Raw genomic sequence first — 55,055 nt, 5'->3', positions numbered from 1 at the left:
TACTAGAGAACGATATGTTTTTTAATACCTAAAATGAAAATGGGACTGAAGAATCAATTCTGATTCATCAGTCCCATAAATTATAGAGCCATTATCTGAAGCAAGCCAGGAGAAATCCTGGTTTTTTTGCGTTCAAGAGGGGAGCAAATGGTAAATCTTTGTCACAAGCCACTTTCGTTTTCATCTAAGAAGTGCAGTGCTATGCTTTAGATAAGAAGCAGCCTACTGCAGCGAGGCCGACACCGAAGGAGGAACCATGATGGAAAAACAGCAAGAACAAAAAGCCCGAAGAATCGTCTTGTTGACCCATGTCTTAGGGTTGCTCATGAAAGCCATTGGGTACTTCCTTAGCGGCAGTGCAGTTTTAATGAACGAAAGTATTCATAGTATGATCGATTGCATCAATCAAGGGCTTCTAGCCATCGGTGAAAACCGAGCACAGCGAGGACGCAGTGAACTATATCAGTTCGGTGAAGGACGAGCGACCTATTTTTTTAGTACTGTGGTCGCAATGACGGTCTTTTTAGGAGGCGGCATTTTAGCTGTTGTCGAAGCCAGCCGCGATTTGTTGGACCCCACCCACGAAGTGGAGCAGATCCAGCTGGTGGCAGCAATCTTATTTGTCAGTTTGTTTATTGAAGTGACGGCTGTACAAGAGGGATGGCAAGAAGTCAAAGAACAAAACAAGCAAAACCAGCCCCTCGTCCGTTTCTTAAAAGAAAGCCGCGATTCCGATCTGCTTTTAGGCTTCACGGAAAATTTGTTTGCCTTAGGTAGTGTGACGATCGCCATCGTAGGAATCTCATTGACTGCTTTGACAGGCAATCCGGTATTTGATTCCCTCGGGGGCATTTTAGGTGGATTGTTGTTGATTGCTGCTGCTGTCTTTTTAGCCAAAGAATTTTATAGCCTTTTGATTGGCGAAGGGGCATCCGCATCGGATTTACTGGCGATCAAACAAATTTTAGCCGACCCTGCAATCATTCAAATCAAAGATTTACGAACCCTTCATCTCAGTCCAGAGGAACTTCTGATCGTTGCCGACCTTACCTTGAAGCTAGCGCCGGATGAAGAACCAAGCACGTTTATTGATACCATTGAGCAGCAAATAAAGCAGGCCTTGCCTGAACTGCGGGTCTATTGCTATATCGAGAGTGAGGAAATTACCTCTTAAAGTCGAATATACGAAGCGTTCATCGGCTGGTGATTCATCATTCAACCGAAGAATGTTTTTTTGGGGTAGTGGTGAGTTCGTGTTGATTGAACACAAAGGATCAATGGCTTGTTCTAAATTATAAGCTTTTCTGACGACCAAGAATTAGATTGTAAGCGGAAAAATCCAGCGATTTATCTATTTTTTTAGCAGTAAACAGTTTTTTTGTTCAAAATTTTGTGTTTTTTTGTTAAAATAAAGTGAGGACAGCAAGCGTTCTCTTTTTAAAGTTATTTTTTTGCCCGAGTTGTAACATTGTAAATCACAACAAATTTATGGTGCAGGTTATCGATAAAAGACAGAGACTCATGCCTGTTTGCCATAGTCCCATTGTCTTTGAATCTCTGGCAATTTTTAGGTGATTCATTCTGTTACGACTGTTTTTTTACTTTGCTTGTGAAGCAAAATCCTTTGCGAACATCTTCATCCATGATAGGTTAGAAGTAGGCCGAATGGTTTTTTCACAAAGTACGTACATAGAAAGATCATTTGCGACTACTAAAAAAGCTACTTCACTGCTCGCAAAATGATCGGCGCTCAACACGCATACCTTTTCCCTCAGCCAGTCAACCTGCGCTTGCTTTTCTTATTGGCTATATTCCCTTCATTCAGCGATCGCCTGAACCAATTCAAATCAAAAATGACTGTGCAAGGTATCTGTAACGATGTATCCCTTCAGAAACGTGGAAACCCTCGGCAAGAAGTTTACAATTAAAAGGAGGAATTTGATGGAAAAATTTTACCAGCAAAAGACTGAAGAGACCTTGAAACATTTTGAAAGTGACCGCAAGCAAGGCCTAAGCGGGAAAGAAGCCGACAAACGCTTAGAAAAATACGGAGAAAACACGATCCAGCAACAAGAATCCCTTTCTGTATGGGAATTGCTGTGGCATAACTTGAACAACTTGATTGTTTATCTCTTGCTAGCAGCTGCGTTACTCTCTTTTGCGATGGGGGAAACGGTTGAAGGAATTGCAGTTTTGATTGCCGTGGTGATCGCTGTGATGACAGGATTCATTACAGAGCTACGAGCGCAAAAATCAATTGATTCACTTCAAAGCATGATTTACACTACCGCAAAAGTGATTCGTGATGGAGAAGTAATGGAAATTGAGTCGGCAAAGATCGTTCCAGGCGATATTCTCGTTTTGGAAGAAGGGGATGCTATTGCGGCAGATGCTCGCTTACTTGAAACGAGCAACTTTGCCTGCATCGAATCAGCGCTGACCGGTGAGTCAGAAGCTGTTGAAAAAGATGCACGAGAAACTTATGAAGAAGATGTTCCATTAGGCGATCGTCGCAATGTCGTTTTCGCAGGAACTGCGGCAACTCGGGGAAATGCCTATGCAGTAGTGACAGAAACCGGCATGAAGACCGAGGTTGGAAAAATCAGTGACATGCTGACGGGTGACAAAAAGCGTCAAACGCCGTTAGATATCGAATTGGACAAGCTTGGAAAAGCAATCATTATTGCAGCGCTCTTTGCTGCTGTGGCAGTTTTGGTCGCAGGTATTTTGACGAATCAGCCATTTGTCGAAATGATCCATATTTCGATTATTTTAGCGGTCGCAGCCATTCCTGAAGCCATGCCAGCCGTTTCGACGATCACATTGTCTCGTGGGATGCGAACGATGGCCGAGCACAAAGCCCTTGTCAAATCGTTATCAGCCGTCGAGACTCTTGGCGCCACCAGTATCATTGCCAGTGACAAAACGGGGACGCTGACAGAAAACCAAATGACGGTCGCCGAGATCATTTTAGGTTCAGGAGAAATGTTCAAAGTGACAGGAAATGGGTATGAACCCAACGGAAAATTCTACAAGGCAGACTCGGAGGATGAAACCGAAATCGATGCAACCAATCATGATGCGCTGCAAGGGATGATCGAAAACGGTGCTTTATGTACCACCGCCACTTTACGTGAAAACGAAGGGCAATACGAGATCCTCGGTGATCCAACAGATGGGGCGTTTGTCGTTTTAGGTCAAAAGATCGGCATCGATCGGCAAAAAGAGCAGGACAGCGGGCTGAAGAAAATCGCAGAAATGCCCTTTGATTCCGACAACAAATACATGGTGACCGTGTATGAAGGAGAGCAACGGACATTGATCATCAAAGGGGCACCAGATGTCTTAATTGATTTAGCTGATGCTACAGAAAAAGAACAACTTCATGAATACAATGACACGTTAGCCAGTCATGGGCAGCGGGTGATCGCTGTCGGTTGCATCAAGGATTATCAAGGTGGAACGGACGAAGCAGAGCTGAAAGCAGCACTGCAGGAAATCAAGATCCAAGGCTTTGCGGGCATCGTCGATCCGCCGCGAACAGATGTCAAAGAAGCAGTGAAGGTTGCACAAGAAGCGGGGATCCGAGTGAAAATGATCACTGGGGACCATCCGAAGACGGCCTCCATGATCGCCAAAGAAATTGGCTTAAAAGACCATGAAAATACCATGACGGGTCGTGAGATCGATGAATTGGTAGGGCAAGAAGGCTTTAACGAAAAAATCGAAGAAGTCGCTGTCTTTGCTCGAGTTTCACCAAAAAATAAATTACAGCTTGTGGAAGCGTTGCGTGAAGAAGGTGATATCGTTTCAATGACTGGCGATGGGGTCAACGATGCGCCAGCACTCAACGGCGCCGATATCGGGATCGCCATGGGGATTCGTGGGACAGAAGTAGCCAAAGAATCTTCCGATATGATTTTGACGGATGACCGTTTTGGAACGATCGTCGATGCTATCAAAGAAGGACGCATCATTTTTGACAACATAAAAAAATACGTTTCCTTCCTGTTCTCTTGTAATATGGTTGAGATCGTGACGATCTTTTTAAGTGTCATCTTCTTGATGCCAATGCCGATCCAACCGCTGCATATCCTTTTCTTAAATCTAGTCATCGATATTGCGCCAGCAATGGCGTTAGCCTTTGAAGCAGCAGAAGACGATATCATGAAACGTCAGCCACGGTCGAAAGCTGATGGCCTCGTCAACAAACGCTTCTTAGGACGCATCATTTTAAGTGGTGTTGTGATTGGTTTGGTGGCGTTTGGCTTCTTCAATTTCTTGATGTTGACGGATCACGAGTTGCTTTATGCACAAACAGCGACCTTTACCTTTATGGCAGTAGCACAATTGATGCATATTTTCAACGTTCGTAAGAGCAGCGGTTTTGGATTAGACAAAACTATCTTGAAAAACAAACCGTTGATGGGGGCATTGCTCCTTTCCGTAGGTTTGCAGCTTTCAGCAGTCTATGTACCGTTTATGAATGAGCTATTAGACACGATGCCAATTCAAGCTGGCACGTGGGGGATCATCTTCGCTGCTGCAGCGATCTCTACACTGATTGTGATGGGCTTGAAGAAACTCTTCCAATTAAAATAAAATAAATTCTCCAGTATTTTCTCAATACCGGAGTAACGAAGACCCGCATCCTAATGGCGCAACTTCGCCAAAGGATTCTTGATTCGATCCTTGATGAAGTTCGCCTAGCTGCGGGTCTTTTTTGCTTACTCTTTACAAGCAAAAGAAAATGATTTATACTTGACTAGTCAATAGTTGACAAGTCAATGATGAAAGGAGCGGTTTATGCAATGAATTTACGTGAGCTAAGCGGATTGCTGTATCGGATGAAAATCGTGAATCAAGAATTAACGGCGATCTTTGAAAAAGAGACTGGCTTTAGTCTGACCCGTTATCAGTTGCTGCAGTTTTTGAATGAGCAAGGACGCTGTACCCAAAATCAAGTACAGAATGAATTGAAGATCGATAGTGCAGCGGTCACTCGGCATTTGAAGATTCTCGAAGAAAAACAATTTGTGACACGGGAACGAAACAAAGACAATAACCGCGAGATTTTTGTTTCTTTGACACCGAAAGCACAAGCCGATTTGGCTAGTTGTGCTTCAAAGCATGCCAGCTCTGAGGAGTCGTTAGGCATCAATTTGACCGAAGAAGAAGAAGCACAGCTTCTAACATTACTTATGAAATTAGTTCCATGAAAGAAGGCAAACCCATGACAGAATACAGCAATAACAATTTTTCAGAGATTACCTTTGGCCGAAAATCGGTCCGTGTCTATGATGAAACCTACAAAATCCCCCATGAAGAAATGTTGACCATGATCCAAGAGTCAACGACAGCACCTTCCTCAGTCAATATGCAGCCTTGGCGCTTTGTCGTTGTGGAAAGCGATGAGCAAAAAGCAAAATTGAAACCGTTGATTCGTTTCAACGTCCGACAAAATGATACATCTTCTGCAATGGTCTTGATTTTTGGCGATATGCTTTGTCATGAACTAGGAGAAGAAATTTATAACAAAGCAGTAGCAGAAGGCAAAATGCCAGCGGAAGTACGTGACCAACAATTAGCAGCGATCATTCCTCATTACGAAAATCTTACAAAAGAACAAATGAATGATGTGGTGAAGATCGACGCTAGTTTAGCTGCCATGCAATTTATGTTAGTTGCGCGGGCGCATGGCTATGAAACCAACCCAATCGGCGGCTTTGAAGCAGATCAATTAGCCGAAGCTTTTGGCTTAGACAAAGAGCGTTATGTTCCTGTCATGATCCTTTCAGTCGGAAAAGCCAAAGAATTAGGCTATGAATCCGTTCGGTTAGACGCAGAACAAATTACGACATTTCTATAAGAGGAGGGAAAACGATGGAAATCATCAATGCAACGTTTTACATCAAAGAAGAAAAGCGGGCAGATTTTTTAGCCGCTGTTACGCCATTAATAGCATCGGCAAGAACTGAGGATGGCTGCCACGGCTATCATCTCTATGAATCATTGAAAGAGGACAATCGGTTTGTCATGGTCGAAAAATGGGCGAATCAAGAAGCGATCACCGTCCACAATCAAAACCCGCTGCTGCAACAATTATTCCAACAAATGCCTGACTTTGCAGCCAAACCGAGCGAGATCGTTGTCGCTCATCAAGGAGAATAAAGATGACGATTTTATCGACGATTTTGATTGTACTGGTTGCCTTAGAATTTTTCTATATTCTCTATTTAGAAACATTTGCCACTACGTCCAAAGCAACAGCGCGGGTCTTCAACGTGACGAAAGCAGAACTTGAACGACCGATCGTTGTGACCTTGTTCAAAAACCAAGGAGTTTACAATGGGCTGATTGGTTTGGGGTTACTGTATAGTATTACCTTTGCTTCAGCACCATTGGAAATCAGTCGCTTGCTGTTGATCTACATTATCTTAGTGGCTGCATATGGCAGTGTGACTAGCGACAAGAAAATTATTTTGACCCAAGGCGGTCTAGCGATCCTTGCCTTGCTATCCACCTTTTTTTAACCAATAAAGGAAGAAGTCCCCCGATCGAAGAAAGCATTTCTATACAATAGAAGCTTTCTTCGATCGGGGGATTTTAATGTTTGGGCAAAGAGTACTCAGAACGTGAAAAAAATGATAGGATAAGAGAAGGGACTAACGATTTTCTGGACGTAAGCTGGTTGCTGCAAATAAGGCTTTTACTAGAATGGGTGTTAAGATCGCAGCTGTGATCACCTCAGAGACTCCATTCGTTACAGCGATTCCACCGAGGGTCACGAATAAAGCCGAAGCATCGACACCATAGGTAGTGGCAACTAAGCCAGTATATAAGGTTCCCATTAACGTTAAAACCAAAACTGTATTGGTGATGGTCCCAAAGATTGCGGCAACAATCGAAGCAGCGACGACTTTTTTGGTCTTTTTGTAAATGATCGTAAACAAGAGACCAGCCACTAAGCCAACCAACACACGGGGAACCACCGAGATGATTGGGTTGGTGAAAACAGCAATGTCTAAGGGCGTTGTCGGAGAGGTAAACGCACGGATCATGGTAAAAATCCCCCAGACTAAGCCGATGAACATCCCGTCTTTTGTCCCTAAAACGATGGCAGCGACGATCACCGTGATATGGATGATCGTTAAACTAGTGATACCGATCGGAATAAATCCAAGGAAAGGCACCATCGTCTGTAAAATAATAATAGCAGTCAAAATGGCACGAATGACAAGGCGATAGGTTTTGCTTTTTGTATTCATTGTAAACACTCCTTTTTTATAATGACACTCGTGTCATTTTTTTAAGTTAGGTTGATTATACAACAAAATGACACGAGTGTCATTAATAATGTGATGAAAGGAGCCAAAAAAATGGCGAAGAAGCAGCAGAGCGAATTGACTACAGCGGAAAAGAAAAAACAACAAAAGCGTGATTTGATTCTTGAAAGTGCCAAAGTCGTCTTTAGTAAGAAAGGTTTGATTGATGCGACAATGAAGGACATTATCGAAGAGTGCGGCATTAGTCGCGGCGGCATTTATTTGTACTTTCGTTCGGTGGATGAGATTTTTTTGGCAGTGTTAGAGCAGCGTTCCAAACGAAAATTTGATGATGTACGAGAGATGATCATGGAGCAAGTACCCTTTGAAACGATTTTAAACAAATATTTTTCCGACCATCGCAAGCGTCTACTCCACAGCATTTCTGACGGTATGCTGCGAGCCGTCTACGAGTATTACTATACGCATAAAACCGAAGCCTCCAGTTCACTGCAGCAAGCTCAACTCGCTGAGACGAAACGGACGATCCATGAGATTTTTCAAGTGGGCGTTCAGCAAGGTGTATTAAAAGATGAAAACTTGGCAGTGATCGCAGAAAACTATATGTTCGTGATTGAAGGATTAGGGATTTTGGCTCTGACCGGTCACATCACAGAACAGACCATTGATGACCAAATCGCCGTAATGAGACAACTACTCCCTTATCGTGAATAACACAGACAAAAAAACTCGCTCTTTTCTAGAAAACACTAGGAAGGAGCTTTTTTCGTCTGTTTATAACTTTGTGAATCAAGCATATTTTGCAGAAAATTAATGTAATAAAAGTGAAATCTACAACATTATTTATTTTTTCTTAAGAAAAAGGACTTTTTCTATGAAGTTTTCTTGAACAGTTGATACATAGGGATTCACTCGGCGTGTCGGTGGGATAGGAGTGGGGAACATGTAATAAAAAAACAGAGCTTATTTATGTAACTAAAATGTAAATCGCTTACGGATTGGGTTTGTTGCTGAACTATGGTAAAATGAAAATGGTCAAATAAATGAAAAAAAAGTTTTAAAATTGAATTTGGAGGATCAGATGAAGAAGAAAATCTTAGCAACAGTGTGTATGTGCGGCATTGTATTGTCATCATTCGGCGGACCTGTGACCGTTTTTGCTACGAATCACGATCAATTGATCGAACAAAAAAATAACGAAATTGATCAGTTGAGACAGCAACGTCAAAGCGTACAAGGGGAAATTGACGGATTGTCTGCAGAAATTGATTCGTTAAATCAAGAAGCAGCAATCATTTTAGCGCAGCAAAGTGATTTGTTGCAAGCGATCGAAGGATTGGATCAGGAAATCAGTCAGTTAGAAGAGCGCATTGCCAAACGCTCAGAAAACATTGAAAAGCAAGCCAGAGAAACACAAGTTAATGGAAAAGGCGACCATTTTCTAACAGCGGTACTAGAGGCGGACTCTGTCAGTGATCTAGTCGGTCGTTTGCATGCGATGACGACGATCATTCGAGCGAATAATGAAGTGATCGAACAGCAAAAAGCCGACCAACAAGCTGTTGAACAAAAGCGTGCGGAATCACAAGAAAAAGTGGCAGAATTGCAAGCAGCACAGAGCCATCTAGAAGCACAAAAAGGTATTTTGGAAGCAAGCCAAGCAGAATTAAATGTCTTAGTTAGTAATTTAGCCTACGAAGAAGCAACGAAAGAAGAAGAAAAAGAACAGCTGCGTGCTGAAAAAGAAGCCTATGAAGCGGAGCAAGCGAGAATTCGTGAAGAAGCTGCCCGAGTAGCTGCTTTACAAGCCCAAGCGGAACAAGCGGCGCAACAGCAGGCAGAACAAGCTGCAGCGGAAGAAGCAGCCTTGAATGAAGCAGCTGTTCAAGTAGAGAGCACAGAACCTGACGCAGAAACAGAGAGCCCAGCGCCAGTGGAAGAGCCAGAAGCACCAGCAGAAACGCAACCAGAAGAAACGCAAGAATCTGAACCGGTTGAAACACCAGAGGTTCCAGAGGAAACACCAGTAGATACACCAGAAATTCATGAGCCAGAAACACCAGTGACACCTGCAGCACCGGAGACGCCAGCGGACAGTGCACCTGCAGTTCCTGCACCAACGCCAGCACCGACGCCAGTTACACCAACACCGGCGCCAACGCCTGCTCCGTCACCTGCACCGATCGTGACGCCGCCAGCACCTTCTGCACCAGCATCAACAAATGGTGCTGCAATCGTGGCAGAAGCTTATAAGCATATCGGAAAACCCTATGTGTGGGGTGCCAAAGGACCGGACAGCTTTGACTGTTCTGGGTTTACTCGCTATGTCTTTTTACAAGTAACAGGGAGAGATATTGGTGGATGGACGGTGCCACAAGAAACAGCCGGTACAGTGATTTCCGTTAGCCAAGCACAACCAGGAGATCTTTTATTCTGGGGTTCATCAGGTAGCACCTATCATGTAGCCATTGCTTTAGGTGGCGGACAATACATTCATGCACCACGCCCAGGACAAAATGTTTCTGTTGGCAGCACCGCTCATTTTACACCTAGCTTTGCAGTAAGAATGTAAGAAGTAGCTAGCTGTAGTTTTAAGGAGAGACAAATGGAAGAAAGAAAACAACTTCGTTATCGTGCGAAGAAACAAAAAAGAGGGCTTCTTTACCGTAAAAGTGCGGCGGCAACCGCTGCACTTGTTAGTACGGTGAATATTTTGCCGATGAATGTTTTAGCAGATACACTCGAGTCAGCAGAAGCCCAAAATGGTGTTCAAGTAGTTGAAACAGCAGAGTCAACCCAAGACACATCGACGCATGATTCAGTGAGCATTGTAGAAGATCAAGAAGTGAACGAGGGATCACCAGCAACTCAAGATAGTACCGATCCATCAGAAGCTGAAAGTGCGGATGGAGTAGACATCCAAGAGGTACCCGAAAATGCACCAGCAGATGATGCTTCTGAACAGAATGAAGCAGAAACCGATAGTGATATTCCTGTTCTGTCAGAAGAAGAGCGGATCGCTATTGAAACGAAGGTCATGCCCAACTACAACAATCCAATGGCACGTTCCAACAATCAGCAAGCATTTATTCAGCAAGTAGGACCAATGGCACAAGAAGTTGCCGGGGCAAATGACCTCTACGCTTCGGTCATGATTGCCCAAGCGATCTTAGAATCGGGTTGGGGGCAATCCACGCTGACCACTCTTGCAAATAATATGTTTGGTATCAAGGGATCTTACAATGGACAATTTGTAGAGATGCAAACCATGGAAGATGACGGGAATGGCAATCTCTATCCGATTATTGCTAGGTTTCGTAAATACCCCTCATTAAAAGAATCTTTTCAAGACAATGCACACGTTTTGAGAACTACCTCATTTTCGCCGGGTGTTTTCTTCTACCATGGGGCATGGAAGTCTAATACAAATTCTTATCGTGACGCGACTCAATGGCTGCAAGGACGTTATGCCACCGATACTTCTTATGCAAGTAAGCTAAACAACTTGATTGAAACGCACAATTTGACCCAGTACGATACATCAAGTGGTGGCGGTTCAAATGATAACAACAATAACAATTCTGAGCAGGCGATCAATAAGCAATTCAGAACAAATGCAGCACTCAATATCCGTTCGGATGCTTCCACTAGCGCCTCGATCGTTGGTTCATTGGCTGCCAATGCAACATTTGAAGCAGTAGCGCAAAAAACTGGTACCAGTGTGAACGGCAATACGACGTGGTATCGAATTCAAGGACGTGGCTGGGTAAGTGCTGCTCACGTGACGGAGATCTCATCGAATACGGGTGGGAATGATAACAACAATAATAATGGTAACAACAACAATAACAACAATAACAACAATGCCGAACAAAGCATCAACAAAGAGTTCCGCACAACTGCTGCCTTGAACATCCGTTCAGATGCATCGACTAGCGCTTCTGTTGTTGGCTCCTTGGCAAGTAATGCGACATTTCGAGCAGTCGCTCAAAAGACGGGAACGAGTGTCAACGGAAACAATGTGTGGTATCGAATTCAAGGACGCGGCTGGGTGAGTGCTACGTACGTGACAGAAGTGAACGCTGGAAGTAATAGCTCTGAGCAAAGCATCAACAAAGAGTTTCGTACAACCGCAACATTGAATATTCGCTCTGATGCGTCTACCAGTGCCAGAATAGTTGGTTCTTTGTTAAACAACTCCTCTTTTCGCGCGGTTGCGCAAAAGACCGGAACCAGTGTGAATGGCAACAACGTCTGGTATCGAATTGAAGGGCGTGGCTGGGTAAGTGCAGCGTATGTTCAAGAAACGAACACTTCCTCATCAAACAGCACCACCTATACCGTACGTTCGGGAGACACTCTATGGGGCATTTCGCAACGCTACAGTGTGACTGTGAATCAGTTGATGCAGTGGAATAATCTTTCTGGCTCATTGATTCTTGTAGGACAGCGTCTTGTAGTCCGTAGATAAAATGAAAAAACATCTGGAACCATTTTTGCGGCTATTTGCCAAAATGGTTCCAGATGTTTTGTTTATTCTTCTTTGAAGCTGTTCATGATCGCTGTTAGCTCGTCTTTTGAAGAGTCGTATAAGCTTTCTAACGTCCAACCATACAACTGAACATAATTATTATCGGTTTCAAGTACATAATAAATATAGTGGATATTTAGCCCTTCAACTGTCGCTGGGAAATCAACGAAATAGGCCTTCGTGTCAGGAATTGGTAAAAAGGTGGCGGTCGTATCGAAGCTTGTTGCCAAATTTTCTTGAACCAATCCGAGATAAGTTTCTAAATCGGCAAAATCTTGTTTCGATTCAACGACTGCAGCTAAGTATTTCGTTTCTAACGCATCTGACAACATGAAATCATTGTCAGGATTCAATGAAGTGAAATCGGGTACCTCTTGCCAATTACTAGGCAAATCGATGGTATAGTTTGTTCCACTCACGCCTGTGATGGTTTGTTCCGAACTCGGTAAAGCCGCTTCGCTGGAAGAGCCCGTCGATTCTTGCGCGACTTCTGTTGACGAAGTCATAGATAAGCTTGTAGCGCTTGCATTTTCCGTGCTTTCTGAAGCTGGTTTCTCCTCTTTTGGCGTACAGCCAGCAAAAAGAAGTGTGAACCCCAATAAACTAAAAACAACACTTTTTCTCATTATTCTCACGTTCCCCTTTGTTTTCTATTTTCAAATAACCAACATTATTTAGTTAATCGTATAATAGGAAAGGAAATAACGCAATAAAATATTCTCAGTTACTACATGAAAAGAAAAAAATAAAGGATTGTTAAATAATAAATTTAAAAAAATGAAGCCGAAATAACTGACTGTTACCGCTTATTTTCACTTTTTTCTTAGATTGATGCAAAAGTTGATTATAAATACGGGGCGACTTTTGCTATGCTTTAGAAAAGAAAGGAAGCATTAAAAGAATAGTGAAGTTAAAAATTGTGTCGGTTATATCTATAAAATAATAGTGTGTTTTTTATTTATCTATTTGTTTTGAATAATTGTCAGAATTTTGTTGCGAAATACTATGGCTTCTTTCGATACAAAAAGTAGGGCGACATCAGCGACAGCCGGATAGAGAAAGATAGCTCAAAGCGGCGAGGAATAGAAGAAACATAAGATCTACGTTTAAAAATAATGGAACTAGGGGGAAGGAAATTGTTTTATCAATCAGTAAATGAGTATCTAGTAAAAATGAGAGAAGGATTATCTGCTGAAACCATTAAAGGTGAAATGCCATCAGTCTATGCGTACTGGTTAGCACAGGAAGCAGAATTGAAAAAAATATTGAAAAATAAAGACATGGCTTTTTGGATGGATATCCAAAGAGTTCTCTTGATCGATGCAAAATTAGTATTACTTCGCAGTTATATCAATGACTACGATTTTCACGGATTTTCCGAAGATGAGATCATTGCAAATGTGGAACAAGATCATTTTACCTTTAACAAAGAACTGTGTGGCTATAGTTTGAAAGAACAAGTGCACCCATCAATTATTTTTGGTGATCAATAAGCAACGAAAAAAGAACGTTCAAACAGGGAATAAGCTACTGCACTGATTCAAAATAAGACTGATTGATTTGTGGTATGATTGTGATGACAAGTACGATTGCACAGATCATTGTGACAGTTTGAAAAGGAGCGGATAGGTATGGTTCAATTTGAACGGATCATTTTATTATTTTTCTTGTACTCATTTATCGGTTGGCTTTGGGAAACCATTTATTGCTCACTAAAAGCCAAGCACTTTGTTTATCGGGGCTTCCTTGTTGGTCCCATCACACCCATCTACGGCTTTGGGATTCTTGGCGTTGTCTATTTATTGCGGCCATTGCATGAGCAAGTGATTCCACTGTTCTTTGCGGCAGCGTTGTTGGTTACCGTGCTTGAATATGTGACAAGTTATTTACTTGAGCGTTTTTTTCATGCCTCATGGTGGGATTATAAAGAAGTCCCATTAAATATCAATGGACGGGTGGCATTGCCGATTTCTCTTTTTTGGGGCGTGTGCTGTGTGCTCATTGTTCGATTTGTTCATCCGCAAATGCTGGAGATTGTTCAAACATTGAGTGCTCGCGTAGGATTCTTATTGCCAGTTTTCTTATTGATGGTTCTCTCTTTTGATATGGGCTATACCCTAGCTAACTTGGTTGCCTTTCAGAAAGCGGTGCAACAGGTCAATCAAGCCTTTGAACAGCACAAAAAAGAATTGGCTGAAAATATTGAGCTATATAAAAACGATTGGCAAGGGCGCTTCGCAGCGTTTCCAGAAGAATGGCGCGTATTAAAACAGAATCTACCGAGATTGAATTTCCATCAAAGAAGACTCTTAAAAAACTTTCAAAAGTTAGAAATCAATCAGATAAAAAGCAGTCAGGAATTGTCTCGATTTATTGAAGCGATCCGTAAGAAAAAATAGGTTTGTTACGGTAAGGTTACAAAAAATAAACCCTTATCAATGCTGATTCTTCCCACTTCTGACTGATTTCAGTTGAAAAAGACGATTAAAACACCCACTTTTACGATAATTTGTAACAAATTGTAAAGGTCCTGCAATAAAATTCTTCTTAAGAATTTGTATAATAGGATATGTTGGAAAACATAGTGAGAAGTGAGGGAATTTTTTGAAGGCAAAGAAACTACGAACAATCGTTGTCGCTGTCTTTGCGGCAGGAATCGTTTCTCCAATCTTTGCGCAGGCTGAGTCACTTGAATCATTGCAAGAGCAAGAAAGTGCCGTCATGCAGCAAAGTCAGGAAATCAGTACGGAAGTACAGATTGCATTGACTGATGTGAATGCGAAATACAGTGAGGTAGAAGAGCTAAAAGCTCAAATCGCTGAAAATGAAGAATCATTAGCAACAACCAAAGCAGAAATCAAAACTGCACAAGAAACAATTGAAAAGCGTGAAGCAGTCGTTGCGGAACGTATGAAAGACATCCAAGTCAATGGCGGGGCTACCAGAGACTGGACGGTACTGTTAGAATCATCAAACATCCAAGATTTTATCAATCGTGCCTATGCGATGACGATGTTACAAAACTTGGAAAAAGAAAAGATCGATTCATTAACAGCTGAAAAAGAAAAGCTAGAAGCTTTAGAAGAAAAAGCACAGTCAACACAGCAATCATTGAAAGAAAATCAAACCGCATTAGAATCAGAAGCCAAAACACTGGATTCAAAAATTGCGAATCTACAAGCCCAATTGAAAGAAAACGAATCAACCTTGGCACAAATCGCTTCAAGCAAAGAAGCTGAAACAGCCCGCTTAGCTGCTGAAAAAGCAGCAGAAGAACGAGCAGCTAAAGAAGCGGCAGAACAAGCAGCGAAAGAAAAAGCAGAAAAAGAAGCAGCCCAAGCTGCCGAACGTTCAAGCGCTTCTGAATCACAAGCGGCTGCTTCATCGAGCAGCGATACGACTGAAAGCAGCACCTCATCATCGAGCAGCTCTTCAAGCAGTAACAATAGCTCAAATAGCAGCTCAAGCAATACAAACAATAACAATAACAATAGCAACAACAGCAATACAAGTAGTGCTCGGACATTGATGATGGAATCAACTGCTTACTCTTATAAAGAAGCTGGCTCCAGTTTCTTTACAGCAAGTGGTACAGACTTACGTAAAAATCCAATGGCAGTTGCCGTGGATCCAAGCGTGATTCCGTTAGGCACTTTAGTCAATGTTGAAGGTTATGGCGTAGCACTAGCGCTTGATACGGGTGGCGCGATCAAAGGAAATATCATTGATGTTCACTTTGATAACGTAGCACAATGTATCCAATGGGGACGTCGTCAAGTAAAAGTAACGATTCTCGATTAACCAATCAACTAGCAAGAAGCAGCTCACTGAATGAAGTGGCTGCTTTTTTTTTGCTTTTAATAGAATAAGGCATAAGTAGAGAGCGTATCGCTGTGTCAGTGCCGACCCTAACGGATACGCTCTGTTTTGATTTAAATTGCCCATAAGTCCTTACAATCGTTCTCTCAGTTATTTATTTTGGGTGATCTAATCATACTAGAGAACGATATATTTTTAATACCTAAAATGAAAATGGGGCTGAAGAATCAGTTATGATTCCTCAGTCCCATAAATTAAAGAGCCAAGATTTTCATTTATCAAGGATTGAAGTTGGCATTCAGTTTTTCTTCTAAAGCTTCCCAGTCGTGCTCATCGGGAAAAGTTTTGAATAGCAAATAATCAATGTCTTGGGCATATTCGGTAATGTATTCCGTATAGTTGGTGACGATCAAGTCAATTTGATTTTTTTCCAAATAGCCTGCCGACAATTCATTGGAGTCTGGAAAATAAAATGTCCGAGAGCTGCGCAAATAACGAACAGATTTGCATTTTAATAATTGGCATAAATAAAAGGGGCCTTCAAACAAAAAAGCGATATTCTTCTTTGCTTGCCAGTACAAAGATTTAATAGAGGTAACGTACATCGTAAGACTCGTTCCTAAGTGTTCCAGTGTGATACTGTCCCAAATTTCTCTGGCTAATGGTTGCGTCAACAGATAGTTTTTAAATAGATGGTAATCATCCATATACGCCTCTTCGACAAAATGAACGGTATCCGAAATCATATGGTTTAATAAGGGGGATAATAATTGCTTGATTTTTGCTACCGTAAAAAAGGATTCTACTAAGAGCCGGTCACGAGCGCTATCTTGAGTATCTGGCAAACAATCCTTGACAAAGGCTGCAGCAAGCTGCTTAATTTCAGGCCAATGATTATACTCTTTACAAAAGGTTTGTTCGATCGCCAAATTGCTGATCGAGCGACGGGTTTTCACCAATAAGAACAAATAAAGGACTTCCTCATAGGGAAGTTCTTTTTGGTATTGTTCACTCATTGCCTCGTTGATTTCAGAAAATAGCCGAAAATCATTATATTGCTCAAATATTTTTTTTATTTGCTTAGGCAACTCGATACCTTGACCCGCACAATGGCGCTCAAAGGTGATATACAAGTAATAATTGAATTCACCAAACGAACAAGCATGCTGGTCAAGTTGATAACATCTAGAAAAAGCGCTAGCAGTGATATTTTGGATGGCGATCGGCGGAAAAATCGTATGGGCAGTAATTTCCGATTCGTAATAGAAATCATGGAAAAACTTGCGAATATTGATCTCCTCACCAATAAAGCAAATAGGATTGGTTTGGATCTCCAAACGATAGAAAGAAAAAATCGGTTGCACTTTCCGCAAATAGCGAAGAACAGTGCTTTCTGATATATGGTATTTCTCAGCCCATTCAGATGAGCTATAAAGATCATTGTGGAAAATACTTTCGATAATATGGAACAGAATCTCATTGGCAATCAGCGCACGTTTTTTCGTTAAATAAACAGCTGAACGTTTGATCGAAAAAATATACCCCTTGTGAGAAGAGTCGATCGATAAACAATCGCCAAAGTACTCTTTTAGATCCGTCACATCCGTAACGATCGTTCGCGTGGTACTTCCTGAAATTTTTGCCAAACCTTGAGTCGAACATTGATAATTTTTCTCGAATGCCCTCAAAATTTTCAGCCATCGAATCGTTGCAGTATTAGTAATAAAATTTATTTGAAAATTTCTCAAGACGTGGCTCCTTTCATGAACAAAATCGCAAATCTTACTTATTCATCTTAAAGAAGATAGGGAAGAAAAAACAAATCACATATTTCATCGATTGGTGAAATCTATACCTGAGTCTATGCGAGATTTTTTGCATTTTCTATAAATCAACTGACGATCGGCATATATATAGGTAGAAACACGTTTTTTCCAGCATGTCGAAGAAGATTGATGAAAATTGAATAGCCAGAGAGGGGGCGAGACGATAAGTGTTTAGTGGTGGAATAAAAATTAAATGATTATTGTTTTTCGGGGGGCGATTGAATATTAAGGGGAACAGAATTGAAGAAAAAAGTCACTTTGGGAAAGACAACTTATAATTTTAACAGGAACGATTGACGTAAACAAATAGCAGCCGCAAAGGAAACCCTAAGTGTGCCAAGAAAAGAATTCAGCTTTGCCAAATTAATTTATAATAACAAGAAAAGTGTATAAAAATACTTTCTGAATTTCTTATCTTTTCTATTTATAATGAAAAGATGTTGAGAAAGTGAACGAATATAATCTCTTAAGGTTATTTTTCTATAATGTGACAACCTTCAAAGGTGATGAGAACAACGATTATAACTGAATTATTCATTATTTAAAATGAGGGTTTAAAAAAACTGTCAAGTAAAGTAGTCGTTATTTATGGTTTTTTAAAATAACTGATGTTTGGCATTATATAAGTCTTTTATTGACGAAAAATATACCTTAATAAATAAAAAACGGGAATTTCCTTTATTTAATGATACATTTCTCTTATAATAAACTAGAATTGCCTTTATTATGTGAGAGGAAGGCAGAATGCTTAAACAAGCACAATTGAAGTAGGGAGTGTGTTCATGGGAAAGCCGTTAATAAAGACTTTGACTGTTTTAGCCGTTGGTATTGGCGCCGTTGCAATTTGTTTTATTGGTTACCGACAAAATAACCAAAGGCAATATCAGCAGCGAGTCGAATATGCACAGACAGCGATTGCAAGCGAGCGAGAGCGCTTGAATGAACTGTCCGGAGAAATTACTGGTATGTACAGCAACGAAGAGCAAACGTTTTTACGAAGTGATCTTAGCGAAGAAGAGGTTTTGAAAACTGTCGCGAAACTATCAGCAGTAAAAGTATCTGCAGATGATTACGGAATCGAAGAGAGCGCATTACCGAGCGAATCTGTTGAGATTCAAGAAAAGAAACAAGCGCTGGATGATCAACTAAAAGAGATCGAGGCAAAAGTGAAAGTACAAGCTAATACAGCAGCGCTGTTTACTGAAGGTGTTTCGAATTGGCAAGTTGCTGAGAACAATGTCACTATTAAAGAGGATCTAAAAGAAACGGACTTAGGGAATGTCCGTGAGGATTTAAATTTTCTTGAAGATGGTCCGTGGAAAGACCTTGTTTCTGCTTATTTAGAGTTTGCGACCACTCAATTGGATCGCATTACACAAATTCAAGCCAGCTTGAATGCTATGCTGCAAGATAATGTTGTAACTAGCGAAGCGACTTTGGATGGCTATTTAGCTCTGATTGACAGCATCAATCAAGTGCGAAATCAAGTACTTAAAGATTCTTTTACAGAGTCCGCTAATTCAATTGCGGCTCAAATGGGGTATACAGGCTATACCAGTTATATTCCCTCAGCTTCAACTGAAAGTTATTCTGACGATACATCAACAGGAGACGGTACTGGAACAGAGACAAGTTCAGCGTCTTACTATTAAATAAGATGAAACGTGCTGAAGGAAATTTTAGATAACTGGAGGAAAGCAAATGTCAAAAGGAAAAAAAATCTTTTTAATCATCTTTTCAATCGTTGCAGTGTTAGTCATCGGAATGATCGGTGTCGCTGCAAAATTATATTTTGATGTATCAAACTCAATTCAAGAAACCTATCAATCAGTCGAACGTGATCGAGAAGATCGTCTACGTGAAAATGATGTCGACCTATCCCAAAAAGATTCCTTCTCGGTTTTACTGATGGGGATCGATACCGGTGATTTAGGAAGAGTCGAACAAGGACGTTCTGATACCATGATGGTTGCGACCATCAGCCCACAAGACAATCAGACGACGGTGGTGAGTATTGGAAGAGATTCCTATGTTGATATCGTTGGACATGGGACGACAGATAAAATTAATCATGCCTATGCTTTTGGTGGACCAGCGATGGCAATGAATACCGTAGAAAAATTCTTGGATATTCCGATCGATCATTATGTATCAATCAATATGGCTGGTTTGAAAGAATTAGTCGATGCGGTTGGCGGCATTGAAGTTGATAATGAAATCACCTTTTCGCAAGACGGCTTTGATTTTGCTATCGGACGTACATCACTAAATGGCGAACAAGCCCTTGCCTATTCAAGAATGCGTTATGAAGATCCAAACGGCGATTATGGGCGTCAAGAACGCCAACGTAAAATCGTTGAAGGGATCGTTAAGAAAGTCTTGAGTCTTGATGGAATCACCCAATATCAAACGATCTTAAATGCCGTTGAGCAAAACATGAAGACAGATATGAGTTTCGATGACATGCGAACCTTAGCATTTAACTATCGCAGTGCCTTTCAAACGATCAAACAAGATCAGTTGCAAGGGGAAGGATTCATGCAAGATGGCATCTCATATCAGCGTGTGAGTGACGAAGAACTAGCAAGAGTTCAAAAAGAGTTGAAAGCTCAACTAAATCTAGAGAATGAATAGGAAAGTGGAGAAAAGATGGAAGAAACAATTAGCTTAAAAGAAATATTCGCAATTCTACGGAAACACTTAGCTGCTATTTTTATTTCAATGTTTGCTGGTTTAGCTTTAGCAGGGATATTCACCTTCTTTGTCATTACACCGAAATACAGTTCACAAGCTCAGTTGATTGTGACATTGCCTCAATCCGAAACTACCAATGCCAACGATGTGAATACAAACTTGCAAATGATCAATACGTATAAAGATATGATTGTCAGTGACTTGGTTATGACACAAGTAAAGGATCGTTTGGAGTCTGAAAATAACCTTGACTTGACTGTCGGACAATTGAAAGAATCCATTTCGATCAACCAGTCACAGAACTCACAAATGTTTTCCATTCAGGCAACTAGTACAAATGCAGTGTCAGCGCAAAATATTGCCAATACGACAGCATTGGTCTTTCAAGAAAATGCTCAAGATGTTATGAATGTTGATAAAATCTCAATCATTTCAAGTGCGGTAGCTAGTACTACACCCGTTTCACCTAACAACAAACTAAATCTAGCTATTGGTCTGGTATTAGGGATCATGGTCGGTGTCGGTTTAGCCTTCTTATTGGAGCTACTAGATCGAACTGTCAAAGATGATAAATTTGTAACCGAAACATTAGGCTTTACCGTATTGGGTACTGTACCCCAAATGTCACCAAAAGAATTGGCTGCGACCATTCAGAAAAAGCCAAGCGCACCATTTATTAAGAAACCGCAAGGCGACAAAACGGCAGAATCACGCCGTAGTCGTAGCCGGGTCTAGGAGGGAACAATGATGGCAAAAAAACAAGAACGTACTGGGACACAGACACATGCAGTAAGTTTGATCACGCTAATTGATCCTTCTTCACCAATCTCAGAGCAATATCGTACGATCCGTACAAATATTCAATTTGCGTCTTCAGCAGATAAACAAATCAAGACCATTGTTGTTACTTCTTCTGGTCCAGGTGAAGGAAAATCGACAACTTCAGCTAATTTAGCGGTTGTTTTTGCAAAATCAGGACAACGAGTATTGTTAGTTGATGCCGATATGCGAAAGCCTACTGTATACAAAACATTCAGCTTAAACAATGCGAGTGGATTGAGTACCGTATTAAGTACCTCAACGAGCGTACTTGAAGCAGCTCAAAAAACGGTGATTGATAATTTATCTGTCTTAACTAGCGGACCAAAACCACCAAATCCATCTGAGCTACTTGGGTCAGCACGAATGAACCAAGTGATGGAAGAAGCGAAAAACCTTTACGATGTGGTTATCTTTGATATGCCACCAGTTGTAGCAGTCACCGATGCACAAATCATGGCATCTAAAGCAGATGGGACGATCTTAGTGGTTCGAGAAAATGTTGCACGTAAAGAATCCTTAACAAAAGCGAGAGATCTTTTGAATATGGTTCAAGCAAGAATCATTGGGGTGGTCTATAACGGTGCCGAACACTCGAAAGATTCAGGTTACTACTATTATTATGGAAATTAATTAATTTGAAGGAGACGAGAGAAATGATTGATTTACATTGCCACATTTTACCAGGAATTGATGATGGTGCAGAAGACATCACTGCGAGCATTGCTATGGCTGAAAAAGCGATTAGCCAAGGAATTACGCATATCCTTTGTACCCCACATCATAACAATGGAAAATACCGCAATCCGAAGTCAGAGGTCATTTCTCTCGTTACCTCTTTACAAGAAGAATTAGACGCACGGAACCTGCCCTTGACAGTTCTTGAGGGGCAAGAGGTTAGGATAACAGGAGATTTAATTGAGGATATACAGAAAAATGACATCCTTTTTACAGATCTTGATGATACGTATATCTTGATAGAATTTCCTACCATTGAAGTGCCTACGTATACAGAACAAATATTCTTCGATTTACTACAGCTGGGAAAGATTCCAGTCATTGTCCACCCCGAGCGGAATGCTCATTTTAGAAAAGACCCTAACAATCTCATCCCTTTTTTGGATATGGGCTGTTTGGCACAGTTAACTGCGCCAAGTTATGTCGGCGTATTTGGAAAAGAAATCCAAAAAACAGCAAAAACAATGGTTGAACATAATCTTGTTCAGATGGTCGCTTCGGATGCCCATGGCGTTACAAAACGCACCTTTAATTTAAAAGAAGCTTATGAGCAAATTGAGCAAGATTTTGGCATGCTCAAAGTAACCTTGATGAAACAAGTAGCAAAAGATTTGATAAACGGGGATCAAATCAGTTTTCCAGCTTTTACAGAAGTGAAAAAAAAGAAATTCGGGTTATTTTAGGGGGCAACTGGGTTGTTTGAATTAACGAGAAGAAGAAAAATTGTAACTTTGATAGTTGTAGATAGTTTATTGATCATAGCAGCAAATATTGCAGCAGTTTATTTTATGAAACCCTTTGTGGCGATTCCAAAAGAATTTACATTGATGTCGGTGAGTCTGTCTGTAGGTTTCTACCTTTTTTATGGTTCCGTATTTCGTGTTTTTTCTCGGATCAATCGTTACACGAACTTGAAAGAAATGATCGCTATCTTCTTGGCTGTATCATGCAGCGCTTTTACTTGTAACGTGATCTTGTTTTTCGGTGATGAAACCTATAGCGTGCGCTTAGTGATCTTTACGTACTTTCTTTCGCTCTTTCTGATTATTGCTAGTCGATTGATTTGGCGGATCTATATTGAAAGAAAAAACATGAGGGGTACGTCCAATGAGGTTGTCAAAAATACCCTGATCGTCGGTGCAGGAGAAGGCGGCCGTATTCTTTACAATAGCTTCGTAGGTTCGAAAACGGCAAGTGACATTAATATTATCGGATTTGTCGATGATGATCCGAATAAACGAAACACTTATCTTTCTGGGAAAAAAGTCTTGGGTTATATCAGTGATTTACCTGATTTGATTCAAAAGTATGAGATCAATATGGTTACGATCGCTATTCCATCCTTGTCACGGAAAAAATTGCGGAGTATTTTTAGCTTAATTGAACCTTTGCATGTCAAAGTCAACACGATGCCATCAATGGAAGAAATCGCCTCTGGAAAAATCAGCACCTCACGTTTGAAGAAAATCGATGTCGTTGATTTGCTAGGCAGAGACGAAGTCAAATTGGATATCGACTCCATCAAAGATCAAATTACTGGAAAGACGATATTAGTGACTGGTGCTGGTGGATCGATCGGTTCCGAAATCTGTCGCCAAGTGATTCAATTCAATCCTAAAAAACTAGTTTTGTTAGGACATGGAGAAAACTCGATTTACTTAATTGACCGTGAGTTGAACATCAATTTTAAAGATAATATTACCAAAATCGTTCCTGTTATAGCCGATATACAAGATCGAGAAAAGATGTTTGAAATCATGAAGGAAGTCAAACCGGATATCGTTTATCATGCGGCAGCACATAAACACGTACCGTTGATGGAATACAATCCTAAAGAAGCAGTGAAAAACAATATTTACGGAACGAAAAATACCGCTGAAGCTGCCAAAGCTGCGAAAGTGAAAAACTTTGTAATGGTGTCTACGGATAAAGCCAATAATCCACCAAACGTCATGGGGGCAACAAAGCGCATCTCCGAGATGATTGTTACCGGCTTAAATGAAAAAGGGTGCACGAAATTTTCTGCTGTGCGTTTTGGCAATGTATTAGGTTCAAGAGGCAGTGTGATTCCAGTATTCCGTGAGCAAATAGCAAAAGGTGGACCGATCACAGTAACTGATTTTCGTATGACCCGCTATTTCATGACGATCCCAGAAGCTAGCCGCTTGGTTATTCAGTCAGGGGCACTTGCTCAAGGTGGCGAAATCTTCATTTTAGATATGGGCGAACCGGTGAAAATTGTTGATCTTGCGAAGAATATGATTCGTCTAAGTGGTTATAGCGAAGAAGAGATTGAGATTATTGAAACTGGGATTCGACCTGGGGAAAAATTATATGAAGAGCTTTTGCTGGATAAAGAACGAAATGATAAAGCAGTCTTTGAGAAAATTTTTGTTGGGAATATCAAAGGATATTCATTGGAAGAGGTACTTTGTTTTGTAGAAGCACTTCCTAAAGACAGTGCTACATTGGCTAATGAAATTGTGAAATTTGCAAATGCTTCAAACAAATAGGAGTGGGTTTTGTTGTATAAGGATGGAATGAAAAGAATTATTGATTTTCTATTATCGCTAATAGGGATAATTGTTTTATCACCAGTACTATTACTATTATGTCTAGCGATAAAAATCGATTCAAAGGGTCCCATTATTTTTAAACAAAAACGGGTTGGAAAGAATAAAACCCATTTTAATATTTATAAATTCAGAACAATGAAGATTGATACACCAAAAGAAATGCCAACACATCTTTTAGAAGATCCTGATTTTTATATCACCAAGGTCGGGAAATTTTTAAGAAAAACCAGTTTGGATGAGCTGCCTCAATTATTCAATATTATTAAAGGCGATATGGCTGTCATTGGGCCTCGTCCAGCGCTATGGAATCAATATGATTTGATTGAAGAACGTGATAAGTATGGGGCAAATAATGTTCGACCAGGATTGACTGGGTTGGCTCAAATTAGTGGTCGAGATGAGTTGGAAATTAAACAAAAAGCTCTTTTAGATGGGAAATATACTGAAAGCATTTCACCCTCTATGGATCTGAAGTGTTTTCTTGGAACGATTGTTTCTGTTTTTAAAAGTGAGGGTGTTATAGAAGGCGGAACAAGTAGTATTAAGAAGGAGGATGGGCAATGAAGCGTATCCTCATCACAGGAGAAAATAGCTATATTGGTACATCATTTAAAACATGGATAGAGCAATATAAAGATTATTATCAAATTGAAACGATTAGTGTTAGGGAGAGTACTTGGAAAGATGTTGATTTTTCTGTATATGATGTTTTGATTCATCTTGCAGCTATTGTTCACGTCAAAGAAACAAATGAAGAATTGTATTACAAAGTAAATCGTGATTTAGCTATTAAAGTAGCAGAAAAAGCAAAGAAAGAACATGTACAGCATTTTATTTTTTTTAGCACGATGTCTGTTTTCGGAGTAGAAAGCGGAGCTATTTCTGCAAAGACTAAAATAAATCCTAAAACACCGTATGGTAAATCTAAGAGAGAAGCTGAGATACAGATCGAAAGGTTAGCAACTGATTCTTTCAATGTAGCGATAATCAGACCTCCTATGATTTACGGTCCGCAATGTGTTGGAAATTACCAAAGATTATCAAATGTGGCAAAAAAAATTATTGTATTTCCTAAAGTAAACAACAAGAGAAGCATGCTTTATATTGATAATCTCCATTGCTTTGTCAAAGTAATTATAGATAATCAGTTAAATGGAACGTTCCATCCCCAGAACAAAGTGCTTGTCAACACGTCTTTAATGGTAAATGAAATCGCAAAATTTCATAGAAGAAAAATATATTTAATAAAAGGGTTTGATACCCTTATTTCCAAACTTTCGGAGCATAGCAACTTACTTCAAAAAGTTTTTGGCACGCTCTTCTATGATTCAACGCTAGAGGGTTATCCAGAATCGATTTTTAATAATGTGAAATTTGATTATCAAATCAGAGATTTTAAGGCTAGTATTGAGGAGAGTGAAAAGTGAAAAGAGATATACTATTTATGTGCCAATTCTTTTATCCAGAGTATGTTTCTTCGGCACTCTTACCTTATCAGACTGCTCAAGGATTAAGTAAAGCAGGTCTAACAGTCGATGTCCTATGTGGTTATCCTCGAGAATACACACAAAAAAATGAAAAAATACCAGTTAACGAAAAAATCGACGATATGACGGTTTATCGAAAAAAATATATCCAACTTGGCAGAAAGAATTTTTTAAGTAGACTAATAAATTACTTTTCATTTACATTCACAATACTATTGAATGTACGAATGTGCCGAAATTATAAAACAATCATTGTCTATTCAAACCCACCTATTTTGCCGTTAATCTCCATTGTTGCAAAAAAACTTTATGGAAGTAAAATTGTTTTTGTTGCATATGATCTTTATCCTGAAATTGCTGAAAGAACAGATACGATTAGGAAGAATAGTTTTATTTCTAGATTTATGCGAAAAATAAATGAACGATTATATCCGGAAGCATCAAATATTGTGGCTTTGTCAAATGACATGAAATCGTATATTAAAAAAAATAGGAACATTGATCCAGAAAGAATAATAGTAATACCAAATTGGGCAACAGAAGAAAAATCATTGAATAAACTAGTGACACCGGAGTTCATAGAGATAAGTAATAAGTATCCACTCATAGTTTCTTATTTTGGTAATATGGGAACGGCACAGGATATGGATACCATTTTGAAGACAATTTCTGATGAACGTATTGCTAAAGAAAAAATCGCCTTTTTATTTGCTGGTCACGGCAATAAGAAAAAAGAAATATCAGAAGTCATCACAGAAAAAAGTCTAAAGAATTGCTTTATGTTTGATTATTTAAGTGGGAATGAATTTAATGATGCTTTAAACATCACTTCTATATTTATTGTTTCACTTGAAGATGGTCTCTCTGGATTAGCAGTTCCTAGTAAAACATACAGTTATTATCAAGCCGAAAAACCTGTAATTGCGATCATGGATACGAACACTGACATTTCTCGTGAATTATTATTAAATAATGCAGGGATCGCAGTGGATAATGGAGACTCGGAAGAATTAATAAGTAGTTTGTTGACTTTAAATAATGATAAAACAACACTTCGCTCTATGAGTAAGAATATGTCAAACAAAGTTTCCAAAAACTATTGTAGAAATATTCAAATTCAAAAATACATTAAATTATTCAAAAGAATATTGGAGGAATAAAAGTGTTTAATAATAAAGTGTTATTAATAACAGGTGGTACAGGTTCATTTGGTAATGCAGTAATGAAAAGATTTTTAGACTCCGATATAAAAGAAATCCGTATCTTCTCGCGAGATGAAAAGAAACAAGATGATATGAGAAAGAAATATAACAATGACAAATTGAAATTTTATATTGGGGATGTACGCGATATAAATAGTGTTAAAAATGCAATGCACGGAGTAGATTACATATTTCATGCGGCTGCTTTAAAACAAGTTCCTTCATGCGAATTCTTTCCGATGGAAGCTGTTAAAACAAATGTCATGGGTACGGATAATGTTGTGACAGCTGCTGTTGAGATGGGGGTAAAAAAAGTTATTTGTCTTTCAACAGATAAAGCAGCTTATCCAATCAACGCAATGGGGATTTCAAAGGCAATGATGGAGAAGGTTTTTGTAGCAAAAGCAAAAACTGTGGCAGATGAAAATACAATGATTTGCGGAACTCGTTATGGTAATGTCATGGCATCCAGAGGTTCTGTGATTCCATTATTTATTGAGCAAATAAAAGCAGGAAAACCGTTAACTGTTACGGACCCGGGCATGACTAGATTCTTGATGAGTTTAGAAGAAGCAGTTGAATTAGTTGTTTTTGCATTTCAAAATGCAAAAGCAGGAGACATCATGGTTCAAAAATCTCCTGCGTCAACGGTAGGTGATCTAGCACAAGCAGTGAAAGAACTTTTTAAAGTTGAAAATGAGATTCAAATTATAGGCACCCGTCATGGTGAGAAAAGATATGAAACGCTTCTTACAAAAGAAGAATATCTCGTTGCGAAAGATATGGGCGGCTTCTATCGTGTACCAGCCGATACTAGAGATCTTAATTACGAGAAATATTTTAGCGAAGGCAGTACCGAATTGACACACGAAGGCGAATACAATTCTGATAATACGGAACGACTATCTGTAGAACAAATCAAGGAAAAATTATTAGCATTAGATTATGTTCAAGAAGAGTTGAAAGAGTGGAAAAATCGATGAATATTTTAGTTACAGGAGCCAATGGATTTGTAGGTAAAAATTTAATTGCAGAGCTTCGAAACGAAGGTTATGAAAATGTTTTTGAATATGATATAGATACTCCTCCACATTTATTAGATGAATATTGCTTAAAAGCAGATTTTGTTTTCCATTTAGCGGGCGTGAATCGACCCAAGGAAGAAGAAGAGTTTATGGAAGGGAATTTCGGTTTCACCTCAGTTCTTCTAGATAAACTAAAGGAATACAACAATACATGTCCAGTAATGATATCATCCTCTATTCAAGCTGCTCTTAACAATGCTTATGGTCGCAGTAAGAAAGCTGGAGAAGATCTCTTACGAAAATATCAAAGTGAAACTGGAGCGAAAGTCTACATTTATCGATTCTCTAATTTGTATGGAAAATGGTCGAAACCAAATTATAATACGGTAGTAGCGACTTTTTGTTATAAAGTGGCTCGAGGTGAAGAAATAACCGTCAATGATAAAAATGCAGAAATTGAACTTTGCTATATTGATGATGTTATTAAGGAATTGCTGCATTGCCTTCAAGCAAAACCATTTATTGTCGATGACTTTTGTTCAGTAAGAGAAACGGATACAGTAACTGTGGGCGCTTTGAGAGATATAATTCTTTCTTTTAAAGAAAGTAGAAGAAATCTATCTGTACCTCAATTAAATCGTAGAATAGAAAAAAATCTGTATAGTACATTTCTTAGCTTTTTACCAGAGGATGAGTTTTCATATCCTTTAAAGATGAATATCGATGATCGCGGATCATTCACCGAATTTTTGAGGACTGAAGATCGCGGACAAGTCTCAATTAATATTTCAAAGCCGGGGATTGTTAAAGGAAATCACTGGCATCATACCAAAAATGAGAAATTTCTGGTAGTAAGTGGAAAAGGCGTTATCCGCTTTAGAAAGATTGGTTCTGAAGAAATTATCGAGTATTTTGTTTCTGGTGAGAAATTAGAAGTAGTCGATATACCTGTTGGTTATACTCATAATATTGAGAACCTAGGTAATACTGACATGGTCACTGTTATGTGGGTAAACGAAACGTTTGACCCTGAAAATCCTGATACTTATTACGTGGAGGTCTAGCATTGAAAAAATTAAAAGTTATGACAGTCGTTGGGACTCGTCCAGAAATCATTCGCTTATCTGCAGTTATTAATCGTTTAGAGAGTTCTGAAGCGATTGACCATGTACTTGTACATACTGGTCAAAACTATGATTATGAACTAAATGAAGTTTTCTTTGAAGACTTTAAATTAAAGAAGCCAGATTATTTTTTGAATGCAGCAACAGGTACAGCCATTGAAACCGTTGGGAATATACTGATCAAAATAGATCCAATTCTTGAAGAAGTAAAACCAGATGCATTTTTGGTCTTGGGAGATACCAACAGTTGTTTATGTGCCATTGCCGCGAAGCGAAGACACATTCCTATTTTTCATATGGAAGCTGGAAATCGCTGTTTTGATCAAAGAGTACCAGAAGAAACAAATCGAAAAATTGTTGACCATACAGCTGATATTAATTTAACGTATAGTGATATCGCCAGAGAATATTTATTGAGAGAAGGGCTTCCAGCGGATCGAATCATTAAAACCGGTAGTCCCATGTTTGAAGTGTTGAATTCTAGAAAAAAAGATATTGAGCACTCACCTATTTTGGAAAAACTAAGCCTTAAGCAAAATGAGTACTTTTTAGTATCGGCACATAGGGAAGAAAATATCAGTTCAAAAGAAAATTTTCATGATCTAGTGGATTCACTAAACTCAATTGCTGAAGAGTATCAATATCCAATCATTATTAGTACCCATCCACGGACAATGAAAATGATAGAAGCAGAGGGAGTTCAATTCCATAAATTGATTCAAACTATGAAACCTATGGGTTTTAATGATTATAATAAACTTCAAATGAACGCTAAAGCTGTTTTAAGTGATAGTGGTACGATTAGTGAAGAAGCATCGATCCTCGGGTTTAAAGCTTTAAATATCCGTCAGGCCCATGAAAGACCAGAAGCTATGGAAGAAGCTAGTGTAATGATGGTTGGTTTAGAAAAGGAAAGAATATTGCAAGGACTAAAAGTCTTAGAGACTCAGAATACTGACACTTTATTGTTAGTTTCTAATTACTCAGTTTCAAACGTATCGCATAAAGTATTGAGAATTATATTGTCATACACGGATTATGTAAAACGGGTGGTGTGGCAGGAGTGAAAATAGTAGTAAACGACATCGCAGCATCGAAGAATTCTGGAGGGGCATTTTCTGTACTATCCGATTTCTTTTCAGACATACATTTAAATGGTGAGAATCATGAATGGGTATTTTTATTGGATGAAAAACATTTCAATGAAGCAGAAAATATAAAGATAGAAGTATTCCCAGAAATAAAAAAAAGCTGGGTAAAAAGATTGTGGTTTGATTTATTTTCGGGAAAGAAATTGATTAATAATTTTGAGCCCGATTTATATTTGTCCCTTCAAAATACAGCAACTTTAGGAGTAAAATGTAAACAATACGTATATTTACATCAACCGCTTCCATATCAAAAAGAGAAAAATTTTTCTTTTTTTAAAATAAAAGAGATAAAATTCGCTTGCTACCAAAAGATTATAGGTAGGATTTTTAACTACTTATTAAAAAAAACTGATGCGGAGATTATTGTTCAAACTAAATGGATGAAGGAAAGTATAAAGGAAAAACTAAAAAATAGAGTCCATTTATGTACACCTTCTGTTGAAAATAATTACCTTTATAATATCGAAAAACAATATGATTGTAATACTTTTTTCTTCCCGGCTTCAAATTTTCTTTATAAAAATCATGAAGCGATATTTAAAGCTTTGAAATATATTGATAATAAGGATATAAAAGTATTTTTAACAATAGAAGACAATGATATTCCGAATGAATATAAAGATAGTAGGATAATTTGTGTGGGCAAAATTTCAAGAGAAAAAGTATTCTCATTTTATAAAACTGGAACTCTCATATTTCCCTCATATATAGAATCCTTTGGGTTACCGTTGTTAGAAGCTAGACAAGCTGGTGCACCTATTATTGCAGCAGATACTTCATTTGCACGGGAAATATTAAATAATTATAAAAATTCAGTGTTTTTCAATAAAGATGACGCAAAAAAGTTAGCTGACTTCATGACTAATATTTCGAATAATAAAATTTTTTTAAATCAACAAGATACTAATTTTATTACAAAAGAAAATATTATATCTCTGTCTGATATAATTTTACAACGATGAGGGAAAGAGAATGAAAAAAAGTTTACCACTTATTCTTATGAAAAATGCAATTAAACTTCTTATTTTTATGATTCTTATTTTTCCTACAGTATTTCAAATTCAGAAGCTTGTTATAATTGTATTTATAGCTTTCTTGTATTTTTTAATCTCAGTAGAAAAAATTACAGTTAATTATAGAGTTTTGATTTGGGGTTTTAGTTATATTATAACGAATGCAATCTTTTTATTACTAGGCTCCGCAAAAAATCCAGAAATATTCAGAGTATTAGCACCAATTCATTTAATTTGGCCACTGCTATATTTTTTAGTATTTATTTTCCCATTCTCATTAAAAGAAATTATGTTTGATCTTTTTTCTTTTTTTCCAAAGATTGGTCTTGTTTTATCCCTACTAACTATATATATTTATCTATCTTACACAGGAAGGGTGCCTGTAATAAATGAGTTAAGTGTATTAATACCTCATAATATTAATTCATATGGCGGATATGTTAGCTACTTTAGTCCCAATATAACCTCCTTCTTCTGTCTTATGCCAATATCAATTGCATATGTTTTATTTTCAAAAGAGAAAAAATTATTTGCTTTAAATTTCATTTCTTTAATATCTATGACTTTGTGTTCTTTATTAATAGGAAGAAGAGCATTGTTAATTACTACAGGAATTATTTTTATCTTGGCATTGTTGTACAAAATATTGGTGAGCAAAATTGGAGTAAGAAAAATATTTAAATATTGCTTCTTATTAATAGTTGTATCTTTATTTATGTATTATGTGATCAATATTTTTAATTTAAATTTAAGATTATTTAATTTTGATATAATAGCAGATATATCAGATACAGAAAGAAAACTTCAGTTTGTTGATTTGATAGACTCGTGGAAAAAATTTCCGATTTTTGGTGTGGGATTTGGCATAAATTCTGCCCATGTAATAAGATCTTTTACAGTTCCAGGATTATATGAATTAAGTTATGTAGCTCTTTTATTCCAAACTGGGATTATCGGTTTTACTATTTACTTTTTCCTATATGGATGGTTAGGTTTAAGATTATTTAAGCAGTTTTATTTTACTCAGAACATTCAATACTTAGCTATTTTTTTAAGTTATGTATCGATAATGATAGCTCATGGTACAAATCCGTACATCACATCTTTTGATGGCATGTGGATCATATTCTTTGTTTTAGGATATATTAATAAGTATTCTAGCACTATATCTGAAAGAGGGGAACATTTTTGAGAAATATAGCAATTATACTTTCTTCTTACAATGGTGATAAATATCTTTCTGAGCAAATTGAGTCAATTATTAATCAAACTTCGAAGAATTGGAATTTATTTATACGTGATGATGGTTCTACAGATTCTACACTGTCAATTATTAACTTTTATCAAGAAAAAGATAGTAGAATAAAGTTAATTCATGACAATTTAGGCAATATAGGACCATTGAAAAGTTTTGAAGCTCTTATGAGGCGAGTTGAAAATTACGATTTTATATTTTTCTGTGATCAAGACGATATTTGGAAAAAGCACAAGATTGAAGTAAGTATGAGTAAAATTTTGGATATGAAAAATGAGTATAGATTGGTTTATACTAATTTTGAAAATTTTGGGACTAAAGAAATGACATCTGGTAAATTTTATCCAGAAACATTTCAACCAAATCATAAAAATTTAGTAATTCAAAATTGGATTTATGGTTGCACAATGGTTATTAACAATAAGTTATTAAATATAACCAAAGAAATACCAAATGAGGCAATAAATCATGACAATTGGATAGTGAATGTGGCTCAAATATACGGTGATATTGAATACCTTGACGATGTTACAGTTCTACATAGAATTCATGAGAACAACGTCACTACAAGTAATACAAATCCCTTATTAAGAAGATTCAATTATCTGAACAAAATAATTATGAACAAAAGAGAAAACAAATTTGTGTTACTTAGTTTTTTACAAAAATTAATAGATATACAATTAACCGTTCCTACTGATAAAGAATATATTTACACTTTTTTATCAGCTCTTGAAAATAATAGATTTAGAAAAATGTATGTATTATTAAAAAATAAATTTTATGCATATAGTACTATGCGAACACTTCTGTTTTATTTTACAATATTATAGGATAGCGAGGGAGAAAATGTTTTCCATTATCATTCCAGTTTTTAACGGTGAAAAGACGATAAAAAAAACAATACAATCTTGTTTGAATCAAAATTATCCTGATTTTGAAATTTTAATTGTTGATAATGCGTCCATTGATATGACAAAAGAAATAGTAAAGGAATTTTCTGATGAAAGAATTTCTTATATTTATACTCCATTAAAAGGTAGAAGTAATGCTCGCAACATTGGGATTAATAATGCCGAATTCCAATATATACTTTTTTTAGATGCTGATGATGAAATAGATGATATGTTATTATTTAAAGCTTATAATATTTTTATTAAAGGTAATGTTAATGGTTTCTCTTATGCTACTTTATATAGAAATACCAAGGAAAATAGTGAGCATGTCAAGCTTGCTGATCTAAATTGGAAAAAGCATTTGTATTTATGGAATCCGTTTCCAATTAATTCAGTAATAATAAATAAGGAAATAATAGATGAGAAGTTTAATACTGAGTTTGATTATAATGAGGATTGGCTGTTCTGGTATGATAATCTAAGTAAGTCAGAAATATATACTGAGTATGACTATATTGGCGCTATCGTTAATATTCATGAGAATAATACAATGAGAGATAGAGTTAATATGACAGGGTATGAGATGATTGTTAGGATAATGATAAAAAAAAGGTTATCTATAATAACTCGCATAATTAATTTACCAAATTATTTAAAATTTATGTACCTCTATAAAGTTCTAGAAGTTAAAGTTCCAAAAGTTGATAATTTTATAAAGAGAAATTCATTTATTCATTATAGCTTAGTTGAATTACTATTAAAAATTCCGTTCGTGAGAAATACTCTAAAAAAGAAATTAGAAGAAGTGGAGAAAATCAATCCTTTTTTATATTAACGAAATGAGGTATGAAATGAATCAGAAAGTCTTTTTAAAAGGTTATTGGGAAACGAATTTAGGAGATGATTTATTTGTTAAAGTAGTATGTGAAAGATACCCTGACATAACTTTTTTTCTCGAAGCTACAAGTAAAAATCTACGTGTTTTTAAGGACATTGGTAATTTAGAATTGATCGAAATTAGAACCGACTTTTTTTCAAAATTATATAGAAAAATTAGGTATCCAATTTTGGGCTTTTCATCGTATTTTAAATTAAGTAAAATTGTTAATATTTTTATTGAAATTGGAGGATCAATTTTTATCTTACCTAAAAATGGGCAGCTAGATAATGCTTATAAAAAACGTATGAAAATAAAAAAAATATCCGAGAAATATTATGTGATTGGAAGTAATTTTGGACCTTTCTTTTCACAAGTACAATTAGATAACTACTACAATTTCTTTAAAGATATTGATGGTACTGTTTTTCGTGATGAAGATTCCTATGATCTTTTTAAAGAAATTTCAAATGTTTCTCTTGCTCCAGATGTTGTGTTTAATCTGTCCGTTGATAATATTCAGTCCTCTGAACTGTTTATCTGCATCTCAATTATAGATTTATATTCTAGAGCTGGTTTTGATAATGAACAGGCTGACAATTATGAAGAATGGGTTACTAGTGTGGTAAATAGTTTTATAGAAAAAGGTAAAAAGGTTGTTTTAATGGGGTTTTGTGAGAGTGAAAATGACGAAGAAGCAATAAAAAGAGTAGTTAATAAAGTAGAAAGTAACGATAGGAAAAATATCATAATATACATTCATAAAGACATTGAACAGTCTCTATATTATATAAAGAACTCAGAATTGATAATTGCAACTCGATTTCATGCGATGATTTTAGGTTGGCTTTATAGAAAAAAAACGATTGTTATATCTTATAGTAAAAAAATAAACAATACAATTGACAAGTGGTACCCAGAACAAGCTTATATTAATATAAAAAAAATTAATCAATATGATTTTAATGTTATTGAAAATGAAGTAAATCGAATACCACGTCAGATTCATAGCAATATGATTAGGTTGGCAGAAAATCAATTTAAATTTCTTGATGAAATATTAAAGGATTAAATTATATGAGAAAAATATTAAAAAGCTTCCCGGTTATAGTATTATTAACACTATTAATTCAAATTTTTGGACTTTTGAGAAGTGTCTACCTTTCAAAAGATTTAGGAGCTTCATTTGAATTAGATGCTTTCTATCTATCAAATATATTTACAATAAGTATTTTTAGTATTGTTACTTCAGCTATATCCACAGTATTAATACCTAATATGGTTAACGAAAAAAAAAATTCAAAAAACAATAGCAACTTGAATTATACTATAATAATAATGCTTTTTACAATCTTATTTTCTGCTGTAATGATGTTGCTACTATTTTTGTTCAATAGTAACATTAACTCGAATTTCTCTGAAGATATTCAAAACAGATTTTTAATCATGACCGCATTTTTAATTATAAGTCAGTTTTTTCGAATTGTTTCAACGTTTATTATGTCAAATTTACAAATTAAAGGAAAGTATATTCTTTCGAGACTTCCTAACTTATTACCTGCTATAGTTCCTGTACTGTACATTTTTTTCGTTGGAAAAATCCAAATTGTTCATTTTGTGATTGTTTTATCGTTATCCTATATTGGTGAAATGTTTATATATTTTCTATTTGATAAAAGTAAGGGGATTGAAAAAATCTATTTGCCTAGTATTGCAGATATAAAAAAAGATGAAAAAGCTATTAAAATGATAAAGAATACTCTACCAATTTTAGCAGGTTCAGCGATATTTCAAATTCAAATCATAATTACAAATTATCTCGCTGGTTTTTTCGGTCAAGGTTTAATTACAATACTATCTAACACCAATCAGATTGTTGGTATTTTTCAAGGGCTTTTAATAGCCAATATTTTTACATTAGTTTATCCACAAATTGTACAAAATTTAAATGATAATTTAAAAAGTGGATTAAAGAAAACAGAAGAATTTATATCAATCACAAACATAATAGTGATTCTTTTAGTATGGGGATATGCTGCTGTAGGAAAGGACTTAGTTAGCTTGTTATTCTATAGAGGTAATTTTACCTCGGCAAATGCAAATATGGTCTATAGTTTTGGTATGGTTTTAATGCTTGGTTTGCCATTTTCGGTAATGAGGGATTTCTTTTATAGAATTTATTATGCTCGAGATAATACAGCAATCCCAACGAAAAATGCTTTTATAACAGTATTTATTAATATTTTTCTATTGTTAGTGCTGAGACTTTTTATAGGTGAATATAGCTTAGTAGTTTCTACAACTTTAGGAACTCTAATATCCTTGATTAATATTAGTATTAGAATGAGAAAAGATAAACTAATAATTAATTGGAAAAATATTATAGTATGGTTTGTTGTCACAAACATCATGGGGTTAGTAATGTTTACATCAATAAACTGGTTTGGTGTTTCGACAAATAGTTTTTTATACAATCTGTTAGTTAATATAAGTATTGGTTTAGGTATTCTTGGGTTGCTTGTCTGCATAATTCTAATTTTGTTTAAGAAGAAAATTACTATTAAATAAAACAAGAATTCTATTTTCTAGAAGCTAAATAATTTAATTGATTCAATTGTTTCACACCTAAAATTGCCTACTATGCTAGGTGTGAAACATTAGATTACAAAAAAATCTTTATATGACATTGCAAATTGAAAGGTAAATTTGAAAATGACAATAATAGGAACAATTAAAAAGAATATTAAACTTTTAATTATTAAACACAAAAATAAAAATATATATATTGGAAAAAAATTAGTATGTTCTAATCTTAACATGATCCAATTTGGTGAATATAACCATATTGAAGATAGTGCGAAAATATATGGATACGGGAAATTAATATTATCTGATAATATTATTATTGGCCCTAATCTTTGTGCGTTAACATCAGTCCATAATTACGAAGACAAATACTTGCCCTATGGAGGTAATGACTTAGTTGGAGACATAATAATCAAGGAGAATGTATGGATTGGAATTAATGTTACGATTCTGCCAGGAGTTACTATCAATGAAGGAGCAGTTATTGGTGCTGGTAGTGTGGTAACGAAAGATGTTCCTAAATGTGCGATAGTTGCTGGAAATCCTGCCAGAGTTATTAAATATAGAAGTATGGAGCACTATGGATCATTGTTAAGAAACAAAAAATTTTATTTAAAATCAAAATGGGAACGCCTATAGTATTTATTATTAATTCTATAAAGTAGCTCTTTAATTTTGAGAGACTAATTCGTTTAATATATTTTTATTTTATGGTGATTGAATGCAAAAATATTCTTTTTAAAGCAATTCTCCTAAATAAACTTCCGCCAATCAAACAAATAAATCACCCCAATTGCTTTAAACATCAAATAGACAAAATGACCATAATTATGGCCGATCAGATGTAACGCATCAGCGGAAGCTCCTTTATTCGACCAAAGAGTAAAACCTAATATAATGGCTAAGATCAGCAGGCCTTTTCCTAATGCAAAGACAATTGTTTTTGCAGGGAGGGGTCTTTTTTTTGTGAGGAAAAAGCCGAATAAAAGGACAAAGTTAACTAGCAACAAAAAATGTGCAGCAGCTGTCCATAGGGTTATTGTTCCTGTAGGTGTTAAGAAGTCGGTGAAAACGCAAGCGAGGACTGCAGTCAAATTGAGCAAGTATAGAGGAAGGCGGAAGGTTGGTTTCTTCTCCTCACTCATTCTTTCTGGTTCTTCTGCTAATTGTTCTGGTTTTAGCAGTGTCTCTAAATCGATTTGATAGAGATCACTTAATTTGATCAATGTATCGATGTCTGGGGTACTTCGATTGTTTTCCCAATTTGAGATCGTTTGTCTGGTAACAAATAATTTTTCGGAAACTTCTTGTTGGGTGAGTCCTAATTTCAAGCGACTCTCTTTTATTTTTTCAGCTATAGTCATTTCAATGCTCCTTCTGACATATCCTATCATAAAGCGGTTCATAGAAACAATTGTAAAGCTCGATTTAACGAAGAAATGCACAAGTATATTTCTTCGTTTTCAAAAAATGAAAATAAAATGAGTTTAGCTAGAATTTCGCATTGGGTATTCACGACAGCTCGATTGTTTTTAGTGATTTTTTCTTTTAAATAATACCTAATTCAATTATGCTGAGTTGGAAATTTGAAAAAATATCTCTTTTGAAGATTAGGAGGTATTTTTATATGAGTCATTTAAAAAAGAAAGGAAATCTTTGGTGAAAATAGTGTCCTGTTTTAGGAAAACGGAAATCGTTGATAAAACAAGGATGCAAAGAATCTTTGCGCTGATTTGAACTGGATTTGCTTGAAGGGAAGGGTACTTGAATTATAAAATTCTGAAGAGGTGATGTAGTGCAATGATAAATGAATCAGGTATACACAAGATAAAGGGCATTTCATGAGTCCGCATAAAAATTTCAGCTAGGAGTGGAGCATACGATAAATAAAAAATGTTTTTAAATTAAAATTTAATAAATTATAATGATTTTCAGGTGTGAAAAAAGCTTGAATAAAAAAGTATAAATTTTGAAAAAGAAGGTTAAGGTGAAAGTTTGTGAAAAAGAAATTTAAACATATTATGTCTTTAATAATCCTATTAAGTGCTGCGGTGGTAACACCAGCATTTCAGGTAATGGCGGAAAGCGAAGGTTTTTCAGATCCCCAACAGTTGGAGCAAGACGAAAAGATAGCTACACCATCTAATGATACAAATGATTCAACGGAAGCAGATAATGCTGCGATGACATCAATGACCTCATCGAGTGTGGAGGCTAAAAACGAGCAAACGCAAGTCAACAGTGATAATGAAAAAAATATTTCTGAATCAGATATTAAAGAAGATTCTGCTGTAAGCACTGTAGATAAGGTCCCCTCATCTGTTAATGCTTCAGCTGTAAGAGTTGTCAATGGGCAACTGACGGTTCAAGTGTTAGATGGTAATTCAAACCAACCGATCCAAGGAGCTTATTTCACATTGACCTCCTCGACATCTGGTGAAGTGACATTGTTAGTCACGGACAGTTCAGGAAAGGTTACAATTCAACTTCCTTCAGGTGGCTATTTTATTAAGCAAGTTGGTACCACGAATCAAAGACAAAACTATGCATTCACGTCGGTTGGAAATTCCATCACCTTGCAGCCTGGGGAAACGAAAACACTTGAACTCTACGAGCGTTTAATTACGGGTGAGTATGCTTTTGGAAACAGTCCCGATACGATTCATATTCCTGTAAACAGTACGTTTGATTTCTCAACCAAAGCATTAGGCATTGAGGCGTTTAAACTAAATTTTAGCGGCAATATAGAAAAAAGCATTTCTGACTCGCAAATCTATCCTTACTACACCAATGTGGACCCAAGCAAGCCAGGTTCCTATGTAGCAATTTTTATGGCTCGACAAGCCTCCTATAGCGTGAATACCACACATGTGGTCAATGTCATTGTCGATCCGGAGCAGATTGGAGAGGTAAATGTCCGATACCTTGATGGTCAAGGGCAAGAAATCCATGAGATGCAGACCTTGACCGGTACGATTGGTGAACCATATGATGTCAGCAACGAAGAATATAAGTTAACAATTGATGGCTACACGTTAGATGAAACTAAGTTACCAGAAAACAGTAAAGGTATCTTGGGAGAAACAGCACAGACGGTCACCTATGTGTATACAAAAAATCCCGTACCAGCAGCGGATGTAACGGTCGAGTACGTAGATACAGAAGGTAAAGAAGTTCATCCTTCTCAAACGATCAGTGGAAATGTAGGGGACCCATACGATGCTAGCACAGAACAATATCAATTAAAAATCGAAGGCTACACTTTAGACGAAACTAAACTACCAGAAAATGGTATCGGTGTATTTGGCGAAACGGTGCAAACAGTCACTTATGTCTACACAAAAAATGCCGTACCAGCTGCGGATATCACGGTCGAATATATAGATACCGAAGGCAACGAAATCCACGCTTCTCAGACGATTAGCGGTAATGTGGGCAATCCATACGATGCCAGTACAGAGAACTATCAATTAACGATCGACGGCTATACACTGGATGAAAGCCAACTGCCAGAAAATACCACAGGAGTATTTGGTGAAACGGTGCAAACAGTCACTTATGTGTATACAAAAAATCCCGTACCAGCAGCAGATGTAACGATTGAGTATGTGGATACAGAAGGCAAAGAAATACACGCTAGCCAAACGATTAGCGGTAATGTAGGTGAATCATACGATGCCAGCGTAGAAAAATATCAATTAAAAATCGAAGGCTACACTTTAGACGAAACTAAGCTACCAGAAAATGGTATCGGTGTATTCAGCGAAACGGCCCAAACTGTTACCTACATTTACATAAAAAATCCGATACCAGCAGCGGATATAACAGTAAAATACCTTGATACAGAGGGCAATGAAATTCATGACTCCCAAACGATTAGCGGAAGTATAGGTGATTCATACGATGCCAGCACACATCGATATAAAGTAACGATCGAAGGCTATACTCTAGATGAAACCCAGTTGCCAGAAAATAGTAAAGGTATTTTTAGCGAAACAGCGGAAACAGTTGCGTATATCTATATAAAAAATCCGGTACCAGCAGCTGATGTAACAGTGGAGTACGTGGATACAGAAGGAAAAGAGATTCACTCCTCTCAAGCGATCAGTGGAAATGTAGGCGACCCATACGATGCTAGTACAGAAAAATATCAACTAATAATCGACGGATACACCTTAGATCAAAGTCAATTACCAGAAAACAATAAGGGTGTGTTTGGAGAAATGGCACAAACAGTCACCTATATCTACACGAAAAATCCCGTACCAGCAGCGGATGTAACGGTCGAGTACGTAGATGCAGAAGGCAAAGAAGTTCATCCTTCTCAAACGATCAGTGGAAATGTAGGGGACCCATACGATGCTAGCACAGAACAATATCAATTAAAAATCGAAGGCTACACCTTAATTCAAAGTCAATTACCAGAAAATAGTAAAGGTTTGTTTAGCGAAACAGCACAAACAGTCACCTACATCTACACAAAAAATTCTTTACCAGCAGCGGATATAACGGTCGAGTATGTGGATACAGAAGGCAAAGAAATTCACCCTTCTCAAATCATAACTGGAAACGTAGGCGAGTCTTATGATGCCAGCACAGAAAAATATCAATTAAAAATCGAAGGCTACATCTTAGACGAAAGCCAATTTCCAGAAAACCTTAAAGGTGTGTTTGAAGAAACAGCACAAACTGTCACATACATCTACACAAAAAATTCTGTACCCGCAGCGGATATAACGGTCGGGTATGTGGACACCGAAGGCAAAGAAATTCACCCGCCTCAAATCATAACTGGAAACGTAGGCGACTCTTATGATGCCAGCACAGAAAAATATCAACTAACAATCGAAGGCTACACGTTAGACGGAAGTCAGCTGCCGCAAAATGCCAAAGGCACATTCGGTAAGCAGGAGGCAACTGTGACGTATGTTTATACAAAAGAAAACGTAGCAACAGTGGATAGTTCTGATAAAAAAGAAAAAGACCCAACAGCGACTGTTACTTCGAAAAAAAGCACTTCTGCGCAAAGATTGCCGCAAACCGATGAGCAGGGGACGTTGTTCCCATTTGTAGTTGGTTTGTGCTTCGTCGCCACAGCAAGCTGGCTTTATTTCAGAAAGCAAAAATAGCGATCAAGTAAGTCATTGGGGAAAGGCGTTACTGACTATCAAAAAAGGACAGCTACGATTCAGCTGTCCTTTTTTTGATTATTTAACGAAAGAATGAAATAAAACCGAGTCCATCATAAAGAAAATGGCAGATCCAGCTGACCCAAACACTGTTGGATTTTTTCCAGACGTAGTTGAGTGCCAATCTTGCGGGCATCAAGGTGATCAATAATTGTGCTGGATGAAAACCGTACGCTGGGATATGCCACAAAGCGAACAGCACACTGCAAATGATGGAAGACCAGAGGAAAGAGAATCCTTTTTTCTGTAAAGCTAACAAGAGATTGGTACTAAGCAACTCTTCTCCCATCAACATGAAGGGTACTTGTAAAAAGACCATTTGGACAGTGATGGTTTCGCCGATCGAGTTAGTTGTTGGTTGTCCAAAAATAGCGGCATAAATAAAGGAAAAGAACACGCCAGTCAAAATGACGAAAGGCACACCCCATAATAAAACGATGAAACGAAAATGTTTGAATTGTTCCAAAAAGGTCCTTCGTAAGAGAAAGTACCCTGCACCAAATGCCAAAATCACATTCCATACAGTACCAATGATGGATAAAACGGAATCGCTTAGGGGTGTATAGGGAAGCATTTGATAGGTTAAACCGATGACTAATGTAAGAATAAATAAATACGTTGCTGACTTGTGTTTCATTTTGAACACATCCTTTAAAGTAATTGCCACACGCTGAATTATAAACAGAAAAAACATCAAAGTACAAAAAGATATCTCTCATTATTTTTAAACGAAAATAAAACGGAGTGAATACGATATCATGGCTGATAGGCTTGCTTTTATTAGTATCAGAATAAAAGATTTCTTAGAACAATTCTCAAAAATGGTGAACAAAAAGAGAAGTTTATAAGAATCTCTGTAACACTGTTGAAATATTATTACGCTTATGTTACATTTTGTTTACGTTATTATGTTTTAGGGAGAATGTTTATGAAGAAATCAAGCAATTATTCAAATAATTCACAACATAAAGAAGCGACGTCTGAAAAACAAGCACCTTTTTCAAGGGTCGAATCACATCAAAAGCAAACAACGGGAACGGCAAGACGCACGCAAATCAACGATCGTCAAGTTTCTAAAAAGAAGCCAACCCATCGTAAGTATCTCTTTTCATTGATGACGCTTCTGACAATTGTCATTATCGCCACTGGCGGCTATATCGCCTTTACGTTGAAGCAGCAAGAAGCCTTGGCACGGGAAAAATATGAGGCTGCTGCTGAAAAGTTATTGGCATCGATCCAAGAAGAACAAGCTAAAGAGGGAATCCCAGCAAAACTCGAAACATTGTCTAATGGGGACAAGAAAGAATTGATTTTCCGACCAAAAGAAGAAAGTACGATTCCTGTCAAAGATGCAAGCAAGAAATTGTCGACCATGGCGAACAAATTATGCAAAAAACACACAGATAAAGAGACAGTCACCGTTGCTCGGATTGAAGCACAAGCGGTCGCATCGAAAGTGTCAACCTATTCTTTAAAAGCGGACAGCTATGTTTGGAATCGGGAAACTGGTCGCTTTGAAGATGCGGATAGCGTGGTTGCCGATCCAATTTTTATTTCCGAGAAAACCGGCAATGAATTATCCTTGAAAGACTTGGTTCCAGACGAGGGCAGCTTGCTAGGGATCCAGCAAGTCATTCAGCAAAAGATTTTAGACCAAGCCAAGGAACCTGATAAAGTCATTGATGCGGTCTTGGCGATGGATCGAATCACCTATGAGTCGAAATTTACGTATGATCCTGAAAAAATAACGATTCAGTTGCCACAAAACCAAACTGGTGTATCTGAGATCACGTTGGCGTACAAAGAGATTGCACCGTTTATTGATCCGGAACTTGTTAATGCGGATCAATTGAAAGAGCAACAATCGACATTGGACGAAAACAAAAAATATGTTGCACTGACTTTCGATGATGGCCCTAACGACACAACCACATTAGATCTTTTGAAGATTTTAAAGGACAACGATGTCAAAGCAACGTTTTTTGAATTAGGACAAATGGTGGATCGGTATCCTGAAGTATCGAGAAAAGTCCATGAGGAAGGGCATGAAATTGCCAGTCACTCCTATTCACATCCGCAATTAAATACGTTGTCGCCGGAGGATGTCAAAGCTGAAATAACTAAGACCGACAAAGCAATCTATCAGGCAACAGGAGTCTTACCTAAGAATTTGCGCCCGCCGTATGGGGCGATTGATCAACAGAGCGCCCAAGCGGCAGGAAAATCGATCATTCAATGGAGTGTTGATACCGAGGATTGGAAGCTAAAAGATCCGAACAAAATTTTGAAGGTCGTACAAAATAATGTCTACGATGGTTCAATAATTCTGCTCCATGATATTCATCCGAAATCCGTTCAAGCCGTACCTGGTATTATTCAAACGCTGAAAGCGCAAGGCTATGAATTTGTGACGGTGGATCAGTTGCTCAATGGCAAACAAAAACCAATGTATCAATACTTTGGTGCCACAGATGAACGCAGTGTTAGCTAATAGCTCAAAAAGGAAGTGATGGCAATCATCGCTTCCTTTTTTCAAAAACGAACGCTGCAGTTGCCGCTTTATCACTCGGAGGAGGCAAATGCTCGGAGATAATCTTCATCCAATAGTAAAGCAAAATCATCGGCAAGGGCTTCTTGATCCAGTTCTCGCATAATAGCCAACATCTTTTGTGTGATCGTTTCACCAGCTTTTTGATCGCCGGTTCTTATGAGCAACACGCCTTGGAAAAACTTGCAGACGGTTTGGTGGAAAAATTCTTTGTAGTCTGTCGCTAAAAGTTTCAATTGGACAACGAGAACTTCCGTCGCATCGTACTGCTGGTGTTTTAGCGTATATTCAATCAAATTGATCAGCAAGGCGCAGTAGATTTCACGACCTTTTTCCATATCGATGTAGTACTCGAGCATCTTGGATACTTTTTTGAAAAAGAGGAAATTATGGTCGTTGTCCAAAAGATCGATGGTGTTGCCAAATAGTTGGATTTCTTGTAACGTCCAGCTCTCAACATCAATGAGGTAAGAAGTGATCGTTTGGCGATCGCATTCTAAAACAGCACTTTGTCGATAGACCCCATGTTCTGCCAAGCATTGTAGCATGCGAATTCGCGAGCGAACCTCTGCAATACGGATATTGTTCAGTCTACTAGTGGTTTGTTGTAGTTCTTGTAACAGTTTTTGTAAATTTGGCAGATCGTGTTTGTTTGAATATTGATTATACCGATGATTATAGCTGTTTTGCTCATCCAAGCGATAGCCATTCGCGATATAGAGAAATTCATCGATATCCATTGAAAGATTTTCTAAAATTTGCAACAGCAAGTTGGCAGCAATTTGATGCTTGCCTTTTTCGAACTCGATGGCATAAGACTTTGAAATAATCGTGCCATAGACTTCTTTTTGGGTGAAGCCTTTTTTCAATCGGATTTGTCTGATCGTTTCGCCATACATAAGAAAGCCTCCGCTCTCGTTGAATTAATGAGATCTTGTATCCCCATTATAGTAAAGTAAAGCCAATAGAGGAATCTAAAAGGTCTTTTATTTCAGACTTTCCTTGATTTGGTGGAAGAAATCGTTCAGTAATCTTTGTGATAGAGGATCCTCAGAGGGGGATCGTAGAAAAGCGTGAGAACATTCGGTTCTCACGCTTTTTTTAGACAAAACTGAGGCAGATCAATAGAAAAATCATTACTAGCCAATGCATCGTTTGTTGCTCCTTAAGTCGTATTAGAAGAAGCCAATTGGGCAGCGGTGTTTCCTTCTTACCAACAAGTATAACCGCTTCGAGTAGAATGAACGCTTACGTCCGAAATGTAGGACCAAATAACTAGGTGAGGATGAAAAGCAGCGAAGAGCAACTGAAGAAATAATCGTTCATAATAGTGCAACGTTGATTTTGATAGAATAGTTTCATTCTTTTTTCACAGAACTTTCTGCGAGCGTTTCGATTCCTTTTTTTCGTTAGCAAGAGTTATTTTAGGTGATATCGTGAAAAAACGTCTAAATTATTTTTGTTTTTTTATTTGCGGAGGTAAAAAACGAGGTTAAAATCATGAAAAAACACAATCATCATTTTTCTCTATCCAGATGTATAAACATGCAATTGAAATCGTATTCATTATATTGATTAAACATAAAAAAAAGAAAGGTTAACTGACGAAAAAAGGCAATATTTTATCATTATACATTTGTTTATAAGATAAATATAAATAATTTCTGCTTGTTTATAAAATAAACCTTTTGTGTTTTGAAAGGTAAAATTCAGTGTTTTTTTAATTATTTATCGTGTTTATAATTTGTTGGAAAGAAATAAATTTGCTAGAATTTTGGTACACAGTGTGTTCGTTTAGTTATTTTATTTTTTAGTTTCACAAGAGTGAGCTAATGTGCTTCTAAACTATTTGAACAAAAATCACTGGGTTTTTCAGAAAGCATGCGAAAAAATCTTCGCTTTGCGATCGGTTACTTTTTGTTTTCTCTCTATGCCTTTAGGTGTTGGGTTGAAATAGATTTTCATCTGGTTTTAAAGGGGGAAAGAAGGATTCCAGAGATCATCAGTTTTATCTTTTGTCGGTTAAATTTTTTTCGAACAGGAGGAGAATGAATGAAAGGCATTAATTATAAAAAGCTCATGGATTCAAAGAAAAACACACGCGTTCGAACAAAGAAAAATATTATTGCGAATTTAACTGTCAGTGGAATGTTGTTGACAAGTACGGTGGTTGTGCCAGCAAGTTTGTTATGGGCACCAACGACGGTTGAAGCTGCTTTGGTTTCAGCTGAACTTTTCTCAGATATCACAGCGTCTAATAACTCAGGCACGAGTGCGTCTGCACCTTATGCAACTCCTGGTGCAACGAACCAAGTCAATTTCTCGATTTCTGGATCGAATGCAGTAACGGTTGATGTCTTGAATGGGGATAAAGTCGCGGTTGTTGGGGTTCCTCAAGGCCTTACTGGTTTGGTTCAACCGGCAGGGAATGCATCGATTTCCACCAATGTGATACTCCAACTGGGGAATTTCCCAGCCTTGCAAACATTGATCGGTACAGTCACACCAGCAGTCAATACCTTGATCAGCACGGTGGATGGAATCGTCAATCAAAATTTAGCTGATGCACTGGATATTCCTCCGACTGGAGTAGGAGGGTTACCTAACCCAATTTACACTATAGCCTCAGGAGTTGGAGTTAGTGAAATAATCTCCGTCAACTTAGCTGAAATCACTACCCAGTTAGACTTATTAAATCAACTTGGACAATTTGGCCAAGCGAATTTTGAAGTTCCAGCTGGACTAACCGATAACGAACGTGCCCTGATTGCCAATGTGGATGATGGTTTATTTATCGTTATCAATCAACGCATCAATCAAATTCTCGATAATTTACAAGCAGCCCAGATTCAAGTCAGTATTTTGGATGGTGCAAGTGGGATTCCAGGCATCGGTACCTTGATCGGTCAAATCAATACGTTGGTACAAAGTACCGTTAATACAGCTAAAGCCACTTTAAACGCAACGGTTGAAACGGCACAAACAGTCTTCAATGCAACGACAGATTTAGCAGATCAAATCGCTTCTGCATCTGTTTTAGGTCAAACCAATGTGGTCATTCCAACGAATGTCACCAGTCCGACCTATGCACAATTGGTTGAAAACGGCGTGGCGAATCCATCTAATCCTTACGAAGCCCGCTTCGAAGGAACGATGTCTCAACTTGATTTGATCACGATTGATTTATTTACGGATGCTGACGGCAATAACTCGATTTGGTTTGCGCCAGATACACCAGAAGATCAAACCGATACACCAACAATCAATCCATTGACAGCAGGGGAAACGACGATCAGCGGAACAGCTGAGCCAGGCGCAGTCATCACATTGGCGATCAACGGCGGTGCACCTATTACAACAACCGCAGATGGTGACGGCAATTGGACGGCGGATGTCCCTGAATTGGTGGAAGGCGATACAGTCACAGCAGTAGCGGAAGCTGAGGGGGAATCGGCGAGTGAGCCTGCAACGGCAACGGTAGCAGCACCAGTGGTTAATGCACCAACGGCTTCGATTTCAGGAAATAGTACCGATGGGTATCCTGTGACGGGGACAGCCGCAGCAAATGCAGCCATTGAAATCACCAATGCCGAAGGTGAAGTCGTTGGCTCTGGGACGGCAAATGAGAACGGCAACTACAGTATCACGTTGAACCCAGCAGATGTAGCAGAAAATGAAAACTTGAATGTTGCCGCAATCGTCACTGCCGGTGGGCAAACTTACCGTAGTGGCAATACGCCAATCGTCGTTCCAGCAGACGATGCGGAGCAACAAACGGGAACACCAACGATTCAACCGGTGACTGCCGGGGATACAAGCGTCAGCGGAACTGCTGAGCCTGGTGCCTCGATTACTGTGACCATCAACGGTGCAGATCCGATCGTGACGGAAGCCGATGAAGAGGGCAATTGGCGTGTTGATGTGGACGAAGTGTCAGAGGGCGATACGGTTTCAGCTATCGCCGAACTAGCAGGACAAACGCCAAGCCAACCGGCTAGCACCACCGTGTCCGCCTTAACGGTCAATGCTCCGACGGCTTCAATCACAGGAAATAGTCAAGAAGGCTATCCAGTGACTGGAACAACTGCACCAAATGCGGCCATTGAGATCACCAATGCGGATGGCGAAATTGTTGGAACAGGTACTGCCAACGAGAATGGCGTTTATACGGTGACGTTAGATCCAGCAGATGTTGCCGCGGAAGAAACCCTGAATGTGACGGCGGTTGTGACCGCTGGCGGCGAAACCTATCGAAGCAACCCGACACCTGTTGTGGTGCCTGCAGATATCCTGCAGACGGAAACACCAACGATCGATCCAGTCAGTGCTGGAGATACGACCGTTAGTGGGACAGCCGAACCGGGGGCAACGGTAACGATCACGCTTCCTGAAGGCGACCCAATCACGGCTGAAGCCGATGATGAAGGCAACTGGGAAGCAACGGTTCCTGAATTGTCAGCAGGCGATTCCGTGACGGTCGTAGCTGAGTCTGAAGGCAAAGATCCGAGTGCCCCAATCACCGTGAGTGTAAACGGTTTAACCGTGGCGGCGCCAACGGCTACGATCACTGGAAATAGCACAGATGGGTATCCAGTAACGGGAACAGCGACTGCCAATGCAGCGATTGAAATTTTGAATGAAGCAGGCGATGTCGTTGGTAGTGGAACAGCCGATGACGAGGGCAACTTCACGATCACCCTTGATCCTCAAGAGGTGGCAGCTGGCGACAACTTGCGGGTTGAAGCGATCGTGACGGCTGGTGGTGAAGACTACCGCAGTACAGGCACACCACTTATAGTTCCTGCAGATGATGTAGAAAACTTGACTGAAACACCAACGATCGACCCAGTAACAGCTGGGGATACGACCATCAGCGGAACGGCTGAACCAGGGGCAACAGTGACGATCACGCTGCCTGAAGGCGATCCAATCACGGCAGAAGCCGATGACGAAGGCAACTGGGAAGCGACGGTTCCTGAATTATCAGAAGGCGATACGGTAACAGTCGTTGCGGAAGCCGAAGGCAAAGAGCCAAGTGCACCGATTACCGTGACCGTTGATGGTGTTACGGTCAGTGCACCGAGCGCTTCCATCACAGGCAATAGCACGGATGGCTATCCAGTCAGCGGAACAACGACACCGAATGCGGCCATTGAGATTTTGAATGAAGCAGGCGATGTTGTTGGTAGCACGACGGCGGATGACACGGGTGCTTATACCGTGACCTTAGATCCAGCCGATGTGACGCCAGAAGAAGCCTTGCAGGTAGTGGCAGTTGTGACAGCGGGCGGTCAAGACTACCGCAGTAATGCCACGCCAATCACGGTACCAGCAGACATCGAACAAACAGGGACACCAACGATCGATCCGGTCACAGCAGGTGATACTACGATTAGCGGAACGGCAGAACCAGGTTCGACGGTTACTGTGACGATCACCGATCAAGAACCAGTAACGGCTGAAACGGATGACGAAGGAAACTGGCTTGCAGAAGTGCCAGCAGTCTCTGGTGGCGATACAGTCACGGTCGTTGCGGAAGCCGAAGGCAAAGAGCCAAGCGCGCCAATCAGCGTTGGAGTCAATGGAGTGACGGTGGCAGCACCAACAGCGATCATCAGCGGCAATAGTACCGATGGCTATCCAATCACGGGGACTGCACCAGCGAATGCAGCGATCGAAGTACTGAATGAAGCAGGCGATGTGATTGGTACTGGGACAGCCGATGGGGATGGAAACTATACGGTATCCATCCCACCAGCCGATGCAGCACCAGAAGAAACCTTGTCTGTCGTTGCGATCGTAACAGCTGGCGGGGATGAGTACCGCAGTCCTGCCACACCAGTGACGGTCCCAGCAGATGAGCTTGAACAAACAGAATTACCAACCATCGACCCAATCAATGCAGGGGACACGACGATCAGTGGGACTGCCGAACCAGGTGCTACGGTGACGGTAACGATCCCAGGTGAAGAACCGGTGACTGGTGAAGCCGATGACGAGGGCAACTGGACGGTTGAAGTTCCTGAAGTTTCTGAAGGAGAAACCGTCACAGTGGTCGCACAAGCACCAGACAAAGACCCAAGTGCACCAATCAGTGTTGGGGTCAATGGATTGACGATTGCTACGCCAACCGCGACGATCAGTGGCAATAGTACCGATGGGTACCCAGTAACGGGAACGGCACCAGCCAATGCAGCCATCGAAATCTTGAATGCCGATGACGAGGTCATAGGTACTGGTACCGCCAATGACGAAGGCCAATATACGATCACGTTAACGAGTAATGACGCGTCTCCAGCTGAAGCCTTACGGGTGGTGGCGGTAGTCACAGCCGGTGGTCAAGAGTACCGCAGTGCGGCTGCACCAATCACAGTACCTTTGGATCAAACTGCAGTCCCAACGATTGAATCGGTGACAGCCGGCGACACGACCATCAGTGGTACGGCTGAACCTGGCGCGACAGTCTCAGTCACGATTGGTGACGCAGAGCCAGTCACTGCCGAAGCGGATGACGAAGGCAATTGGACGGCAACTGTGCCCGAGGTTTCTCAAGGAGAAATTGTTTCTGTGGTAGCGACTCTTGATGGGGAAACACCAAGTGATGCAGCTACGGTCGTCGTAAATCCACTCAGTGTGGCGACACCGACAGCAGCGATCAGCGGCAATAGTTCGGAGGGGTATCCAGTAACCGGAACGGCCACGCCAAATGCAGCGATTGAGATCTTAAATGCAGCCGGTGAGGTTGTTGGTAGCGGTGAAGCAAATGAGGAAGGTGCTTACAGCATCACATTGAGCAGCGACGATGTTGATCCTTCAGAAGCACTTCAGGTGGTGGCAGTGGTAACAGCTGGCGGCGATGAGTACCGCAGTGCGCCGCTCTCCATCGTGGTACCAGCAGACCAAACGACTACCCCAACGATCGATCCAGTGCAAGCAGGTGATACATCCGTCGGAGGAACTGCCGAACCTGGTTCAACGGTGACGGTAACGATTCCTGGAGAAGATCCAGTGACTGCCGAAACGGATGAGGAAGGCAATTGGACAGTCACCGTACCAGAACTTTCAGAAGGCGACACGGTCACAGTGGTTGCTGAAGCTGAAGGCAAAGACCCAAGTGCACCAATCAGTGTTGGTGTCGGTGCCTTGAACGTGGCTGCACCAACCGCAACGATCACGGGCAACAGTACTGACGGCTATCCAGTCACAGGAACAGCACCAGCCAACGCAACCATTGAAATCTTAAATGCTGCCAATGAAGTGGTAGGCAGTGGTACTGCCAATGGAGACGGTGAGTATACGATCACCTTGACAGAAGGTGTTTCACCAGCAGAAACCTTGCGAGTGGTGGCTATCGTATCAGCCGGCGGTCAAGACTATCGCAGTCCGGCAACTACTATCGTGGTGCCAGAAGATAACGCAGAAGACCAAACAGCGGCACCGACTGTCGCACCAGTGATTGCTGGGGCTACAACCGTTAGCGGAACGGCTGAACCTGGGGCAGATGTAACGGTTGAACTACCAAACGGCGATACTGTTACAGTGGCAGCGAATGACGAAGGTGAGTGGACGGCAACTGTGCCGACGGTTTCTCTAGATGATGTCTTGACAGTTACTGCCTTGGCAGACGGCAAAACAGAAAGTTTACCAGTAACAGTGACGGTGCAAGGGCTGATCGTGGCAGCACCAACGGCAACGATTTCTGGCAATAGTGCAGATGGCTATCCAGTAACTGGTACAGCACCAGCTAATGCGTCAATCGAAATCTTAAATGCTGATGATCAAGTGATTGGCACAGGGACGGCCAATGAGAATGGTGTTTACACCGTTACCTTGACCAGTGAAGAGGCATCAGCAGGAGAAACGGTCCGTGTCATTGCCATCGTTTCAGCAGGTGGGGATGACTTCCGTAGTCAACCAACGGCTGTCGTGGTACCTGCGGATCAAACGGCGACACCAACGATCAATCCAGCAGTTGCCGGCGCAACAGAAATCAGCGGGACAGCCGAACCAGGAGCAATAGTCAACGTGACGGTCGGTGAGCAAGACCCAATCTCAGCCGAAGTTGACGAAGAGGGCAATTGGCAAGTTGATGTGCCAGAGCTTTCCGAAGGGACGACTGTTACGGCAGTAGCAGAAGTAGAAAATGAAACACCAAGTACACCAGCAACGATCACAGTCGGTGCATTAACGGTGGTGGCTCCTAGTGCGTCCATCAGTGGCAATGCAGCCGATGGTTATCCAGTGACCGGAACAGGACCAGCGAATGCGACCATCGAAATCTTGAACGAAGCTGGCGAGACAGTTGGAACGGGTACGACCAATGATGCAGGGCTTTACACGATCGATTTGACCAGTGAAAATGTCTCTCCTGAAGAGAACTTGACGGTAGTTGCGGTGGTCACAGCTGGTGGTACAGATTATCGTAGTCCAGCGACACCAATCATGGTGCCAGCTGAACCGGGTGAAAATCAAACAACGGCACCAACGGTTGATCCAATCAAAGCAGGCGATGAAACAGTTAGCGGAACGGCAGAACCAGGCTCAACTGTGACTGTGACACTACCTGACGGCACAGAAGAAACCGCCGAAACAGATGAAGAGGGCAACTGGAGTGTCGATGTGCCTGAATTGTCTGAAGGGGATACCATCACAGTCGTCGCAGACAGTGACGGCAAAGACCCAAGTGATCCAATCACTGTCATCGTTGAAGGAGTGACTGTCGCAGCACCAACAGCTTCCATCAGCGGCAACAGCACGGATGGCTACCCAGTGACTGGTACAGCACCAGCCAATGCAGCGATCGAGATCTTGAACGCAGACAATGAAGTCGTTGGAACAGGCACTGCCGATGGAGACGGCAACTATACAGTGGACTTAACTGCTGAAACTGTCAATCCAGAAGAAACCTTAAATGTCGTTGCCATCGTAACAGCTGGTGGGAAAGAGTATCGCAGTAATCCAACAGCGGTCATCGTACCAGCAGATACGGTAGTGGATCAGACAGCTGCACCAACGATCAATCCAATCACGGCAGGAGATACCAGCATCAGTGGGACCGCAGAACCAGGTTCAACCGTGACGATCACTGTACCAGATGCGGAACCAATCACGGCTGAAACGGATGACGAAGGCAATTGGACAGCAGAAGTACCAGAAGTTTCTGAAGGCGATGCAGTCACTGTTGTGGCTCAATCACCTGACAAAGAGCCAAGCGATCCAGTAACAGTTGGTGTGGGGGCGTTGACGGTCACTGCTCCTAGTGCAACCATCACAGGCAATAGCACGGATGGCTATCCAGTAACTGGAACGGCACCAGCCAATGCCACCATACAAATCTTGAATAGCGATGGACAAATCGTCGGTTCAGGAACCGCAGACGCGGAAGGAAACTACAGTATCACTCTTGAACCAACAGCTGTTGCACCAGCGGAAAGCCTAACAGTCGTCGCAGTTCTGACAGCTGGCGGCAAAGAATACCGCAGTAATGCGACACCAATCGTGGTACCTTTGGATCAAGAAGAGCAACAAACTGCAACACCAACGATCGATCCAGTCAAAGCTGGCGATACGACGATCAGCGGGACTGCCGAACCAGGTTCGACGGTGACGGTAACGATTGGTGAAAATGAACCGATCACAACTGAAACGGACGAAGAGGGCAATTGGACAGTCGAGGTACCTGAAGTTGCGGAGGGTGATACCGTCACTGTTGTGGCACAATCCCCTGAAAAAGACCCTAGTGCACCAATCACAGTGAGTGTGGATGGCATCACGGTTTCAGCACCGACCGCTTCCATCACTGGCAATCCAGAGGATGGTTATCCAGTGACGGGGATGGCAGCACCAAATGCGGCGATTGAAATCGTGAATGAAGCGGGGGATGTCGTTGGATCAGGCAATACCGATGAAAATGGCAACTACACCATCACGCTCTCTGGTGAAGATGTTTCTCCTGAAGAATCATTGAACGTCGTTGCGATCATTACAGCCGGCGGCAAAGACTACCGTAGTAATGCGACACCAATTGTAGTGCCCGTTGAGAATACGATTGATCAAACCGCCACACCAATCATCGAACCAGTCACAGCTGGTGATACGACCATCAATGGTACTGCTGTACCGGGATCGATGGTCACCGTGACGGTAACGGGAGAAGAAGCGGTTGAAACCGAAGCAGATGAAGCAGGAAATTGGTCAGTGGAAGTTGCAGAAGTTTCTCGAGATGAAATCGTAACAGCAGTGGCGCAAAGTGAAGGAGAAACCACCAGTGAACCAGCAACGACCGTTGTTAATGGCATCACGGTCAACGCACCTTCAGCGTCCATTACGGGTAATTCCCAAGAAGGCTATCCAGTAGCCGGGAACGGGCCTGCCAATGCAGCAATTGAAATCCTTAATGAAGCGGGTGATGTC

At 39.5% G+C, this 55,055-nt stretch carries 39 protein-coding genes and 1 pseudogene (1 of these 40 only partly in view); 34 read left to right on the top strand and 6 right to left on the bottom strand.

Features of this window, described 5'->3' with window-relative positions:
• Positions 1-256 precede the first annotated feature (256 nt).
• The 6 genes from ACIPK1_RS13635 to ACIPK1_RS13610 all read left to right on the top strand — a co-directional run bounded on the left by ACIPK1_RS13635 (position 257) and on the right by ACIPK1_RS13610 (position 6,533).
• A complete protein-coding gene (locus tag ACIPK1_RS13635) occupies positions 257-1,174 on the top strand; it encodes a cation diffusion facilitator family transporter (RefSeq protein ID WP_400451144.1) in 918 nt (305 codons plus the stop codon).
• 767 nt (positions 1,175-1,941) lie between these two features.
• Complete coding sequence (locus ACIPK1_RS13630; protein ID WP_400451142.1) at positions 1,942-4,602, top strand: cation-translocating P-type ATPase; 2,661 nt, start codon at positions 1,942-1,944, stop codon at positions 4,600-4,602.
• 209 nt (positions 4,603-4,811) lie between these two features.
• On the top strand, positions 4,812-5,219 hold the full coding sequence (locus tag ACIPK1_RS13625; protein WP_008378808.1) for a MarR family winged helix-turn-helix transcriptional regulator: 408 nt from the start codon (positions 4,812-4,814) through the stop codon (positions 5,217-5,219).
• 14 nt (positions 5,220-5,233) lie between these two features.
• Positions 5,234-5,869, top strand: coding sequence for a nitroreductase family protein (locus ACIPK1_RS13620; protein ID WP_008378805.1), 636 nt, complete (start codon positions 5,234-5,236; stop codon positions 5,867-5,869).
• A 14-nt stretch (positions 5,870-5,883) separates the two neighbouring features.
• Complete coding sequence (locus tag ACIPK1_RS13615; RefSeq protein WP_400451140.1) at positions 5,884-6,171, top strand: putative quinol monooxygenase; 288 nt, start codon at positions 5,884-5,886, stop codon at positions 6,169-6,171.
• Positions 6,172-6,173: 2 nt separating this feature from the next.
• The gene (locus ACIPK1_RS13610) at positions 6,174-6,533 is read left to right on the top strand and encodes a DUF1304 domain-containing protein (protein ID WP_016613516.1); all 360 of its coding nucleotides are present in this window, start codon (positions 6,174-6,176) and stop codon (positions 6,531-6,533) included.
• Between the two features lie 132 nt (positions 6,534-6,665).
• Here ACIPK1_RS13610 and ACIPK1_RS13605 read toward each other — a convergent pair whose 3' ends face one another.
• Positions 6,666-7,268 (bottom strand): ECF transporter S component, encoded by a 603-nt coding sequence (locus ACIPK1_RS13605; RefSeq protein ID WP_309419495.1) that lies wholly within the window; start codon positions 7,266-7,268, stop codon positions 6,666-6,668.
• 111 nt (positions 7,269-7,379) lie between these two features.
• Between ACIPK1_RS13605 and ACIPK1_RS13600 the strand changes: the two genes are divergently transcribed.
• From ACIPK1_RS13600 to ACIPK1_RS13590, 3 genes are all read left to right on the top strand, one after another.
• Positions 7,380-8,000, top strand: coding sequence for a TetR/AcrR family transcriptional regulator (locus tag ACIPK1_RS13600; protein WP_005225615.1), 621 nt, complete (start codon positions 7,380-7,382; stop codon positions 7,998-8,000).
• Between the two features lie 367 nt (positions 8,001-8,367).
• On the top strand, positions 8,368-9,858 hold the full coding sequence (locus ACIPK1_RS13595; protein ID WP_400451139.1) for an NlpC/P60 family protein: 1,491 nt from the start codon (positions 8,368-8,370) through the stop codon (positions 9,856-9,858).
• Positions 9,859-9,891: 33 nt separating this feature from the next.
• Positions 9,892-11,757 (top strand): glucosaminidase domain-containing protein, encoded by a 1,866-nt coding sequence (locus ACIPK1_RS13590; protein ID WP_104010400.1) that lies wholly within the window; start codon positions 9,892-9,894, stop codon positions 11,755-11,757.
• A gap of 62 nt (positions 11,758-11,819) precedes the next feature.
• Here ACIPK1_RS13590 and ACIPK1_RS13585 read toward each other — a convergent pair whose 3' ends face one another.
• Entirely contained in the window at positions 11,820-12,443 is a 624-nt protein-coding gene (locus tag ACIPK1_RS13585) for a hypothetical protein (RefSeq protein WP_005234960.1), read from the bottom strand.
• Positions 12,444-12,932: 489 nt separating this feature from the next.
• Here ACIPK1_RS13585 and ACIPK1_RS13580 point away from each other — a divergent pair, with 489 nt between their 5' ends.
• The 3 genes from ACIPK1_RS13580 (at position 12,933) to ACIPK1_RS13570 (ending at position 15,618) form a co-directional block, all read left to right on the top strand.
• Complete coding sequence (locus ACIPK1_RS13580) at positions 12,933-13,310, top strand: DUF7006 family protein (RefSeq protein ID WP_005234961.1); 378 nt, start codon at positions 12,933-12,935, stop codon at positions 13,308-13,310.
• A gap of 138 nt (positions 13,311-13,448) precedes the next feature.
• Positions 13,449-14,216, top strand: a complete 768-nt coding sequence (locus tag ACIPK1_RS13575) for a putative ABC transporter permease (RefSeq protein WP_400451138.1) — start codon at positions 13,449-13,451, stop codon at positions 14,214-14,216.
• A gap of 205 nt (positions 14,217-14,421) precedes the next feature.
• Entirely contained in the window at positions 14,422-15,618 is a 1,197-nt protein-coding gene (locus ACIPK1_RS13570) for a 3D domain-containing protein (RefSeq protein WP_400451137.1), read from the top strand.
• A 296-nt stretch (positions 15,619-15,914) separates the two neighbouring features.
• Here the strand turns inward: ACIPK1_RS13570 and ACIPK1_RS13565 are convergent, their stop codons facing one another.
• Positions 15,915-17,384, bottom strand: a complete 1,470-nt coding sequence (locus ACIPK1_RS13565) for a helix-turn-helix domain-containing protein (protein ID WP_400451136.1) — start codon at positions 17,382-17,384, stop codon at positions 15,915-15,917.
• A gap of 860 nt (positions 17,385-18,244) precedes the next feature.
• On the opposite strand from ACIPK1_RS13565, the gene ACIPK1_RS13560 reads away from it, so the two are divergent.
• The 19 genes and pseudogenes from ACIPK1_RS13560 to ACIPK1_RS13470 form a co-directional block, all read left to right on the top strand.
• Positions 18,245-19,114, top strand: a complete 870-nt coding sequence (locus ACIPK1_RS13560; RefSeq protein ID WP_301389833.1) for a hypothetical protein — start codon at positions 18,245-18,247, stop codon at positions 19,112-19,114.
• Positions 19,115-19,163: 49 nt separating this feature from the next.
• Positions 19,164-20,096, top strand: coding sequence for an LCP family protein (locus tag ACIPK1_RS13555; RefSeq protein ID WP_005234969.1), 933 nt, complete (start codon positions 19,164-19,166; stop codon positions 20,094-20,096).
• A gap of 15 nt (positions 20,097-20,111) precedes the next feature.
• Positions 20,112-20,891, top strand: coding sequence for a YveK family protein (locus ACIPK1_RS13550; RefSeq protein ID WP_008378786.1), 780 nt, complete (start codon positions 20,112-20,114; stop codon positions 20,889-20,891).
• A 9-nt stretch (positions 20,892-20,900) separates the two neighbouring features.
• Positions 20,901-21,608 carry a CpsD/CapB family tyrosine-protein kinase gene (locus ACIPK1_RS13545; RefSeq protein ID WP_005234973.1) on the top strand — a complete coding sequence of 236 codons (708 nt, stop codon included), beginning with the start codon at positions 20,901-20,903 and terminating at the stop codon, positions 21,606-21,608.
• Positions 21,609-21,631: 23 nt separating this feature from the next.
• Positions 21,632-22,396, top strand: coding sequence for a tyrosine-protein phosphatase (locus tag ACIPK1_RS13540; protein ID WP_086292090.1), 765 nt, complete (start codon positions 21,632-21,634; stop codon positions 22,394-22,396).
• 12 nt (positions 22,397-22,408) lie between these two features.
• Complete coding sequence (locus ACIPK1_RS13535; protein WP_400451134.1) at positions 22,409-24,226, top strand: polysaccharide biosynthesis protein; 1,818 nt, start codon at positions 22,409-22,411, stop codon at positions 24,224-24,226.
• Positions 24,227-24,238: 12 nt separating this feature from the next.
• Positions 24,239-24,853 (top strand): sugar transferase, encoded by a 615-nt coding sequence (locus tag ACIPK1_RS13530; RefSeq protein ID WP_324847109.1) that lies wholly within the window; start codon positions 24,239-24,241, stop codon positions 24,851-24,853.
• Entirely contained in the window at positions 24,850-25,716 is an 867-nt protein-coding gene (locus tag ACIPK1_RS13525) for an NAD-dependent epimerase/dehydratase family protein (RefSeq protein ID WP_139960119.1), read from the top strand. Before ACIPK1_RS13530 ends, ACIPK1_RS13525 begins: the two co-directional genes overlap by 4 nt.
• Positions 25,713-26,936, top strand: a complete 1,224-nt coding sequence (locus ACIPK1_RS13520) for a glycosyltransferase family 4 protein (protein WP_400451133.1) — start codon at positions 25,713-25,715, stop codon at positions 26,934-26,936. Before ACIPK1_RS13525 ends, ACIPK1_RS13520 begins: the two co-directional genes overlap by 4 nt.
• A 2-nt stretch (positions 26,937-26,938) precedes the next feature.
• On the top strand, positions 26,939-27,961 hold the full coding sequence (locus ACIPK1_RS13515; RefSeq protein ID WP_400451132.1) for a polysaccharide biosynthesis protein: 1,023 nt from the start codon (positions 26,939-26,941) through the stop codon (positions 27,959-27,961).
• Positions 27,958-29,067 carry a capsular polysaccharide biosynthesis protein CapF gene (locus ACIPK1_RS13510; protein ID WP_061054353.1) on the top strand — a complete coding sequence of 370 codons (1,110 nt, stop codon included), beginning with the start codon at positions 27,958-27,960 and terminating at the stop codon, positions 29,065-29,067. The genes ACIPK1_RS13515 and ACIPK1_RS13510 overlap by 4 nt, the downstream gene beginning before the upstream one ends.
• 2 nt (positions 29,068-29,069) lie before the next feature.
• On the top strand, positions 29,070-30,194 hold the full coding sequence (gene wecB, locus ACIPK1_RS13505) for a non-hydrolyzing UDP-N-acetylglucosamine 2-epimerase (RefSeq protein WP_400451131.1): 1,125 nt from the start codon (positions 29,070-29,072) through the stop codon (positions 30,192-30,194).
• Positions 30,191-31,240: a glycosyltransferase gene (locus ACIPK1_RS13500; protein WP_400451130.1), complete on the top strand. Its 1,050-nt coding sequence runs from the start codon at positions 30,191-30,193 to the stop codon at positions 31,238-31,240. Before wecB ends, ACIPK1_RS13500 begins: the two co-directional genes overlap by 4 nt.
• 10 nt (positions 31,241-31,250) lie before the next feature.
• Entirely contained in the window at positions 31,251-32,483 is a 1,233-nt protein-coding gene (locus tag ACIPK1_RS13495; protein WP_400451129.1) for an O-antigen ligase family protein, read from the top strand.
• Positions 32,480-33,379 (top strand): glycosyltransferase family 2 protein, encoded by a 900-nt coding sequence (locus ACIPK1_RS13490; RefSeq protein ID WP_400451128.1) that lies wholly within the window; start codon positions 32,480-32,482, stop codon positions 33,377-33,379. The genes ACIPK1_RS13495 and ACIPK1_RS13490 overlap by 4 nt, the downstream gene beginning before the upstream one ends.
• Before the next feature lie 16 nt (positions 33,380-33,395).
• Positions 33,396-34,277 carry a glycosyltransferase gene (locus ACIPK1_RS13485; protein ID WP_061054348.1) on the top strand — a complete coding sequence of 294 codons (882 nt, stop codon included), beginning with the start codon at positions 33,396-33,398 and terminating at the stop codon, positions 34,275-34,277.
• A 16-nt stretch (positions 34,278-34,293) separates the two neighbouring features.
• A complete protein-coding gene (locus tag ACIPK1_RS13480; protein ID WP_061054347.1) occupies positions 34,294-35,391 on the top strand; it encodes a polysaccharide pyruvyl transferase family protein in 1,098 nt (365 codons plus the stop codon).
• Between the two features lie 5 nt (positions 35,392-35,396).
• Positions 35,397-36,887, top strand: a complete 1,491-nt coding sequence (locus tag ACIPK1_RS13475) for a lipid II flippase MurJ (RefSeq protein WP_400451127.1) — start codon at positions 35,397-35,399, stop codon at positions 36,885-36,887.
• 441 nt (positions 36,888-37,328) lie between these two features.
• Positions 37,329-37,458, top strand: a pseudogene (locus ACIPK1_RS13470) (hypothetical protein); the annotation flags it as partial.
• 199 nt (positions 37,459-37,657) lie between these two features.
• Here ACIPK1_RS13470 and ACIPK1_RS13465 read toward each other — a convergent pair.
• Positions 37,658-38,269 carry a helix-turn-helix domain-containing protein gene (locus ACIPK1_RS13465; RefSeq protein WP_400451126.1) on the bottom strand — a complete coding sequence of 204 codons (612 nt, stop codon included), beginning with the start codon at positions 38,267-38,269 and terminating at the stop codon, positions 37,658-37,660.
• Between the two features lie 633 nt (positions 38,270-38,902).
• On the opposite strand from ACIPK1_RS13465, the gene ACIPK1_RS13460 reads away from it, so the two are divergent.
• On the top strand, positions 38,903-42,034 hold the full coding sequence (locus ACIPK1_RS13460; protein ID WP_400451125.1) for a MucBP domain-containing protein: 3,132 nt from the start codon (positions 38,903-38,905) through the stop codon (positions 42,032-42,034).
• An 82-nt stretch (positions 42,035-42,116) separates the two neighbouring features.
• Here the strand turns inward: ACIPK1_RS13460 and ACIPK1_RS13455 are convergent, their stop codons facing one another.
• Positions 42,117-42,788 (bottom strand): CPBP family intramembrane glutamic endopeptidase, encoded by a 672-nt coding sequence (locus ACIPK1_RS13455; RefSeq protein ID WP_016613494.1) that lies wholly within the window; start codon positions 42,786-42,788, stop codon positions 42,117-42,119.
• Positions 42,789-43,022: 234 nt separating this feature from the next.
• Here ACIPK1_RS13455 and ACIPK1_RS13450 point away from each other — a divergent pair, with 234 nt between their 5' ends.
• Positions 43,023-44,585, top strand: a complete 1,563-nt coding sequence (locus ACIPK1_RS13450) for a polysaccharide deacetylase family protein (RefSeq protein ID WP_400451124.1) — start codon at positions 43,023-43,025, stop codon at positions 44,583-44,585.
• Positions 44,586-44,656: 71 nt separating this feature from the next.
• Here ACIPK1_RS13450 and ACIPK1_RS13445 read toward each other — a convergent pair whose 3' ends face one another.
• Positions 44,657-45,541, bottom strand: coding sequence for a helix-turn-helix domain-containing protein (locus ACIPK1_RS13445; protein WP_016620542.1), 885 nt, complete (start codon positions 45,539-45,541; stop codon positions 44,657-44,659).
• A 1,153-nt stretch (positions 45,542-46,694) separates the two neighbouring features.
• On the opposite strand from ACIPK1_RS13445, the gene ACIPK1_RS13440 reads away from it, so the two are divergent.
• Positions 46,695-55,055: the 5' portion of an Ig-like domain-containing protein gene (locus tag ACIPK1_RS13440; RefSeq protein WP_400451123.1), read on the top strand. Its footprint extends 1,014 nt past the window's final position; 8,361 of the gene's 9,375 nt are visible here — the first part of the coding sequence; its start codon is at positions 46,695-46,697; its stop codon lies off the right edge, out of view.

This window comes from Enterococcus sp. NPDC086594 (assembly GCF_044746145.1).
GTDB classification, from domain to species: Bacteria; Bacillota; Bacilli; order Lactobacillales; family Enterococcaceae; genus Enterococcus_D; species Enterococcus_D entomosocium.
Note: the sequence above shows the minus strand (reverse complement) of the source record. Positions and strands in the feature narration are given on the sequence as shown.

Coding starts and splice junctions, on each gene's coding strand:
- ACIPK1_RS13635 (WP_400451144.1), top strand. CDS start 257: ATGATGGAAAAACAGCAAGAACAAAAAGCCCGAAGAATCGTCTTGTTG.
- ACIPK1_RS13630 (WP_400451142.1), top strand. CDS start 1,942: ATGGAAAAATTTTACCAGCAAAAGACTGAAGAGACCTTGAAACATTTT.
- ACIPK1_RS13625 (WP_008378808.1), top strand. CDS start 4,812: ATGAATTTACGTGAGCTAAGCGGATTGCTGTATCGGATGAAAATCGTG.
- ACIPK1_RS13620 (WP_008378805.1), top strand. CDS start 5,234: ATGACAGAATACAGCAATAACAATTTTTCAGAGATTACCTTTGGCCGA.
- ACIPK1_RS13615 (WP_400451140.1), top strand. CDS start 5,884: ATGGAAATCATCAATGCAACGTTTTACATCAAAGAAGAAAAGCGGGCA.
- ACIPK1_RS13610 (WP_016613516.1), top strand. CDS start 6,174: ATGACGATTTTATCGACGATTTTGATTGTACTGGTTGCCTTAGAATTT.
- ACIPK1_RS13605 (WP_309419495.1), bottom strand. CDS start 7,268: ATGAATACAAAAAGCAAAACCTATCGCCTTGTCATTCGTGCCATTTTG.
- ACIPK1_RS13600 (WP_005225615.1), top strand. CDS start 7,380: ATGGCGAAGAAGCAGCAGAGCGAATTGACTACAGCGGAAAAGAAAAAA.
- ACIPK1_RS13595 (WP_400451139.1), top strand. CDS start 8,368: ATGAAGAAGAAAATCTTAGCAACAGTGTGTATGTGCGGCATTGTATTG.
- ACIPK1_RS13590 (WP_104010400.1), top strand. CDS start 9,892: ATGGAAGAAAGAAAACAACTTCGTTATCGTGCGAAGAAACAAAAAAGA.
- ACIPK1_RS13585 (WP_005234960.1), bottom strand. CDS start 12,443: ATGAGAAAAAGTGTTGTTTTTAGTTTATTGGGGTTCACACTTCTTTTT.
- ACIPK1_RS13580 (WP_005234961.1), top strand. CDS start 12,933: ATGGAACTAGGGGGAAGGAAATTGTTTTATCAATCAGTAAATGAGTAT.
- ACIPK1_RS13575 (WP_400451138.1), top strand. CDS start 13,449: ATGGTTCAATTTGAACGGATCATTTTATTATTTTTCTTGTACTCATTT.
- ACIPK1_RS13560 (WP_301389833.1), top strand. CDS start 18,245: ATGGGAAAGCCGTTAATAAAGACTTTGACTGTTTTAGCCGTTGGTATT.
- ACIPK1_RS13555 (WP_005234969.1), top strand. CDS start 19,164: ATGTCAAAAGGAAAAAAAATCTTTTTAATCATCTTTTCAATCGTTGCA.
- ACIPK1_RS13550 (WP_008378786.1), top strand. CDS start 20,112: ATGGAAGAAACAATTAGCTTAAAAGAAATATTCGCAATTCTACGGAAA.
- ACIPK1_RS13545 (WP_005234973.1), top strand. CDS start 20,901: ATGATGGCAAAAAAACAAGAACGTACTGGGACACAGACACATGCAGTA.
- ACIPK1_RS13540 (WP_086292090.1), top strand. CDS start 21,632: ATGATTGATTTACATTGCCACATTTTACCAGGAATTGATGATGGTGCA.
- ACIPK1_RS13525 (WP_139960119.1), top strand. CDS start 24,850: ATGAAGCGTATCCTCATCACAGGAGAAAATAGCTATATTGGTACATCA.
- ACIPK1_RS13510 (WP_061054353.1), top strand. CDS start 27,958: ATGAATATTTTAGTTACAGGAGCCAATGGATTTGTAGGTAAAAATTTA.
- ACIPK1_RS13495 (WP_400451129.1), top strand. CDS start 31,251: ATGAAAAAAAGTTTACCACTTATTCTTATGAAAAATGCAATTAAACTT.
- ACIPK1_RS13485 (WP_061054348.1), top strand. CDS start 33,396: ATGTTTTCCATTATCATTCCAGTTTTTAACGGTGAAAAGACGATAAAA.
- ACIPK1_RS13480 (WP_061054347.1), top strand. CDS start 34,294: ATGAATCAGAAAGTCTTTTTAAAAGGTTATTGGGAAACGAATTTAGGA.
- ACIPK1_RS13475 (WP_400451127.1), top strand. CDS start 35,397: ATGAGAAAAATATTAAAAAGCTTCCCGGTTATAGTATTATTAACACTA.
- ACIPK1_RS13465 (WP_400451126.1), bottom strand. CDS start 38,269: ATGACTATAGCTGAAAAAATAAAAGAGAGTCGCTTGAAATTAGGACTC.
- ACIPK1_RS13455 (WP_016613494.1), bottom strand. CDS start 42,788: ATGTTTTTTCTGTTTATAATTCAGCGTGTGGCAATTACTTTAAAGGAT.
- ACIPK1_RS13450 (WP_400451124.1), top strand. CDS start 43,023: ATGAAGAAATCAAGCAATTATTCAAATAATTCACAACATAAAGAAGCG.
- ACIPK1_RS13445 (WP_016620542.1), bottom strand. CDS start 45,541: ATGTATGGCGAAACGATCAGACAAATCCGATTGAAAAAAGGCTTCACC.